The following is a 57,671-nucleotide window of genomic DNA, read 5'->3' on the forward strand; positions in this document are numbered from 1 at the left end:
GACGCGATGCTTACCCAACAACTCCAGTTGGCAATCAAGGGTTAGGGAATATTATGGGCAGTTCATCCAAGCCGCGACTGGTGCTTTACGGTATTGGCCAGTTCGGCAAACATGTCGTTCGCTTCGCCCATCAGAAGGGCTGGCCGATCGTGGCGGCCTTCAACCGGGCAGGGGCCAAGGTCGGCCAGGATGTGGGTGAACTCGCCGGGATCGGCAAGATCGGCGTAATCGTTCAGGACTGTGACACAGCCGATTACAGCAGGATCGATGCGGATATCGGCGTGGTGACATCCACAAACCTGCTGGAGACCAACCATGATGCCCATACGCGGTTGATCGGGGCGGGGCTGAACGTGATTTGCCATGGGACTGAATCCTATTTCCCCCAGGCCAACAACCCGGAACTGGCTGCCAGGCTTGATGCCATGGCAAAGGAAATGGGGGTCACATTCACCGGTTCGGGCATTTGGGACATGTCGCGAATATGGTCGGGCCTCTTGGTCTCAGGTCCGACAACCGAGCTGAAATCCCTGCTCCATCGGAGCTGTACCGATATCGTGCCCCAGTGCGAGAGCAAGGAGCAGACTTATCCTTTCGGCAACACCCTCAGTATCGAGGAGTGGAATGCGCGCGGCATTCGCGACAATCCGATTGCCGCTTCCTACAGCTCGATTGCCTTACATGTCGTCACGGCGCTCGGTTATACGGTCAGGAACTGCACCACCTATACCGAACCTTGCGTGTTCGAAGAGGATTACCCCAACGATTTCATGGAATGCACGATACCCGCTGGCAATTGCGTGGGTATTCGCATGGTTGCCGAGATCGAGACGGAGGAAGGCCTTACCGCCCGCTCCGAGATTGAGGTGCGGCACTTCCGTGAAGGTGATGTCGAACACATGTTCTGGGAAGTCGAAGGCATGCCGGGCGCGCGGATCAGGGTGGAACGCGATGATTCATCCCACATGTCGGCGGCCTGCCTGTTCAACCGGATACCCGACGTAATTGCCGCACCGCCAGGCGTGCAGCCCGTGTCGAAGATGGGGCCGTTAAAATCCACTGCTCTCAACTTCTGACCGGACCGATTGGGAACCATTCATGCTAGATCAGCAACGCTATCAGCTCCAGCGCCAGAATTTGAATGCGGACGAGCTTATCGGCGAAGCCCGACGCGTGTCGGGCCTGACCGATTTCGGCCCGTTCGATTTTGAAACTGCGTTGCGCAAGCTGTTGGATTGCGCAGCGCGGGACATGCCGCTGACCCATCAGGGCATGTCATTGATCAAGGCCGACATCGTTCGCCTGCTGGTGAACCGGTTGAGGATGCAGCGCGACATCGAGGCGCATCCTGAAATACTCGAAGAAGACGTATCCGATCCGTTCGTCATCATCGGTTTGCCGCGATCCGGAACCACCAAGCTGCACAAGATGCTTTCAGCGCCGGAAAGCGTACAGAAGACGCTGTTCTGGAAGATGCTCAATCCGGCACCGTTCCCGGATGCCAAGCCGGGCGAACTGGACCCTCGTATTACGGCAGTCATGAATTCAGGACTCTTGACCGACGACAAACCGGATATGAACGCGGCTCATCGGATTGCACTGGAGGAAGTCGAGGAAGAAGGGCTCGTCTATCAGATGAGCTTCCAGGAATTTGCATGGGATGTGTTGCTGAATAGCCGGGAATATTTCGATTGGGTGATGTCTCGATCGAGTGCCGAAAACTACCGGCTGGCGAAGACCGTGTTCCAGTATCTCCAATGGCAGGATGGCGGCAGGAGGGGGCGGCCATGGGTGTTCAAGTCGGTGCCTCACCTCGCTCATCTCGATGCGCTGATGGAGAGTTTTCCCAACGCTACCCTGATTCAGCCGCATCGCCATCCACGCAGCTGCATCCCCTCCTTCGCCAAGTTCACAACGGAATTGTCGGGCATCTATGTGGAGTCTGTCGACAAGACCCGGCGCGGTGAACACACGCTGAGAACGTGGGCCATTGCCATGGACAGGTTTATGGACATGCGACGGAACCTGGCGATCGAAGACCGCATCCTTGATGTGGATTACGACATGGTGCGCCGGAATCCGATGCAGGTGATCCGGGACGCTTATGCACGCTCTCCCCATGAACTGTCGGATGAAGCGGATCGCAGCATGTTGGCCTGGCACACGCAGAACGAGCAGGGCAAGCATGGCAGCCATACCTATTCGCTGCAGGAATTCGGATTGACCGAGGCCGATATCGAACGGGATTTTGGCCGCTACATCGACGGTTACATTGGCCGGAAATGAGCGAAGTCAGGAAACAGGCCATGCAACAGCGCGTCATGCAAAAAATGCAGGCGTTAGTTCGCGATGATGCCCAGCTGGCTTCTCTCATCCCGCTGCCATCGGTTCGCGAATCCATTTGTGCGCCCGGGCAGAGTCTCGCGGAAATCATGGATCGAGCGTTCGATGGCTATGCAGATCGTCCGGCAATGGGCACTCGCGAGCATGTTGTTGCCACAACTGAAGACGGGCGCACGGAACGGATATACCAGCCCTCATTCAAGACGATAACCTACAAGCAGCTCCAAAGCCGTATCCACGCTGTCGCCAATGCATGGAAAAACGATCCGGTCCATGGGATCAAAGCCGACGAGTATGTCTGCATCTTCGGATTTACCAGTGCGGAGTTCGCCATACTGGATTTCGCGACCGCCTATGTGCACGCGGTTACCGTGCCGTTGCAGCCTGGCGCGGCCAATATGGATTTTGAAGAGATACTGGATGCTATCAGGCCGGTCACGGTCTGTGCCGCGACCAGCGATCTCGAAACCGTAGCCGGGCTGGTCGCGGGCAAGAGCTATGTCAAAAGCCTGATAGTTTTCGAGTATGATGAGCGGATCGATACCGAACGGGAGCGTTTCGAGGCTGCCGCCGCATTTCTTGAACAGGGCGGGACCGACATTGCATTGATCTCGCTCGAACAACTCGAAGTGTTGGGGGGCACGTCGAGGTGGAGTTATCCGGCAATGCATGGAGAGGGCGGGGAGCGCGTTGCCTCTATTGTCCATTCATCCGGAAGCACGGGAACGCCCAAAGCTGCCATGATAACGGAGAAGGCTGTCCGGTTTTTCTGGACAAGTGTGCCTGAAGGCGCGCCGCCCGTTATCACTGTCTGTCTTGCGCCCTTCAGCCATTTGCTGGGCAAGGGTACTCTGGTGACTGCCTTGCGGGTGGGAGGCACTGCCTATTTCACGCTCGCTCCGGATATGTCGACGCTTTTCGATGATATCCGGGCGGCACGCCCCACATTGCTGGGCCTGTTTCCCCGCGTCATCGAGCTGGTGCACCAGCATTATCAGAACGAGGTCGCGCAGGAGATCAGGAAGACGGGTGACGACGAAGGTGTGGTGCGGGCACGCGTCAAGCGGGCCATGGCGGTTGACTATCTCGGTAGCCGGCTGTGTTTCACGCTTTCCGGCGGGTCACGCATATCGCCCGTGGTACGGGAATTTTTCGAGGATTGTTTTCAGGTGCAGCTGCTGGATTCCTACGGGAGTACGGAAGGAGGCAGCGCTGCGGTCAATGGGATCATCCAGCGCCCGCCGGTCCTCGCGTACAAGCTGAGGGATGTTCCCGAACTTGGTTATTTCACCTCGGACAGGCCGCATCCGCGTGGCGAGTTTTGCTACAAGAGCGAGCAGAGCATCAAGGGTTACCTGAATGCGCCCGAGTTGACGGAGGCGATGTTCGACGGCGAAGGATTTATCTGCACGGGTGACATAGTCGAAGAGTATGGCCCCGACCATATCGCCGTCATCGACCGGCGCAATGATGTGCTCAAGCTGTCGCAGGGCGAGTTCGTCCCGATCGGCGCTCTGGAAGCGCTGTTCGAAACGCGGAGCGATCTGTTCGATCAGGTCTATATTTATGGCAACTCGCAGCGATCCTATCTGCTGGCGGTGATAGTGCCCGACATGGCGCTGGCCTCAGCGCAGATTGGCGACGCCCCTGACGACCAGGCCCTGCATGATCTGATCCAGAAGGAAATGCAGCGCGTAGCCAGCCAGGAGGGTGTTCGAAGCTTCGAAGTGCCCAGACAGTTCCTGCTGGAACAGGAGCCGTTCAGCGACACGAACGGGCTCCTGTCCAGCCTGCGGAAAAAGATACGCCCTGCGCTTGCCAGAAAATATGGTGCGCGACTGGAAGGCATGTACGACGAGGCCGAACGGGTCAAAGACGAGCGTCGACGTGAACTGGCGGACACGCACTCGGCGCTGTCGGTAGCAGACAAATTGGGCATGCTGCTGGAACTCGACCTCGGTATCACGATCACGGCCACCAGTGATTCCGCGACATTTTACGAACTTGGGGGAGATTCGCTGGGGGCGGTCCTGTTCTCGCTCTCGGTCGAGGAGATATTCGGGGTAGATATACCTGCCGACAGGATTCTGAGCCCGACTGGTAATATACGGACGTGGTCTGCATATATCCAGCGCGCGTATGCAGCCGGATTTAAGCAGCCGACCGCCACCAGTGTCCATGGCAAAGGCTGCACGTCCATCACCAGCAGCGAGTTGACATTAGCGAAATTTATTGACGCTGACACGCTGAACGCAGGGCTGCGTCTTCCGGCCTCGACGCAGAAGACGCGCACGGTCTTGTTGACGGGGGCGAATGGCTTTCTTGGGCGGTTCGTGTGCCTGCAATGGCTCGAAAAGCTGGCGCCATCGGGTGGCAAATTGATTTGCCTGGTCCGCGCCACCGATGATGATGCGGCGGCAGCGCGGCTGGATGGGGTATTCCGCGGATTGGATCCCGAGATGGAGGCGCGGTTCGAGGAACTGGCGCAAGATCATCTGGAAGTGTTGGCCGGCGATGTTGGCGAACCGCGACTGGGGCTCAATGAAAAAGATTATGGCCGCCTGTCGATGGAGGTCGATCGTGTCGTGCATGTGGCGGCGCTGGTCAATCACCGTCTGTCTTATGCCAACTTGTTCGGGCCCAATGTGTGCGGAACGGCCGAGATCATTCGCTTCTCGATGGCCGGGCGAAAGAAGAACATCGACTTCGTGTCGACTGCTGCAGTCCGTCCATTGGTGGATCAAAGCGGTGGTGACTGCGAGGATGCTCCGCTGCTCGATGAGATCGAACTTTCAGATGAGTATGCGGCCGGTTACGCAGCCAGCAAATGGGCAGCCGAGCATCTCTTGCAGCAAGCGCACAGGGAGTTCGGCATACCGGTCAATGTTTTTCGCGGCGATATGATGTTGCCCCACCGGATCTACAGGGGGCAACTCAATACCGACGACATGTTTTCGCGTTTGCTGATGAGCATCGTGAACACGGGCCTTGCACCCTATTCCTTCTATCCCCTTACGGAAGAAGGCAGAAAAGCGGTCGCCCATTATGACGGGCTCCCGGTTGACATAGTGTCGGCAGCGATTGCGGGGGCCGAACATGACCGCAATGCCTGCCTGATCTGCAATATCGAGAACTACCATAAGGGGGACGGCTGCTCGCTGGACAGCTTTGTGGACTGGATCGAAGAGGCCGGCCACGCGATTGCACGGGTTGAAGACTATGACGCATGGGTTGAGTCCTTCAAAGGCGCGCTCGGGCAGTTGCCCGAAGATCGGCAACAGCACTCCGCGTTGGACATCATGGACGCGTTCGCTGCACCGCAATCGGCAGGATACGACGACGTAGCGGCATGCGATCGTTTCAAGGCTCTCGTGAGCAATTTGGCGGTCGGTCCAGAGATTCCGCATCTGTCGCGAGATTACATCGAAAAATGTCTCGAAGACTTGCAACTGTTGGGATTGATCGATCCCGCGGGCAAACGCGCGCTGGGGGTGAGGAAATGATCAAGGCATATGCCGCACTTGAACCGGCGGGTTCCTTGGTGCCGTTTGAATATGATCCTGGTGAGCTGGGATCTCGCGAGGTCGAGTTGGATGTGCTGTACGCGGGCATCTGCCATACCGATCTGAGCATGATTGATAATGCGTGGGGTTTTACGCAATATCCGCTGGTTGCCGGGCATGAAGTGGTTGGCAGGGTGGCCAGCCTGGGGAAGGACGTCAGCAGCCTGAAAATTGGCGACATCGTCGGCTTGGGGTTTCACGCAGGCTATTGCCTCGAATGTGAAGCATGCGATGTTGGCGATCACAATTTCTGTTCCAGCGCCAAACCAACGATGTTTGGGCGGCATGGAGGCTTTGCAGATAAAGTTCGCGCGGATGAAAAGAGCCTGATTCCCATTCCCGACGGGATCGATCTGGTAGCTGCCGGCCCGCTATTTTGCGCGGGGGTTACGGTATTCAACCCCTTCATCGAGTTCGATATCAAGCCGTCGGACAAAGTGGCCGTGATCGGCATCGGCGGGCTTGGTCATCTCGCTTTGCAGGTGGCCAATGCCTGGGGCTGTGAGGTGACCGCTTTCACCACCAGTGAAACGAAGGCAATGCAGGCGCGCTCCCTGGGGGCGCACCATACACTCAATACGTCTGACCCGGCGCAGATTGCCGGGGCAGCAGGAAAATTCGATCTTATCCTGTCGACTGTTGACGTGCCGCTGGATTGGCGCGCCTATCTGCGGACGCTGAAACCGCGTGGGCGGCTGAATTTCGTGGGTGCGAGTGTGATACCCATGCAGATTGCGCCCATGGATATGATGACTAACCAGCTTTCCGTCTCGAGTTCGAGCGTGGGTAGCCCTGCAACAATGCGCAAGATGCTCGAATTTTTTCAGCGCCATAAGATCAAGGCGATGATCGAAACCTTCTATTTCGATGAGATAAACGATGCCATTGATAGGTTGCGATCGGGAAAAGTATACTACCGCATAGTTTTGCAGAACAGAAATATTAAACTAAAATAGTAATATTATTTCTTTTTAAGAACCATTGGGCCTTGGTGCTCTGCCTATGGCAATAGGGAATTGCTTGGTGCCCTTGTGCAAAGAGATCTTTCTTGCGCCTTGGCAAAAGATAATCACCTCATACCATCGCGTTTGGATACCGTGCGTGCGGTAATTCGAGAGGATCGATGGAGCGCCAAAAATGAAAGGCAGCCCATGCTTTTCGCCCGCTGCCTTTGCCTGAGAATTAACGCCACCCGATAGGCGCCTGGCCAAAATGCCTGAGTTCCACATGGCTGGTTGCTGTGATGTGCAGCAGACCGAATTATGGTGCGTGCAACAATCAGTCGCAGACGAGAACGGGGCTGGATTCCATGAACCCAGCCCCGTGCTGCAACAATTCAGATCAATCCGATTATTCAGCTGCCATGGCAGCCGGTGCATCCGGATTCATTGCTTCCAGATACTCTCCGGGCTTCGCGCCGGTATAAGCGCCGTCGCGGAAGATCGGGACGCCATTCACCATGGTTAGTCGCATGGGGGCCGCCTGGCGCGTATAACGCCACATCATGCCACCCTTGCCATCTTCCACGTCGTAGCGCTTCTCCATGTCGCGCTGCTGGATCTCATTCAGGTCGAACACCACCAGATCGGCGCGTTTGCCGACCTTCACTTCGCCGATGTCGTGGAGGAAGAAGTGTTCCGCCACTTTCCCGGTCATGGTGTGGATCGCCTGCTCCAGCGTGATGAGCTTCTTGTCGCGAACGAACTTGGTCAGATAGATCACGTTTTCGCCACTGCCGCACAGCATCTGCAGGTGTGCGCCGCAATCGTTGACGTTGCCGAGCGATTTCGAATCGCGCACCTGAACCGCAACCGCCTCGTCATTCATCGGCATGGGTGACATGCGGATTGCGGAGTTGACGCCGTTGCGCAGAAGCCATTCGGCCGCAGCATCGGAGGTATGGACGCCCAGTTGCTCGGCGTAGTCCTTGAGCGTGATGTTGAATGGACCGCCGGTGCCGTTTTCGGAACCGAGCTGGGTGAGCAGCAACAAATGCGGATTGGCCATCGGCGATTGGGGATAGATCTTGTGATCCCAGCTATCGCGTGCACGGGCCCGCCAATCGGGATCGCGCAGGACGGCTTCCTTCGCCGCGTCACCTTCGGCCAGCACTGCTTCGTGCCAGACGTAATCGTTGGACTGTGCGAACAGCAGCGAGCGATAAATGCTGACCTGCGCGCTCAGCGGAGTGTGAGCGTAGCCCGGCCAGACATCCAGCCCTTCGTTACGCAGCCGCGCCACGAGTTCCCGCAGCTGATCGACGCGATAGTTCTGGTATTCAGACGTCGGCGCCGCACCGGTGAACTGTACGCGAATACCCCGGCCCTTGAGCAGGTTGGAGATGCGTTCAATCTGCTGGTCGCCGTTGTCGCGCATCAGGGCCACATCGACGATGCACTGGAAGGTTGCAGACGGATAACGCTGCAACACATCGAACAAGGCTTCGAATTCGGCATCGTCTGACACCAGCGTGGGGATCGGACGGTCCTGGCCATCGTGATCGAGCAGGTTGGTCGAAAGGCCGAGAGCGCCTGCCTGCAAAGCATCGTCAAGCAGTTCGGCCATCTTTGCCCGCTCTTCCGCATTGGACGGGCGATTCCATGCTTCTTCACCCATTACTGCGATACGGATCGCGATGTGGCCGACGTAAGTCGTGTAGTTGAGCGGCATCTTGACCTTCTCAACCATCGATTTCTTGTATTCGGACCACTTGCGCCAGTCGAACGGCAGGTGCTGCGTAAAGGGTTCCAGCGGAATATCCTCGAAGAAGGAGAAGATCTTGATCATCTCCATCTGCGCGGCCTTGTCATCCGACAGCGGTGCAGCAGAGAAGCCGCAATTGCCCATGACGATAGTGGTCGCGCCGTAGCCGGGCAGGGGATCGAGATCGGGCTGCCACCACATCGTCGAATCATAGTGGGTGTGAGCCTCAATGAAGCCGGGTGTGACATAGCAACCCGATGCATCGAACACTTCTTCTCCTGCACGCGGGGCGAGATCGGGACCGATTTCGACGATTCGTTCGCCTTCGACACGCACGTCGGCCGGGTAGGCATCAGCGAGTGTTCCATCCACCACTGTACCGCCTTTTATAAGGAATTCCGCCATTTTCCTCTCTCCTCGTATATTTTGCTTATCGCTTATCATTCCTCAGGGAATCGAATTAATTAAGCGGCATATTTATATTACCACAAGGTCACGGCTGTCGAGCAGTAAAGGTGGCCTGGATGGAAAGAGGACGGATTACCGAAGTGAACTGGAAATGTTCCTCCAGAAAATGGGGGCATCGGACTATGCTAATGCTGTCCGGTACGCGCATGCCGATGCAATACGTCTCGGCTACATCGGGATTGAAACTGCTCAAAACCAGAACCGCACGCCCACGACATAATTCGTGACACTTGGATCCTCTCCGGAGGCGCGCGCATATTCAGCGCTTCTGCCGACTTTCCATTCCTGTTCGATGCCAATGTATGGGGCGAATTCCCGCACCAATTCATAGCGTAGTCGAAGCCCTGCCTCCGCCCGGTCGAGGCCTGCGCCGATCCCCATTTCGGGAATGTCTTGCGCGGACAGGTTTAACTCGACACGCGGCTGTAGAATGAGACGTTGCGTGATACGCTGATCCAGTTCGGCTTCGATCCGTCCTGTCAGGTCGCCTTTGGACGAGAGGAATGCCGCTGCATCGACCTCGAACAGATATGGTGCGAGCCCCTGAATCCCCAAGACGATGTGGGTACGTTCGGGGCCGGTGAGATCCTGTCGAATACCTGCCTGCACATCCCACCACGGGTCAATCGCATGGCTCCACAGGCCCTGGACCTCTGCAGACTCCGGTGCTTCCCTGAAACTCCCTTCACCTTCACTCTTGAACCAGAGCTTGTCGATATCACCGCCGTAATAGCCCTGGATGTCCCAGAGATACCCGTCGCCGCCCCTGCGCGCGCGATATTCGGCCCGATCCGCCTGGAACCAGAATATGGGCATACCGCTCACTTCGCGGACAACGGCCGCGCGTGACGCTGCCATTTTGTCCGCCCCGACATAGGCATCGGCTGCAAATGCAGGGCCTTCGAATGCCTCGGGCGGGGGTGGTGCCGCGGGGATGGGCGGATCGTCTGCTCTGGAATCATGGTCCATGGCTGAACGGCCCATGGCACTGTGATCCATTTGCGAATGATCGGTTGCCGGCTGATGCGATGGTTCCGTGCTCGCCTCGGCAGGCGGTGCGGAATCGACCCCATGCTGATGGTCCTGCGCCCAGGCTGCTGTGGAATGCCACCCGAATGGCAGGAGGAAGAGGAGGCCAAGGCGCATTATTTTCGCCCCTCCTGCAGCGGGCGAACGGTCACGACCTGAAACATGCCATTGTGCATGTGGTAGATCAGGTGGCAGTGAAACGCCCAGTCACCGGGCTCGTTCGCAGTCAGATCGAATTGTGCGCTGCCTCCGGGCTGGACGACAACGGTATGCTTCAAAGGCTGATGGCCCGGGGGCGCATCGTTCACCAGTTCGAAGAAGTGGCCGTGCAGGTGGATCGGATGCGCCATCATCGTATCGTTCACCAGTTTCACCCGCACCCGTTCGTTGAACGCGAAGCGGATCGGATCATCGGTGACAGCAGAGAACTTCTTGCCATCGAACGACCACATGTAGCGTTCCATGTTTCCGGTGAGATGGATCTCCCTCAAGCGCGTCGGCCGGCGCATGTCGGGATTCATCTTTTCCGCCACAAGCTGCCTGTAATTGAGGACACGGTGGCTCGCGTCGGCAAGTCCGATGCCGGGGTCGCCCATCCGATCGACCGGATTCATGGCAACCATGTCGAGACCGGGCCCTGCCTTGACGCCGGACGGGAGCAGCGACGTGTCGCGCATCGACATGGATCCCATCTCCATGTCCATCGGCGCAGCCATTGCATCATGATGCATGCCGTCTCCGGACGATCCATGGTTCATGCCCATATCGGCCATCGTCAGCAGCGGTGGTTGGCGCAAGGGAGGGATGGCTGCTTGCGCACCAGGGCGGCTGGCCAGCATCGCGATCCCCATGCCCGAACGATCCATTGCCTCGGCAACGATAGCAAAGGCATCGTTGCCGGTCGGTTCGACGATTACATCATAGGTTTCCGCATTGCCGATCTGGAATTCATCGACTTCGACTGGCCGCACGTTCTGGCCGTCGGCAGCAATTACCGTCATCGGCAGGCCGGGAATGCGCACGTTGAAGAAAGTCATCGCCGATCCGTTGATGAAACGCAGGCGGACCCGCTCGCCGGGGGTAAAAGCGAACCCCAGCCTATCCTCCGGCCCATGGCCGTTGATGAGATAGCTGTAGAGTGGGGCGGAAACGTCCGAGATGTCCGTCGGCATCATTCGCATTCGCGCCCACATGCGTCTTTCGGCGCCTGACAGCGCGTAGTCGTCAGTGGCGGTGGTCTTCTGGAAGTTGAACGGCGCTTCGCCAACTTTCAGCTTTTTCATGATGGTATGAGGGTCCACCGGCGACCAGTCCGACAACATCACGATATAGTCGCGGTCGATCTGGTGTGGATCTCCATCGGCAGGGTCGATGATGATCGGGCCGTAATGTCCCATCGGTTCCTGCAAGGTGTGCGCGTGCCACCAATATGTTCCCGCCTGCCTGATCGGGAATTCATACCGAAAGCTTGCCCCCGGTTCGACAGCCGCCATCGTCACACCTGGCACGCCATCCATCAGGAACGGCACCAGTAGCCCGTGCCAGTGGATCGAGGTTCCCATCGCGCTGTTGTTGACCAGATCGACGATCAGGTTCTGCCCTTCCCGCAGGCGGAGCAAGGGACCGGGCAACGTGCCGTTCACAGTGACGGCCGGCCCGTGACGCGTGCCGGTGGCATAGTTCGCGTCGGCGACAGTCATTGTCAGATGGTTGCCCGACAACACATCGCTGCCCTTGCGGGCGATTGCTCCGCCATGGGCGCCTCGCGCCCAGCCGGGCAAGGGGTGCCCCAGGGCCAGCATGCCAGCCGCGCCGGCAGTGCGGCAGAGGAACTTGCGACGGTTGATCGAGAGCCTGTCGCGCAAGGGTATCGTGTTCATGCCCACGATTACGCACCGACCGCAATCATCCCTCAAACAAGGTCGGCTATTTTACGATAAATGCGAACGCGCAGGTTCCAGGCTGTTCAGCCACCGGTTCCGGCAATGTGTCCGGCGGCGATGTAGGCAAAGACTGTTGCCGGGCCGAGGGTGCCGCCTGCCCCGGGGTAGCAGTTTCCGAACGGTGAGCCGGAATTGTTGCCCACCGCGTAAAGACCGGTGATCGCATTGCCATCGCGCGCCATGACTCGCGCATGCCGGTCGATTTTCAATCCCCCCTTACTGCCGAGATCGCCCAGGTCGATCCGAACCGCATAGAACGGGGGCTTGTCAATCGGGCCAAAACACGGATTGGGGCCGACGTCCGCCTTGCCGAAGAAGCGGTCGAAACGATTTCGCCCCCGACCAAAATCCTCGTCCACGCCGGTTTTCGCAAAGCCGTTCATGCGTTCGACCGTTTCGGCCAGCGTGTCGCCGGGGACCCGCATCTGTTCGGCCAGTGAAGCTATCGTTCCGGCCTTGAAGATGTAGCTGCCCCACCATTCGGGAGGCAGGCTGCGATCGGGCATCACGAAAGCGGGCAGGACCGGCCCGCAGGGATAACGCTGACGGAACTTCGCGTCGAATACCAGCCAGCAGGGGATATTCGCGCCTGTCGCCTTGTGGTCGGCGATCATCGCCTGACCGAACTCGTCGTAGGAACAGCTTTCGTTGACGAACCGTTTGCCCAGTCCGTTGACGCACATGCTGAAAGGGTGACGGTGGTCGAAAGTCATTGATGCCGCAATGTCCAGATTCGGCTCCGTGCGCGACGGGATCTGCATGCTGGGCGCCCACCAGTTGGCATCGAGCGTTTCCGTATCGGCACCGATGTCCTCGCCGCAGGTCAGGCCATCGCCTACGTTCATCTCCGCAGGCGTCAGGCTCCAGCCACGCCGGGTGGTGACAGGCAGATGGTCATCGCGCAACTTCTGGCTCTGTTCGAACCCGCCCGTCGCCAGGATGACGCCTGCCGGAGCGTCAAAGTGGATTGCCTTGCCGAATATTTGGGCATCCACGCCGGAGACTCTGCCACTTGTGGTTGCAAGGCCGGTCAAAGCGCAATTGAGATAGAGCGGAATGTCCCGGTCCATCATCGCCTTGCGGAGCCCGCCGCATAACGCCCGGCCCATCGTCAGCCGACGGTCGGTAGCGGTCATGCGCCGCCAGCCGATGTCCAGCCAGTATTTCGCCATCAGTTTGAAGGCGGTCCATTGCCAGCCTTTGCCGCGCTCCGAAAGATTGAACGATTGTTCGAGGTTCAACACATAGCGGCCGAACAGCTTGTAGCCTTCGGGGGAATCGCGCAGCCGGAAGAACTCCTCCCCCAAGTGCTTGCCGTCGATTTCCGTGGGAAACAGGGAACGCCCGCTTGTCGCTCCCGGCGCGTCGGCGATGTAATCGGGGAAGCCGGGGACCGAGATCATCTGTACGCCGAGCGCGGCCAGATAGCGCACCATTTCCGCGCCGCTATCGAGGTACGCTTCGAGCTTGTCCTCGCGGTATGAGCCTTTGCTTACGGCCTTGAGATAAGTCAGCGCATCGTCGTGGCTGTCGCCCTCCTGCGCCAGCCCGTTGCACGGTATCCACAGGCCGCCGCCGGATATGGCCGAAGTGCCGCCAAAGCGCGACGATTTCTCGATTACTGCAGGGCGCAGACCAAGATCGTGCAGCCGCACGGCAGCGAGCATTCCGGCAGCGCCGGAGCCACAGACGATCACGTCGTATCCTCGGACTTCGCCGTTTGGTGGTAATGTATCCGTCATGTCGGTTCCTCCGCTGGCCGATGTTTCCTCAGCCGTCAGAGGCTGTAGCCGCCGTCCAGAGTCAGGGTCTGGCCGGTGACGAAGCGCGCACGATGAGAGGCGAAGAACAGGACTGCGTCGGCCACTTCCTCAGCCGTGCCCAGCCGTTTGAGCGCCGAATTGCGGATTGCCGCTTCGACATATTGGTCGTTGTAAGCTGTTCCCATCAGTTTGCGGAACAGGCCGGCATCGATCAGGCCAAGCGAGACGGTATTGGCCCTGATACCATTGCGTCCTTCCTCGCGCGCAAGGCCGGTCATGATCGCGTCGTTTGCGGCCTTGGGAATGACTGAAAGGGCATCTTTGGTCGGCCAGCGGAAATGCCCGGCAGAACCGATCGCAACGAAGCTGCCACCGTGCTCGCGCATGTGGGGCAGCACGGCATGGACCACATTGAAAAATCCGCTGGTGTCGGCATCCATGACTGCGCGAAACTCGTCGAGCGTGAGTTCGCCGATGAATTTCATCGCAATGTGGGAGCCGGAAGCGTTGACGACGGTGTGAATGCGCCTGAAGCGTTCGATCACTCCGGAGCAGGCTTTGGCAACAGCATCGGCATCCTCGATCGCGACGGACACGGCCATTGCCGCGCGGCCATGGCCTTCGATCACAGCCGCAACTTCACGGGCAGCGTCTTCGTTGGTGCGATACGTGAAGGCGACGTCGGTGCCAGCCTCGGCCAGCTTTTCACAGATCGCGCGACCGATCCCGCCACTGCCGCCGATGACGAGAGCGGCGCCATCGCCATCGGGAAAATCGGGAAAGACCGCCACAATCAAACACTCCTCGTTCCAATGCGCACGGTGTTCGCGCGTCGTGTGAACGGGAAGCTTAGGCGGCGAAAAGGCTCACCATTAACTCGTTTTCATTTTCGATCGGCAGCGGGGCATGCGTCGGGTTAAGTTCCCGTTTTCGTCACGAAGCACTATGAGTGAGACGGATGGCGCAATAGCCGGCACATGCGGCGAGGCTTGTCAGCACTGTTCCCCATGCCATGTCGATCACGGTCAGGCGCAGCGGCCATTCCCTGAGCGTCGCCTGGTTGGTAAGATCGTAAGTTCCATAAGCCAGCAACCCGACCACCGCGCCCAGCAGGGCTGCCCTGCCCGGTCCGCCCTCCTTCACCGCAGGCAACACTGCGAGGACCAGCAGGCCGGTGATGTATAGAATGTAGAAAGCGGCTGCCGCAAGGAAGCGTGGCTTGTCGGCAAGCATATCGCCCATGGCAGGACGATAGAACCGGGCGGTCATCTGGCTGAGCCAGACGGCATCCAGCGCGAGAAAGGCGAGGCCGCTGGCAAGCCAGCCATAGACATAGGGCATCATCGGTACATCTCGTTTCTGGAAGGAGCGGGCGGAAGAAGCGAAGGGAAGAACGCGTTCACGCTGTTCTGGTAATTGCGAAACACCGCGCCCTTGCGTTCAAGCATCGATTTTTCGAGCATCGGAACGCCGGTGCCGAACCGCAGGACGCAGTACATGACGATGGGGGCCAGCAGCGTCAGCCAGCTGGCCGGGGCGGAGAAGGAAAAGCCGATCACGGGGTAGGCCAGCCAGGCCAGCCACTCGAAGAAGTAGTTGGGATGGCGGGAACGGCCCCACAGGCCGCGATCCATCACTGGGGGGCGGTCAGGCCAGGCCTTGTAACGGCGCATCTGTTCATCTGCGATCGCTTCGCCGACTATGGCGACGCCCAGTATGAGAAGCCCGGCGAAATCGCGCAGGTTCAACGCTCCCGGCGCATGGGCGGCGGCAAGGGCCGAGGCCGCCAGCAAGGCGGACACCGGGGGCTGCCACATCACGAACCGGAACAGGCGCGGCTGGAAGGAATCGCCCCACTGCTCGCGCAATTCACCGTAACGCAAATCCTCCGGCGATCCGGTCACGCGATATGCGAGATAGGTTCCCAGCCTGACCGACCAGAGCGCGGCCAGGGCGGCTACCAGGATCAGACGGAATGGGTTGGCTGGTCCATGCAGCCAGACGATTGTCGCCGCGCATGTGAAGCCGGTTCCGAAGGTCCAGAAGACATCAACCCACCCGGCGTTGCCGCTGCGCCGCTGAAACCACCATGCGCAGCCCATCCATGCGGCCATTGCCCCCCACACCGCTGCCGTTGCCATTAGGGTCTGGGCGAACATCACGGTCACACATTGGCAACGGCAAAGGCGATCCGGCCGACAAGATCGGTCGGGACCAGCCGTCCCTCTGTCGCGAACAGGCACAGGCAAGGCCTGTCGCCATGAACGCTGGGGTGGTGGGTATGGCTGGCGTCCAGTTCCACGAAATCCCCGGCGCGGTAGATAATGTCGCCGTCCTTCAGGGCGCCTTCGAGAACCTGGGTCAGTTCGGTACCGGCATGACTATGCCGAGCAGTTTTTGCACCGGGTGCGGCCCGCAGCAGGAAGACACGATCCTCTTGGGCATGGGGCGTGTCCACCTTCGCGGTCCAGACACCCGGTGCGACCCAACGCTGCCTTGCGTTGGCAAGTATCTGGTCGAGCCCATGCCGTTGGGGAGGCATAGCAGGCAGGGGTTCTTCCAGGCGTGCGAGCGTTTGCGTCAGGGCATCTTCGGCCATGACAGCAGGGTCGAGTTGGGAAATGAGGTGCCCACCCAGCTTCTCCAGCCGGGATACTTCGCGACGGCACCTGGCGCATGTGTCCAGATGCGCGGCAACGACCAGATCGAAACCGGCGCGGATCGTTCCGGCGACATAACTGGCCAACATGTCGGGCGAAGGGTGGTGTGCGGGGGCAGTCGTTCCGCCCGCAAGGCGCGGGTGGGTCATTGCAGTTTCTCCATGCGTGAACGCAGTTTGGCAAAGGCGATCCTGAGGCGTGACTTGACCGTGCCCAAAGGCAGGCCAAGCGCGGCAGCAATCGCCGAATGGGGTTCTTCGTCGAAAAACGATCTGCGGATGACTTCCTGCTGGTCCGTGGGCAGGCTGGCAATGGCATCGCGCATCAGGGCATCGGCTTGCTCGCCTGCCATGAGATCATCCGCAGTGGCACTCTCGTCCGCCTCTTCAGCGGGAAAGTGCCCATAGGTGACTGTGCTTCGTTCCCGGCGCAGGCTGTCGATGCGGCGGTTGCGCGCGATTACGAAAGTCCAGGTCATCACAGAGGAACGGGTCGGGTTAAAACCACCAGCTTTGTGCCAGATCGTTACCATGACATCCTGAGTCAGATCGTCGGCCACCGCCGGATCGCTGCCCAGGCGAATAAGATAGGCTTTGATCCTCGGGGCTAACTGCTGGAATAGCCTGGCAAAAGCCTCCCGGTCTCCGTCGGCCACTTTCAGCATCAGGCCGGATAGCTGATCCCGGCTATCGTCCCCCTTGCTGCGCATCACCATCTGTCCCCCCGCCTTGCTGCCCGAAGGCCACAACGGGATGGAATTCTGTTCCATGGAATGGGCAAGCGCAAGTTGCATACCCCCTTTACGATCCAATGCACCGATTGGATCACAAAAAAGGTGATCCGTCGGGAGCGGTTTCACGTATACCTGATATGAACATGCACATTGGGGGCCCCGTCGGGCGCATCATTCCGGAAACAGACGGCCAGTCGATTGCCGTGATCGGCGCCGGCATATCCGGCCTGTCGGCAGCCTGGCTTCTCTCCCGCCGACACGATGTCACCTTGTATGAAAGCGCTGACCGGCTGGGTGGCCATGCCAACACGGTGCATGTCGAGGTGGATCATGCGCCGGTGGCGGTCGACACCGGTTTTATCGTCTATAACGAGCAGAACTATCCCAATCTGACCGCTCTGTTTGCCCATATCGGCGTTGAAACCGCGCCGTCCGACATGTCTTTTGCAGTGTCTTTGGGGGAAGGGCGGATGGAATATTCGTCCAACGACCTGCTGTCGTTCCTCGGCAACGGGCGTAACCTCTTCAGTGCCCGGTTCTGGAGGATGTCTGCCGACCTGGTGCGCTTCTATCGCCAGGCCAGCCGGGAAATGGAGTGGCTGAAGGATGCGGAGCATGTGACGCTGGGCGATTATCTCGACACCAATGGCTACAGCCATGCATTCCAGTTCGATCACCTGTTGCCGGAAGCGGCGGCGATCTGGTCGAGCTCGGTCAAGCACATGCGTGATTATCCGGCTTGTGCCTTTGTTCGCTTCTTCGACAATCACGGGTTGCTCAAACTGCGGGACAGGCCACGCTGGCGCACCGTGGCAGGCGGTAGTCACCGCTATGTTGCGGCATTGGCTGCGGCGATGAAGGCGCGGATTACATGTGGCGACCCGGTCCGGAGTGTCCAGCCTGTCTCCGATGGGGTCGAAGTCCGGACTGCGAACGGCGTGGCGCGTCGTTTCGACAAGGTTCTCATCGCGGCGCATTCCGACGAAGCTCTTGCCATGCTGGCCTGCCCCGACATGGGCCAGAAAGAGGCGCTTTCGGCCATCGGATACCGCCGGAATCGAGCGGTATTGCACACGGACCCCATGCTGATGCCGCGTCGCCGCCGGACCTGGGCCAGCTGGAACTATGTGGGACATGGTGCTGCAAGCGAAGGGTGTGCAGTCACCTACTGGATGAATCGGTTGCAGGGACTGGAGACGTCACGCCCCCTGTTCGTGACTCTTAATCCGGAGAGAGAGCCCGATCCGGCAAGTGTCCTGTGGGAAGGTGAATACGATCATCCCGCGTTCACACCTGCGGCGCTGGCGGCGCAACGCAGGATATGGGGGCTTCAGGGACGCGGTAACATCTGGTTTGCCGGTGCCTGGCTGGGGGCGGGATTCCATGAAGATGGCCTGCAGGCCGGGCTGGCTGCGGCGGAGGATATGGGAGGCGTGCGCCGCCCATGGAGTGTCCCCAATGCATCCGGCCGTTTGCATCGGCCCGCAGCAGTTCCACTGGAGCCGGCTGAACTGGTGCTCGCGACATGACGGGATCCTGTCTCTTCGCGGGCGAGGTCGTGCATGTTCGCCGCAGGCCGACGTTTCATCGGCTGAGCTACCGTATTTTCATGGGGCTGTTCGATCTCGACGAGCTGCCCGCGCTGTCACGGAATATCCGGTTGTTCGGATATAATCGCGCCGCTCTGTTCAGCTTCCATGATCGCGATCATGGCGATGGCAGCGGCCATCCACTGCGTCCGCAGGTGGAGCAGGCGTTGGCCGATGCGGGCATTGAGCCGCCGGGCGGGCCAATCCGCATTTTATGCATGCCCCGCCTGCTCGGATATGTCTTCAATCCGATCAGCGTCTACTTCTGTCATGACCGGGCAGGGCGATTGTGCGCGACAGTCCACGAAGTGAACAACACGTTCGGGGAACGGCATTTCTATGCGTTGCCGGCAGTGGCAGGCTATGATGGACGAGTGAGGCAGGACTGTATGAAGCAGTTCCGCGTTTCGCCTTTTCTGCCGATGGATCTCGATTATCGTTTCGTCATCGTCCCGCCGGATGAGACGACTTCGGTGAGCATTGCGGCGAGGCGCGATGATGAGGATATCCTGATCGCGTGGTTCAACGGGCGGCGGCATCCCTTGAATGATGCGGCGCTGGCCCGACAGTGGCTGACTCATCCGGCCATGACATGGAAAGTGATCGCAGGCATCCATTGGGAGGCCTTGTTTCTGTGGCGCAAGCTGCGTCGCGGGAAGTCAACAATTACTGCGCCGGCGCCCTCCATCAAGTGAACGCCTCAGGAGCTTCGGGCCGGAAAGCGTTTCCGTTCACGCCCTGATTATCTGGGCCAGCGCGTTCCTCAGATGCATCGTAAACTCTTCGCGAATATCCGGTGAGTCCGCCTTGTATTCGTGGGCGCGGCCGATCTGTCTTTCGTTGCACACGAAGAAGATGATCGGAGAGCCGACCAGAGACAACAGCACCGGTAGCGACACCTGTCGGAACTCCCCGGCGGCAACCCCGGCATTGACGACGTCTTCGAACGTTTCGATCACCGGCCTCGAAAATTCGAGAGGTTCATGCGCACGTGCAACCAGGTCCGATGTGTTGCGCATTATGATGCGAGCCGCCGTCGGGCGCGCGATCATGAAATCGAACCATGCGAGCAACAGCGCGAACAGGCGATCGAAATGATGGCCTTCCACGCTGATGCTTTCCATTTTCTCGATCAGCGCCGTGAACAGAAGCTTTTCCACTTCATCGTAGATTGCGCGCTTGGTGGGGAAATGATGGAGAACCGATGGGCGTCGAATGCCGACTTCCCTGGCGATATCGTCAAGGCTGGCCCCCTCGAAGCCTTTGGCTGCAAAGACATTTTCAGCAGTGGACAGGATTACCTCGCGCGTCGGGCGCGCGATGGCCGTCGTTTCACTCGGTCTGGATTTCCTGCCGCTCTTGCTCATTTGTTTCCCATCATGCCTTGCTGCATCCGCGCATACACCATTTCGACATTGCGGCAGACGGATTGACATGAAATCGCCAATGCAACAAATGTTGCCTACAGACTAGTAGGTAGCGAGTCGGTCGCCGTGGATCGTGACTTGCTTGTGGGAGAGTGAGCATTGGCGCAGGATGGCACATTGCGTGTTCCTGTCGTTTTTCGACCTGAGATCGACGGAGGCATGTCGAATTGACGCTAGGCTTGCGGATCAATGTGCTTCATCCTGCAGAGATGGGTCGTGTCCGCGAAGCAGTTGAGCAGTTCGAAGGTTTGTGGACGGCACGACCAGAGCTGTATCGCAGGTGGAATGGAAGTTGAGGGCGCGCAAGAGAGTACGGCCTGTTGTGAATGAGGGGTCATATCATGACGGCATGGCTTTACTGTCATTGGGGAAACTAACCCGATATACAAAGAAATAATATATTTTCTTATAATATTAAAAAAATAACAGAATAAATTTAATTGATTTGTGTGTTGTTGTTAATTTAATTGATCCGATATTCAAAAAGGGAGGATCCATGATGAAGGGTGCTGTCAGGCATTTGCTGTTTGCGAGTGTGGCGGGCGCGGCTGTGGCGGTGTCCACGCCTTCGCTTGCACAGACAACGGAAGGTGCGTCGGAAACCAGTGGGCTGGGCGAGATCATCGTTACCGCTCAGCGCCGTGAGGAACGCAATCAGGACGTGCCTATCGCGATTACCGCGTTCACGCCGGAAACCTTGCAGAAGAACAATATCACCGACGCCCAGGGGCTGAATGGCCTGGTGCCGTCGATGACGATCGGTTCCAAGGGCCAGGGCTCGCGCGACACGATGTCGCCGACGATCCGTGGTCAGGGTGCGACCTTCCAGGCTGCCCCCGGTGTGGTCGTCTATATGAGCGAAGTTCCTCTGGCACCTGCCTATACGCTGAGTATGCAGGGCGGGCACGGCAACTTCGTCGATCTGGAAAACGTGCAGGTCCTGTCCGGTCCCCAAGGCACGCTGTTCGGCCGCAACACCACCGGTGGTGCGGTCCTGTTGACTCCGAAGAAGCCGACGAACGATTTCGAAGGCTACATCGAAGGCAGCCTGGGCAACTACGATTTGCGTGGTCTTGAAGGCGCGATCAATGTGCCGGTCGTCGATGACAAGCTGATGATCCGCGTCACAGGCGCTTATCGCGATCGCGATGGCTTCACCAAGGATCTCGTCTGGAACAAGCGGCGTGACGACACGCACTGGTATATGGGCCGTATCGGCGTGCTGATGAAGCCGACCGAAGGCCTGACCAACTATTTCATGGCATTCGGATCACGCTCCAGCACCAACGGCACGGGCATTGTGAACGGGGGCTTCAATATCCCCTATCTGCAGGCTTACGGCCTGTGCAGCCAGACGCCCGGCATCGGTTCCTGCGGCCTTTATCAGGAGCAGACGGACACGCAGGAAGAAATCGGCATCCGCAAGGTCCGTCCCGGCCTGGACGGTTACCAGAAGATCCGCACCTGGGGTATCGTCAACACTACCGATCTGGAGCTGTCCAGCCAGCTGACGCTGCGTAACATCGTCAGCTATCAACGTCTCAAGAGCGATTACGCCTATGATGCGGACGGTACGCCGATTCAGCAGTACGATGTGCAGTCATGGAAGTATCCGGACTTCCCCGTGGATGGTCTGCAGGAATACGGTCTGCCGCTGTACGGTTGGACGAATGCTGCGCCAAACAGCAATCCGCGCGATAACCTCAAGCAGTTCACCGAAGAATTGCAGCTTCAGGGGAATTTGCTGGACGACAAGCTGCAGCTCACTGTTGGCGGGTTCTATTACAGCCTGAAACCGTCCAGCCTGTGGGAAGTCCATCAGGTCGTCTATTGCCCCGCCGCCTATACCGGCACTTGCGGTGCGAACACGCAGATAGCGGGAGTGAGCACGAAGTCGAAGGCGCTGTATGCGCAGGCGACGCTGGATCTCGGCGCGCTTTCCCCGTCACTTGAACGCCTGAAACTGACTGCTGGCTATCGCTATACCTGGGATACGATTAACGGCTTCACCTCCAGCTGGGGGCTCAATACCCAGCAACAGCCGGCCTGTGCGTTCGATGGTTATGTCTTCGGCGATGAAGACCCGTTCGTAGCCTGCCAGTTCACCGGCAATCTGAAGAGCAAGGCCCCGACCTGGACGATCGGGCTGGATTACAAGCCGACCAACGATCTGCTGCTCTATGCCAAGATCAGCCGTGGCTATAAGGCCGGTGGCTTCAACCCCTATGCGGTTCGGACAACGACCACTGTCTTCACGCCGGAAAAGCTGACCAACTACGAAGGCGGTTTCAAGTTCGACACGCGGCTCGGCTCAATGCCGGCTCGTTTGAATGCCACGTACTATTACGCTGATTATAAGGACATTCAGCAGGCTTCGGGCGACTACAATCCTGAAACGCAGGTCAGCGGTGCCGCTTTCTTCCAGCGCGCCGCAACGCTTCAGGGTGTCGAGGTCGAAGCAATGATCAAGCCCGCGCCGTGGCTGCAGATCGGCGCTACTGTCAGCCACACCGATGGCGATTACAAGGATAGCGACATTCCTTTCGTCTATATCCTGCCGTGGCAGTATAACGTGAATGCGACGATCGATCTGCCGATTCCGGAAGAGATGGGCAATCTCAGCTTTTACGCGAATTATGCGTATCAGGCGGACCAGCACACCAATCCGAAGCTGGACCGGGCGGAGCCTGGTGAAGTCCTCGAATCCTACGGTTTGCTCAACCTCTCGCTTAACTGGCAGAATGTTGCCCAAAGCAACTTCGACGTCAGTCTGTTCGTGAGCAATGCGACCGACAAGAAGTATCGCATCATGAACACCAACGTCTTCAATTCGCTGCTCGTGGCTGGCGAGTTGTATGGCGAACCGCGGATGTATGGCGTCAAGCTGCGCTATAACTTCGGCAAGTAACATGGGTACGGCGCTGGCTCAGCACTGCTGGGCCAGCGCCTTTTCTTGAATAGACAATACCTGCAAAGGCATGCGCGCACGCATGGTGCGCCAACCACTGCCGACACAGGCACGCAAACCCCAAAAGATGTTTGGTTACATGAGGATGGCAGGCAACCGCCTGCCCGTCAGCGGAAGCGCATGGCTGTTGGGCAACACATGCGAATCATTCTTCTCGCATCAGTGTGAACTGGCTTAACGGTTAACGTATCGGAGGGCTGCGCAGCCAGAGTGTTAAATCATGTAAACTCTGTCACTGGCGGGCGATCAGTGGCGGTAAGATTTTCTTAACGGGCCAAACCCCTTGCCATTCGCGGGATACCGCAGGTTTCCGATCGGTCTGTGACTTCTGAAAGTGGCGTGCAGAGATAACGCAAGTTTCAGAAACTGGTTTCCTTGTTCACGACAATAATCAGGTAGCATCCCTTATTTTGGTAAGGGGACAGTTTTTACGTTGCCCGGCGATGATGCGATAACCCCAAGTGCCACAGACAATATTCCGAATATTGTCTCCATCTGGAGCGGTTGTGAATGTATCGTCGTTTGCCTGGAGAGGAGCCCCGGCCAGCCCATTCTTCCGTCGTAGCGACAGCGGAAGAGATAAGAAATGACGGGCGGCGGGATCAACGCGTCACTTTGGTGCTGCGTACTGCCAAATTGATCGCCGATAGGGCCGAATTTCTTTGCCTGGTGCGCGACGTTTCCGCCACCGGTGTGAAATTGCAGCTGTTTCATGCGTTGCCGCCTGCCAAATCCCTGTTTCTGGAAATGGACGACGGGGAAAAGTATCAGATCGAACATATCTGGACGAACGGCGATTTTGCTGGCTTTCGGTTTCCGCTGAAGATCAACCTGCACCGGATGATTGCCAATCCGGAAAGGAAGTTCCCTCGGCGCCAGCTGAGATTGCGGGTTCCGTTGCAAGGATTCATGCGGTTCAATTCATCGGAAGCTCCGATAGAGTTTGAAAACATCTCCCAGCAGGGCGCGCGCATCAAATGCGACAGGCTGCTGGCGATAGAGCAGCGCGTGACGCTCGATGTGGAGAAATTCCCGCCGATTGTTGCGAAGATCCGCTGGCGCGAACGGCCCTTTTACGGCTTGGTTTTCGAACAGACTTTCCGGTACGAGGAACTGGCCAATCGCCTGTTCCCTGATGGTATCGAGCGGTCGGAAACACGGTCTGTGTGACGCGCAATCCGCGTGGTCTATTCGAGAGGTTCGTAACGCCGTCTGAGCAATGCTTCGGCCTTGCTGAAGGACTGGCTATCGGGCAACCGCTCGATCTCCTTGTCCATCGCCGCTGCCCGCTGCCGGGGCGACCGGTAAATTCTGCTGCGCAGTAGCCCGGGATCCAGCTTCTTCCCTGCACCGCGCCAGAAATCAGGTGCGGTGCGAGGATCGAAGCCGGCATTGTACAGCAGATGGATACTCAGAAGGTCCGCCTCATCCTCCGCTTGCCGGTTCAGGCGGCGATTGCGGCCGAATTCGGCAAGCAACCCGTTTGCCACGTCAGCGGCCTCCAGCCTGTCGCGATGCCGCAAAATGGTGTGTGCCAGTTCATGAGCCAGCAGAACCGCGAGCTGCCCATCGTCGAACCGGTCTAGCAGTGATGATGAGATCTGGATGATTTCCCCATCGGAGTGGGCAACAGTCTTGTCATTCCAGACCACTTCGAACCGGCTTCGACAAACTGGAACGGGCTGGACACTGGCGGTGATCTGTTCGCCGCCTCGTCTCAGGCCAAAATTGATCGGCTGATCGATTGGAAGCGCGGCCAGCGATTGTTCGACCCGATCACGGGGCTCACTCGACTGTCGTGCAGAGGCGTTCCCATCATCCACCGGTGCGCCATTGATAGAGACGAGGCCGTCATTCGCCTGGACGCCTGCTGCGTCCGCTGGGCTGCTTGGCAGGACGGCTTCCACCGATACCGGTTGGGCAAAAAGGAACAGCCGTTGTGCTGCCTCCCTGGCGGAAGGTGCGTATTGAGTCACTGCGTGGAGTACCAGGCCAGTGAACGGCATCGTCTCGTCACACAGGCGGGCATTGCCTTGCGCCAGCCTTTGACCCAACCGGGCGAGTCTGACGTCCTGTTCCCGCAGCCGCAGCAAAGCCTGGTCCAATGGGGAAGCAGCTGTGGCAGGGGCCGCTGCCGCCAATGCCCACAGACAGATCACGATCCCACGGGCAATCCGAAGAAGCGCCGCCCATGCGGGCAGAGTGGACGCGGAGCAGGGGGTGGGGCGAATCACTGTGCGTGCTAACAGGTTTTCAAGGATGATATCCGGTGCCGGGGCTGGTTTTTCAGGATACTAGTACGGCAAATGCCACTGTGAAATGCGGTCCGTCGCATATCTGGGTCATCTCCTAGTAACCTTGCGGTTGTAGGGTTCACCTGCTGTTGATCCGTCTGGCACCTTCATGCAAGGTGTTGGGGAATTTGAAAGTGAGGTGTGCTTATGCATTCTGGAAAAGCCCTTTTTGCGGGACTGGCCGCTCTCTCCTTGGCGATCGTACCTTCGATGGCCGCAGCGAAAGAATCCGCCGCCAACCGGTTGGCGCTCAGCAATGCAGTCATACCGACTGCAGAGCCCCTGCGGGTCGGATCACCAGTGCAAAAATCAGAAAAAAGTATCAGCACTACCGCGTTGGTGGTCATAACAGCGCTTACATTGGGTGGGATCGCTCTCGCCTTTGGCCTTGGCGATGACGACAACTCGCCAGCGAGCCCCTGAGCGTACTGTCAGCTACACGTAAAAGGGCGGCTTTTGCCGCCCTTTTTGTTGTCGTCCCATGATGTGACCGGCGGGAGGCTATCTTTCCGGAAGCCTCGCGATGAAGTCGAGCCGCTTTTGAACGACGCTTTCGACTGTGAGGTTGGAGAGCGCCAGCTTATGGGCCCTGTCTCTCAACACATTGTACAATTCCTCGTCTTCCCAAAGCCGGATCATCTGATCCAGCGCCTGCGCGGCATCGTGGAAGAAGATGCCGTAGTTCTGAACGACGTCGCGGCAGCCGGTCTGGAATGTCGTTACAGGAAAGACCCCCAGTGAAATCGCTTCTGCAAGGGACTTGGAAAACCCCTCCCGCTGACTGGGAAGCACGAAGAAGTCGCCATTCCCCAGATCGGAAACCTTCGATCGGGAGAAGCCGTGGAATTCCACATTATCCAGGGATTCGATCCTGCTCAGGATGAAATCCTGATAATCCGGGCCTTCGTACAGGGCATCGAAATTGCCATAGATCTTGAACTTCCAGCTGGGCATGATCGTCAGTGCCCGCTCTGCAATATCGAGGAATTCCTCAATCCCCTTGTCCCGCATGATCCTGGAGAAATAGATGACATTGGCGCTCTTGCGGGCGGTTACCTTCTTCTCGATGGTCTGGCGGAGAGGTTCGATGCCCGCCCCCGGAAGGACCAGGACCTGGTCTGGCGGGATTTCGACACCGGACAGAGCCGTGAGGTCAGCCGGATCATCGCGGTTTTCAAAGATCAGATAGTTCCATCGCGAAGTCAGGATGAACCGGTAGACGAGATATTTGAACACCCGGTTTGCGAGCGATTGCTTGATGAAGAACGAGCCCAGACCAGTGAAGTAGAAACTCAACTTCCCGCAGCTGGCGAACCTGCTGGCCAGCGCGGTGAGAAGAATGGGTTTGAGCGTGTACACGTCAATGAAGCTGGCCGGGGCCTGCCGCATGAGGCGCCAATAGGTGATGATGGTGGAAAGCGCCCGGTACAGTTGCACCAGCGCGCTGGACCTGTCTTTCGCTTTCAGTGGGACGGAAACTGTCGAATAGCCGGCGGCACGATAATCAAAATCGTCGTTCTCGAAATTGGAGACCAGGGTAACGCGTCCCCCGTCCGCGATTATTTTCGAATAGAACGACGCGAAATGCGACAGGAAGAATGTGCTCTTGTTTATGAAGACGATAAAATCGGATGAGGTAGAACCGGCAGGGTGTTTCCCGTCGGGCATCTGAGATTTTCCTGTTGCTTGTGTTGTCATCGATAATCGGCTGGCAGGGCGGCCGGGAAATTACGGACCTGCCGGGGCGCGAAGGTCAGCGCGCCCTCGCAACGGGTGCAGTGCGTGCGATTGGCCGGCGGGTGCCGGCTGGCGGCGCATTTGCAGGTGCCGGAATGCTGCGCATGTACGAAAATGCCAGCAACACCAGCATCGGGGTGAACATCGTCTTCTGCCTGACCGCCAGCCCCAGATTGGCTGTGGTGTTGGCCAGCAGGGTCCAGGCGATTGCGACGAACACGAACGCGAAGATCCGCTCGAAATCCTGCAACGAGGACTTCCTGCGCACCATGTTGGCGAGGATAGAGAGAAAGCCAACCAGAAGGATTGCGTTTTCAAAACTCACGACTGTCCCCAGCAGGCCGGGAACCTCGGTGAAGAGCGGACGGAAGAGAAAGGCGAACAATCGTTCCGGGATGGACATGTCGGCAATATCGACCGCGCTGCCCCCTCTGAAAGTCGAATATTGCCGCTGTTCCACATAATCCACGATGTCATTGATCGAGGATGCGTCATCGAGCCCGGTGTAATTCAACCCGAGACTGATGGCGAAAGCGGTCACCGGCACCATCAATGTGGCCAGCAGAACCTTGCGGGCCATCGGAATACTCCCGGCCAGGATCGCGGCAAACGCCAGTGCGATTGTCAGCAGCCCGGCCATGTGCGGGCGCACGCAACCCATGGCCACGACTGCGAAGATCAGGACAACTTGCCGGGATCGGATGCGTTGGACCGACCAGAGGATCAGTCCGACGGCCATAAAGGCGATGCTGTCCTTGCCGATCGCCGCGCTCCAGAAACTGAAACCGGGCAGCAGGAGAACGAGGGATGCCAATTGCCTGATCCAGCGGGTCTTGTCTGCAACTGCCGTGCGCAATGCGCTGGCCATTGCGATCAGGCCGATAAAGCCGATCAGATTGTAAACGAGGAATATCCCTTCGTAGGACATTCCCAGTCCACGAGAGAACAGTGCGGTAAACGCGACGACAGCGTCCCCGCCGAGCCCGAACGATGCGCCGGATTCGAGGGAATAGGCGTAATAGGCCCACGTATCGGCGATGTTGTCGCGCGTGTAATCGACGTAAATCAGGCAAAATGCCGTGTGCCAGACATAGAGGAAGAACGCCCAGGCTCTCGGCACCCGGAACAGCCTGTGCTGTGCGATGGCAAACACACCTCCAAGGACGACGAAGAATAGCGCCCAGAGCAGTTGTGAAAGGTCGTTGGCATCGGTGAACATGGATTGGTGTCTCGTTGATCCCGGTCGTCAGCGGTTTTGCGGGCGAGGGCCGCTCAGGTCGCGACGGGCCGTTCGATTCTGATCCAGTCCTGCAACTGGGCCAGATCGCCAGGCGTAAAGGCGCTTTTCCACTTTTCGTCGTTGTCCTTGCGGATCGTGAAATCTTTCAGTCTGGCGGTTGCGTCCTGCCCGGCGTCAAGCCCGGCGAACTTCCAGAGGCGCTGCACGGTCGGGACCGGAGCATTCACGAAATCACTGTACCCGATCTCGATGTAGGTTTCCGGCGTCAGAATGGCTTCGGCCTCTGTCCGAATACTGTTCACGACCGCGCTCCATTGCGCGGCGGCCAGGGCGGGCGGGGAGCCCGTCGCTTCCGCATCAGCGAGAAACCCGGCCCACTGGGCAGGAATGTCGCGATGCCACCACAGCCGCTCGCGCCCTTTGCCGGTGTTCCAGAAGCTGGTTTTCAGCAACGAGGCGACTTGTGCTTCTGCCGTGCGGGTGAGGTGGATGAACCGGGCGTCGGGAAAGAGCGCCTTGAGATACCGGATGCGTCCCGGACCGGTCAGCTTGAGGACGAGATGGCTCCGGCGTTGCAGTGATGCGATCCGCAGCAATCTGCCACGGATGCGCGTTGCCTCCGCTTCTTCAGGCACAGTGTCCCACAGGTAGCCGCGTACAAAGCGCTCCCCCGCTGTCCGGTTCCAGAACCGGAACAGTTCTGTCTTGCGCGGGGCAAGGTTGGTGAAACGGCCCGGCCCGGTTTCGGGCCCGTGCTTGCCAAGGCTGAAGCGGTTTTCCGGGCGCGTAAAGGCCGCGGCTATTAGCCCGAACAGGGGTGTCGCCGAAAGCAGATCGTCATGATTGGTCGCAATGGCTGCCTGAGGATGCGTCGAAAACATATCGAAGCACACAGTCGTTCCGCTGCGCGGTGCCCCAATCAGGAAAATGGGTTGTACGTTGCCGTTCATGCGGGACCTATCCTGTTGGCGAAGTGCTGGCCCAGAGCGCCGCGTAACCGGCGGCCATTCTGTCGAGTGAAAACATGCTTTCGATGCGGGCCCGGCATGCGGCGCTGGCTTCCGCGGTTCCGGCACGCTCGATGGCGGACAGGATCGCAGAGGCAAGGGCATCGGGATCGGACGGCGGGCAGATGTGCCCCGTGCTGTCGATAATCAGCCCGGTATCGCCCACATCGGTTGCGGCACAGATAGTTCCGCAGGCCATGGCTTCGCAGACCACGTTGGGAAAAGCTTCTCCGAACGCGCTGGCAAGAACATGGACGTCCAGCCCATTCATCACGGCGGGAATGTCGCTGCGCCGTCCGCAGAGAATGACCGATTGCCCGACGCCGTTGCGTTCGATCAGACCGGCAAGGGCGGAATTGTCATGCGTCATCCCGGTGCCGATCAGCGCAAGGCGCGCCGCAGGCTGCCGGTCGAGAACGCGGCGGAATGCGGCGAGGAGGTTCCCGTGGTCTTTCTGGGGATCGAAACGTGCGACACAGCCCAGCAGAATCTCGTCATCCGTGATGCCCCATTCGGCGCGAATATGCTGACGGGCATTGGCATCGGGCCGGAATGCGCCGATGTCGTAGCCATTGTGGACCACGGTCAGCTTGCCAGGGGCGTATCCGGCATCGCGATGGACCTGTATCCCTTTTTCGGAACAACTGGCGATGCGTGCGGGCAGACGGCGACTTAGCTGGGCATTGAGCCGGACAATCGCACGTGTCGCCCACTTGGTGCCCTGCCGGTCGAGCGTGGTATTGTGCAGCCCCCAGACGACGCGGCGCACGCCGGCCAGCCGCGCGGCCACGCCGCCCAGAAGATCGCCGTGATACATCCACGTCTGCACTACATCGGGCGCCTGGCGCCGGACGGATTGCACCATTCGCATGAGCCTGGCTGCGGAGGGCAGCGAGGGGGACAATCCCATGGCCTCGACCGCGATCCCGGCCTCGTGGAGCAGAGGGCCATATTTGCCCATGCCCGAGAGCGAGATCACCGAATGTGAGTGCAGATCATCGTACGTCGCCAACCTGTAAAGGACCGCTTCGGCCCCGCCATCGCCAAGGCCGGTGATGATATGGAGAATGTGTGGGCGCTGGTCAGAAGTCATAGTGGAACCGCTCGATATCCCTGGCGTAGGCCCGTGCGACAATATCCCGCATCTCCGGTGTGTAGGCGTCGCGGTAGTCGGGGGCGGCCGATGTTCGATTGAGATGCTCGATGAAGGGGCGGTGTCCCAGCGTGGTTTCGAGAAATCCGGCATAGGACGCCGGTTCTTCCAGGCGGCCCAGGTGGGTAACACCGATGTTTCCCCCGCTACGCAGGATAAAGGCACACTGCGGACGAAACACGGGATCTTCTCGCGAGAGGTCGCGACCGTCCAGCCATTCGACGACGAACCGTTCGAAGGATGCGAATGAGGCGGTGCGGTATCGCTCCGGGACGGCGATTGCCGCGCCGTCCGCCATATCGTTGCCGCTGCGCGCGAAACGATAGGCCGAGAAGGTTCTTGCCCAGGGGTTTCGGGTAAGGGCGAGCGAAGGCAACGAGGCATAGAGCCCCGGTCGGGCGCGCGCGACATCATCTACAGTGAAGTGGCCCATGAAACGACCGTAGATCGCCCGATTGATGCTGGTCCCGCCATTCTTGGGAACATGGATGAAGATCAGTCCGGCCCGCTTCCAGAGGTGCGCACGCCGCTGGGCCAGCAGCCACATGCGCCAGGAACGTGGCAAGGCCCGGCGTGCGAACCCGGTGGACGCGGCAATCGCTTTCGCGTTTATGTCGGACTGATTCATGGTTTGCGGTGCCGATGACATGTCTGCATTGGCGCTCAGGCGGCTACCCGTACATGGCGTCCGAACGCGGTGGCATCGAGCCCCATGCGAACCCGCACCTGCTGATAAAGCGCGGCATTCCAGGTCAGATATGCAATTGCTGTCGCTACTGCCGCACCCAGTGTCCCGAACCGTGGAATGAGCAGAGCGTTCAGCACAAGGTTGACGACGGCGGATAGGATCACCCCGCGCATCACCACCTTTTCGTGCCCTGCCATGTTGAGCAGGAGCATGACCGGCCCGAACCCGGCGTTGGCGAGTTGTCCGGCGGCGAGGATCGCCATGGGCATGTAGGCTTGCGCATATTCGGTTCCGAAAGCCACTTGCAGGATCGTCTGCCCGAACAGCAGCAGGCCAAGAAAGATGAGAAGGCTGGAGCCGAGCGTCAATCGTGCGACGAACGTGACGAGATGTTCCACTCCCTCCCGGTCGCCAGCTGCGAGATATTGGGCAATACGGGGTTGAAGCACGAGGTTGAGCGCTGTGAGCACGGTCGAGCCGAGGATCGCGAACGTGGATGCGACCTTGTAATATCCGACCTCGGCTGCGGGCCTGAGTATGCCCAGCATGATAATGTCGAGATTACGGCTCACGATTTCCGTTGAAGAACTGATGCCGAGGAACAACCCGGCGGAAAGCCATGCCCGGTGGTGATAGGCGGGCGTATCGTCACTGGTGATGCGGGGGGCTGCCCGCGCGAGAAGCAGCGCGCCCGCGAGGAAGGCCAGCAGGGCTGCTGCGGTGTGAAGGCACAATACGCCGATCGCGTTCAGCTTGGTGCCCGCCAGGACGGTGAGGCCTGCCGCGCCGATGAGCAGTGCCGGACGGAGCACGATGTCCGGCCACTGGCCCTGCACCGGGCGGCCGAGGCCGCGAAGTGCCGCACTGCGCAGGCTGCCAAGCGCGAGTAGCGGAACCAGTGCGAGTGCCGCAATCGTGAGCCCGGTCGACAATTCGGCCTGCACCCATGTGTGGGCGGCCCATGCGGTCACTGCCCCGACGCAGGCTGCTGCAAGAATGGCGACTGTGCCAGACCACTTCCAGAGCGCACGCATCTGGCGCAGGCGGCCTTCGTGAAGCAGGCGGGCGGTTTCCCGTACGATCAGGTTGGGCAGGCCGCACTGCACCGGAATCGCCAGGATCATGGCGATGGAGAGAATGTAGCTGTAGAGGCCGTATTCATGCGCGCCCAATACGCGGGCCAGAACCGTTACCAGCAGGAAGGACAGCGCAATTCCCGCCCCGTTCACAGCCAGAACAGCCATGCCGGAGGTGAGAAAGTCGCGGTGGGATCTTGGTGCTCCGCGATTGGTCATGTGATGTGCCGGATCGTCTGCGACCTTACAGACGTTTCAGCGAGAGAGCGGTCAGTTGCACTTCTGAGTCCGATTGCGCGAGCGTGGCGGTTGCCGATAACTGCCATGCCTGGGCCGGGCAGTCTGCCGGTATGGTGAGTGTGAATGTGTGCGTCCGGCTCCCTGAAGCGGCAGGGAGGGAGTGCCGGTCAAGCTGCCTGGAAGGCTTCCCTAAACAGCGCAGGCCCCAGGTCAGGCGTGCTTTCGGCCCAGTTGCCGGGTAGGTGATGTCTTGCATGACCCGATAACGCCCTGGGGGCAGCAGAGTGACCCGTTCTGTTACCACTCCGCTGCGGTTGCTGGCGACGCGGATGGCCAACTGTCCCGGCTTATTGAACGAGGCCGCAACGGGTCCTTCGCCCGTCATTCGCCAGCCCAACGGGCCCAGTCGGGGATCATTGGTCGCCGCTTTCGAAAATCCAAGCTGGTTGAGCGCCTGCGGGTTTTGACCGGGCAGGTTCCCTGCAAGGGTGCGGGCATCGTTCACCTGGCCAGAAGAGATCAACTTCGCGAGAATGATCGGCCATAGAGTGTCGGCCAGTTCCTGTCTCCCATCCGTCTGCCGGATGGCTTGCAGCAATCGAGCCAATGCCAGCGGGTCGGCGCCTTGCGAAATGGCCCGGCGCGCCAGGCGCGAGAACCACGGCCGATCGGCATAGGGTACCAGAGCCGCGCGAATATCCGCATCGTCGAGTGCGACGGCCAGCAATGGAAGAAGCTGGTCTTCGCTTGCCGGATGAACGGTGAGTGCCCGGTCATAGTGAAGCAGGGTTGCCGGCAGGTCACCCGCTTGTGCCTCTTGCTCGATCAGTGCCAGTTGCGTCGGAAGGTCCCGGCGGGACAGCCGTTCTGCAAGGCGCAACTGGGCGAGGCCGGAACCTTTGCCGGCCAATTCGTCCGCCAGACCCAATTGCCGTGGGGCGGCAGGATCGAGCGGAGCGGTGCGCAGGACGGCCCGAGCGGCTTCACGCATCCGTGCGGCCCTGCTGACCGGCGTTTCTCCGAGGGCAAGCGGAGTCATCGTGGCCCGAAGAGCGAACGTGGCATCCTGCGCCCAGACGGGGACCTCCGAGACTGTCTGCACGCGCCACCAGGACAGGGCGGCATTGTGGGCCGCCAGCAAGGCCAGCGCGAGCGTGGCGAATACCAGGAACCAGCGGCGCGGCGAGGATAGTATGGACATCGAATGAAAACGGCTGTCGGCCATGGCGGCAGTGAGCGTCAGGCCCGCTCCCCGCTGCTGCCGCCGTAGGAGTAGTAACCGGCATAGTTGAGGCCATAGTCATGGCCCGCCCGCGCGGTGTCGAGCTTGGTGACCAGTGCGCCATAGACCTGGTTGTTGCCGACCCGGAGGCGGCGCAATGCGTTGCGGATCGAACGGACGGAGGCTTGTTCGGCTTCGATGACGAGGACGCTGCCCTCCACCGTGCGGCCGATCAGCGGGGCGTCGGCCAGGCCAAGTATGGGCGGGGTATCGATGATGACATGATCGAAATACCCGAGCATTCGGGTCAGCAGCATTTCAAGACGATCGGTGCCGAACAGTTCGGCCGCACTGGGTGGTGTAGGCCCGGATGACAGGACCGAAACGCCCTTGATCGAAGTCTGGCGGATCATCTCGTCGATATGGTCGTTGCCGGCGAGCAGCTTGCTTAGCCCTTCCGCATTGTCCGTGCCGACGAGCTTGTGGATCGAGGGGGAGCGCATGTCGGCATCGATCAGCAGCACCTTCTTGCCCGTGCGGCCAATCGCACAGGCAAGCCCGAAGGCGCTGATGGATTTGCCTTCTCCCGGCTGCGTGCTGGTGATGGCCAATGTGCGTGGAAGGCCATGGGCTGTCGCGAGCGCGAGTGTGGTGCGAACACTGAAGTAGGCTTCGGCAAGTGCGGAATGGGGCATCTGGACTTCGTCCGCCGGTTCGTTTTCCGAAAGCGGGGTGGCGCCGAGCAATGGCAGGGCGAGCAGCGATTCCACATTGGCCGGATTGCGGATGCCTTCGTCGATCTGTTCGAGCGTGAAGACACTGCCTGCCGCGAGCACCACGCCGAGCAGGAGCGCGATGGCAAGGTTCTGCGGCAGGCTGGGCGCGGAAGGCTCGTCGGGGATCTTGGCCCGATCGACAATGGCGATGTTGGTCGCACCCACCGATCCGGCGACGCCGATTTCCTTGTAGCGCTGGAGCAGCGCATCATAGAGCTGGCGGTTGGTATCCGCATCGCGCTGGTAGATGTTGTACTGGATGGAGTCATGCTGCTGGCGGTCGAGGCGGCTCTTCAGCGTCTTGACCTGAGCCGCCAGTTCCTGTTCGCGAGCCAGCGCTTCCTGGTAGGTTCGCCGGTGGCTGCCGGAAATGCGCCCGGTTTCGCGTGCGATTGCCGCGTCCAGTGCATCCATCTGTTCCTTCAGCGCGCGGGCTGCGGGATAACCGGGTTCGAACTGCACCATCAGCTTTGCATAGTCCGCTCCCACTTCGGCGCGCTTCTTGCGCAATTCCTGAATCGTGTTGTTGGCCAGTGCGTCCGCGCTGTTTTCCGCCCCCTGCGTGCGGACCCGACTCTCGGCCGCAATCCGTTCCGTGCGGGCCTCTACCAATGCGGCGTTGAGCGCTTCCAGATCGCTCGCAACGAGTGTGCGCGGATCCATGGTCCGTCCGCTGGCATCGCGGCTCGTGCCGAGCGTGACGATATCGCGGCTGGACGCGTAAGTGACAGCGTCGCGTTCCGATTGTTCGAGCCGCGTACGAAGATCCGTCAGTCGTTCATCGAGGAACCGGCGGGCGTCGGCGCTGGAGGCGAACTGGCGGTCCATTGTCGCGCCGATGAACTGTTGTGGCCAGGCGTTTGCGATCCGCTCCGACCATCGCGGGGAACGGCTGGTGTATCGAATATCCACCAGGCGCGAATTGCGGATCGGTTCGATGGTAACATGGTCGAGCAGCAGACGGACTGCCACGCGTTCCCGTTCCCGGAGTTCGTCCGGTTTCAGGGCCGGTTTGCCATTGCTCGCCTGTGCGGTTTCGGGAGGGATGACGCCATGAGCTTCGAAGAAGCCGTCATTGCTCGCAAGCTTGAGATTGCGAACGATGCGTTCGGCCAGGGATTCGGCTTTCAGCAGGGCGTACTGGGTGTCGTAGAATTCAAGGTCGCGCGGAGCGCCCGCTGCTTCCAGACCGGGGACGTTGGTCAGGTTCTGCTGGTCGCGGCTGATCTCCACTTGCGCCCGCGCGGTAAACTGCGGAGCCGCGAGCAAGGTCACGGCCACCCCGATAATCAGGGCAGCACCAATGATTCCCGCGATCAGCCAGCGCCAGCGCAAGGCGGCATGCCAGTATTGCAGCAGCGCCGGAGGCAGCGACAGGCCGTCGTCAAACGTGGTGTCCGGGTAGTGCCCCGGCTCCTGCCCATGGGAAGGTGAAAGCGTTGTCGTGCGCGTCATGTCGGGATGTCCAGGCAAGGGAGGGTCATTTCGAGAGGCGATCGACGCCGATGATGATCGGAGTGGCCAGTGCAGGCACCACGGAAAGCACGTCCTTGAACAGGCGGCGGGCGCTTGAATCGCCAACCATGACCACGTCGTTGGCGAACACTTCCGGGTCGGGATAGACGCCGTGGCGGATGGCATTGAGGTCATAGAGCGCGGCCAGGCGCTGGCCTTTCACCGTGCGGAAAATGACGACATCGTCTAGCCGGGCATACTCGTCCGTCCCTTCGGCCAGAGCCATGGCCCGCATCAACGACATGTGCCCAACGACCGGATAGAGGCCGGGCTTCCGTACCTGCCCTTCGATGGTAACGACCTGACTGACGGTTTCCTTGAGGTTGACCGTCACTTGCGGGTCGCGGACATGGGCGACCCGCAGGCGGCCGGCCAGCAGGGATTCAACCTCGCCGGGGCTGTGCCCGGCGACGGCAAGGGCGCCGACCAGAGGGAACGAGATGCGGCCGCTTGCATCCACCTGCACTTCGCGGCCGGACAGTTCAGGGACGCCGAACACATCGATTGTCAGCCGGTCGAAAGGCCCGACGAAATAATCGCGTGCCCCGGTGGTGAGATCCATGCGGTCCGGCGCGGGCAGGGCGCTGGCCTCGATAACCTTTAGATTGGGGTCGCCACCGATCCTGGGGGTTGAGGCGCAGCCTGCCAGCAACAGGCTGGCAAACAGGGCCGCGCGGCGCGGGAGGGGACCTAACTGCATGAAGAAAACCTCGAGTTGGGGCTGGTCAGGATGTCTTGGGGGCGTGGGCGGCTGGCCGTGGCATGGTGCCAGGACAGGTCGCCCAGAGCAGGGAAACGACAAATATGCAGGACAGCAGCGGCGTGCGTAGCGGGTAATCCCCGCCGCTTGCGATTGCTGCGAGAAAGATCATCGCCAAACCGAGGCGATTGAATTGCGCGGTTCGGTCAGCGGCGTACATGCCGCCTCCGACCTGGCGAACGCGCCAGATGAACGCGGCGATGGCCAGCAGCAGTCCGAGGGCAGCGAGCAGACCGCCGTCCACCAGTATTTCCAGCCAGTCGCTATGGGCGTGGTTGAGGTAGAACGGGGCCAGAAGGGCATCGGGTTCATGCATCTGATAGACCTGAGGAAATGATCCCGCCCCGGTTCCGACGGGGAAATAGGCCAGGATCATGGCTTTCAGGATCGGCAGAGTGGCGAAGCGCAGTTCGTCTTCCGGGCCGGAGGCCAGCAGGCGATTCCACGCAAGCGCCCGGCCAAGCCAAATGGTCAGTGCAAACAGTGCCGCCGCAGCAACCATGAGCATGCCGGGGCTGATGGCCGGGAAGCGGCGGCGATTGTCGCCCGAAGTATCGGCAGGGTGGAGCAGCAGGAATGGCGTGCAAACAAGCGCAACGATGCCGCAGACAAGGCCCGATCTCGATCCGGTAATCAGGATCAGGGGCAACAGCAGCATGCCAAGCAGCAGTGCCATGAACTGGCGCGAACCGAAACGCGCGCGGCAACCGAAAACTGCCAGCAGTCCGACCATCATGGCCAGCAGCAGCGCCTGATGATTGCGGTTGGCGAACAGGCCTACGGCCACGCCATTGTTGGTGATGTCGTAAAGATACAGCGGACCGCGCGGGTTGCCGAGCAGTTGCATCAGTCCGAGCAGGGCGCTGATCCCGCCCAGAGTAAGAACCACGGGCAGGAGGTGCCGCCGCTCCCGCGCATCGAGCTGCACGCCGAGGACCAGGGCCGCCGTCGGGACGAGTGCCGCGAAGAAGGCATTGCGGGTTGCATCGGGCGTAAGGCTGGCCGGGCGCCAGATACCGATGCTGCCTGCCGCACTTTCGATTTCCGTGACAATTTCGCGGCCCGGCAGTTGAGACCAGACTGCTGGCGGAAGAGGGATGAGCTGGATTGCGAGCAACCCCAGGATAGCGGCAGCCATCGCAAACAGGAACGGGTGGGCGCGCAGGTGCGCCGGGGAGAGACGGGACAGGCCGAAGCCGAGCAGGAGAACCGCCAGCGGGCGCAGAAACATCAGGGACGCGACATCGCCCCGCGCGCTGCCGCCCATTGCAAAGACAGCGAGCAACAACAGGCTTAGCCCCCAGAATGCGCCGCTGTGCGCCTCTATTTTCGACCAGGCCTGAGCCGGGGTCATGGGTGGCGGTCGGTCTCTTCGCTGGTAATCGCGCGCTCAAGCGTTTCGATCTGCACTCTCAACCGCTCGTATTCCTCCGTCTTGCGCTGGAACAGGCCGGGCATCTGATCGCGCAGGTACAACAGCTCGAAGTCGAGGCTGTCGTGCCGACTGGATGCTTGCGTGGGTATGCTGCCGATAACGAGGTTCATAGCTACCGCAGTACGGGTGAAGCGATGCTTCCCGCACAGTTCGTTCCGTTGCCTGCCGCCGATAGTCCGGCAGCCTTGCGTTCAATTTTGAACGCTGTCTTGCCGTATCGGGGGATGTGACCCCTCAATGCGACCAAATGGTTACCATGAGGTTATCAGCGGGAGCCGAACCCCGTCACGATCGTGCGGCAAGTCATGAAGACGATCACGATATCGAGCCAGATCGTGAAATATTTGATGTAATAGAAATCGTATTCGAGCTTGCGGGTTGCCGCGTCAGTGAGCGCGACGTTGCCCTGATGAACCGCGGCCCATCCGGAAATGCCGGGGCGGACGCTGTGGCGGTACCGGTAATAGGGGATCGACTGTTCGTAGCTGCGGGAAAGGGACAGGGCTTCGGGCCGGGGCCCGATCCAACTCATTTCCCCTTTCAGAACGTTGAAGATCTGCGGCAGTTCGTCCACGCGCAGCTTGCGCAAGCGCTGTCCGAGCCGGGTGATGCGCGGGTCTGCCTCGCTGGTGTAATGCGGCCCGGCGACGCCAGTGCGCATCGTCCGTAGCTTGTAACAGGTGAATATCCGGCCCTGATATCCGATGCGCTTCTGCCGGAAAATTGCCGGGCCGGGGCTGTCCAGGCGTATCAGGATCGCCGCGACGCCAATGATCGCCAGGCTGGGCACCAGCAATACCAGCGCAGCGAGAAAATCGAGCACGCGCTTGATGCGCAAATAGGGCTGGGATGGAAGCAATTGCCCGAAAACCAGCTCTGGCTTGGAACGCAGCCTGACCCGGCCGATCAGCATTTCGCGAAAATGATCGAAATCGTAGACCGGTATGTTGCGTAGCACTGCGCGGGCGAAGAACCGTTCCCACGCGGGCGGATAGTCCCGGTTGCTGTCGTAAACGATTGCGTCTGCCCCGCGCGGAAGACGGGTGCCATGCCACAAGGTCCAGTCCACTCGCATCGCCAGCAGATCGTTGTCGATCTGCTCGATCCCGACCAGTGCGACGAGCGGCCTGCCAAGGCGTCCGCGCAAGACGACCAGCGTGGAGTACCACATCACGCCGGTCATATAGGCAGTCGTAAAGTGATAATAACTCAGCCGTCGGAAGACGAAGCCGGACATGATCATCACGATTGCGAAGGAAATCACGCAAACCGGCAGAACCATGACTTTCGCGTCGACGAACGGCAGCTTGCTGGTCTTGCGCAGCACCAGGTGCGCAAGCAACAGCGCTGTGGCCGAAGCGTAGAGCATCGGATCGAAGGGATGCAGGGCCTGAGCCCAGGAATGACCATGTGCCAGCAGCGGATGAAACAGTTCCGGAATGACGATTCCGAAAACGAGCGCGCCTGCGATCGCGAATCTGTTGCTGGGGACGAGTATTTCAGCGAGGCGCCGGATCCGAGTTGGCGGGGCCGCGACCTGCTTCTGAAAGTAGGAGAAGTCCGATCTCGCGCTCACCTTATGGCCTCCGGCAATGTGAGGAGAACAGGGAGGGTGGATGGAAGCCCATTGCTATCGCCCGCTACACCGGTCCAACATCGCTGAGCGCGACATTGATCGGGGAAACTGTACCGAGCATATCCAGAAGAACCCGTAATCTGCCTTTGCTGTCGAGAGCTTCGATCCGGGCGAGACGATCGGCGAAGGGACCAGCGATCAACCGGACCGACTGACCGGGGCGTACGCTGCCCAGAACCTGCTTTACCTCCTGCCTGTCACATCGCGCCATGAGCGCATCCATGACTTCCGAAGGCATCGGCTGCGGCGCACCCTTTGGGGACCCTACGAGCCGTTTGACACCCCTTGTTCCGTTGATCGCCCGCCAGGGGTCCTGCTCGCAATCGAACTTCACGAAAAGGTAGCCCGGGAACAGGGGGGCGAGCACATTTTCGACTCGTCTGGCGTGCCTCCGTGTCGTCCGGAATCGCGGACAGAAGCAGAGAAAATTCTGTCTTTCCAAATGGTTCTGGCTCCGCGCTTCGGCGCGGGGTTGTGTTTCGACAACATACCAGTTCAAGCCAGCCATGAAGTGCCTCTGTCAGCAAAGAACGAGCAGGCACGTGGAGGTAGGTCACGTTTCGGTCATCTGTCCACACCCAGAAAGGTCCATTTCATGTCGCTTGCCCGATAGCGGGCACGGCCTGCCTGAAACGGTATTCGCTCCCTGCCCGCGGTTCCGTGGAATTGGCCTGGGCGGAGCAGAACCGAAAAATCATCCGATCTGCAATTGCTGCACATGCGAACTGTAACCGTTTCGTAAGATAGCTGACGCTTGCTTGTCACAAGCACTGCCTAGCGGCCTCCCTCGCAACAGGGAGGCATCCGATGACCATTTATCGTTCCATACTCATGGCCGGCGCTGGCACGCTCGCCATCGCCGTTCCGTCGGCTGCGTTCGCCGGTGAAATTGCCGGTCACGTCAGCGACGCATCACATACCGTGGCGCTGCGTTCCGCCCAGGTGCGGGTCGTCGAGCTTGATCGCGTCGCTGTGGCCGATCGCGACGGCTCCTACCGGTTTGCCGACGTACCGGCCGGCACCTACACACTGGAAGTGCGCTATGTCGGCGCTGAGACCGTCCGCAAGACCGTGGATGTGCCCGCCACGGGGGAAATCGCTGTCGACTTTGCACTTGGCGGAGCCAATGCTCGCGAAATTCTGGTAATCGGCCAGCGTGCCAATCAGGCCAGCGCCCTGTCGCGCAAACGTGAGGCTGATGGTGTCAGCGATGTGTTGACGCGCGATGCGGTCGGCCAGTTTCCTGACCAGAACGTGGCTGAATCGCTGCGTCGCCTGCCGGGCGTGAATATTCTCGACGATCAGGGCGAAGGCCGCTTCGTATCGGTTCGCGGGCTGGACCCGGAACTCAATGCGACTTCGGTCAACGGGGTACGTTTGCCGGCCCCGGAATCCGACGTCCGTTCGGTCGCGCTGGACGTGATTTCCAGCGACATCATCGAATCGGTGGAAGTGAAGAAGTCGCTGACGCCGGACATGGATGCAGACACGATCGGCGCTTCGATCGAGATCAACACGACCAGTGCCTTCGACCGCAAGAAGGATCTGTTCACGGTCAAGGTCGAGGGCAGCTACAATGATTATTCGGGTGACCTGACGCCGAAAGGCAGCTTCGACTTTTCAACCCGCCTTGGCGACGATGTCGGGATTTCCGGCGGTCTGTCCTATTACAAGCGCAAGTTCGAAGCCGACAATATCGAGGCCGACGACTGGACCGACGAGGGCACCGGTATCTATGCCCAGACCGTCGAATATCGCGATTTCGATGTCGAACGCGAACGCATCAGCGCCAATCTCGGTCTCGATGTACGGGCGAGTGACACGACTTCGCTGTATGTGAAAGGCATATTCAGCCAGTTTGACGATCAGGAATACCGCCGCCGCCTGACTTTCGACCTTGGTGATTTCAAAGACGACAAGCTGCCGACGATTGACGGTGCCAAGGCTACGTTCTCTTCCGGAACGGAGCGAATTCAGGTCGAGCGGGACATCAAGGATCGCTTCGAGCGTCAGCGGATCCGGTCGCTGGTCTTCGGCGGCGAAACCGACACTGGCGAGTGGAAGGCGAGCTATGCCGCGAGCTGGTCGAAGTCCTCCGAAGTGGAGCATGGCTCCGTCGATCCGGCGGAGTTCCGCCGCCGTTTCGAAGATGACGAAGACCTCTCGGTCGCGTTCGATTATTCCAACTACAAGCTGCCGATGTACAGTGTGTCGGGGGCGGACGTAGGCAAGTTCTATGATCCCGCCGAATACGAATTGCATGACATCGAATATACCAAGCTGTCGAATTCGACTGACGAGGAATATGCGCTCAAGCTTGATCTCGGCCGGGAATTCGCATTCGATACCGGCACGTTTACCGTTCAGGCGGGCGGCAAGGCCCGCTGGCGCGAAAAGATGTACAACAAGGAAGTCGAATTCTGGGAAAACGACGGCCTGTCCCTGGCCGACGTCGTGGGAAGCCAGACCTACCGCATCACGGATATCGAACCGGTTGCGACCTATACCGGTGCGACCAAGGCCTTTCTCGGCAATATCGGCGATTATGAGCTGAACGACGAGGATACGTTCATCGATTCCCTGACGGATGATTACCGTGCGGATGAAGACGTCATGGCCGGTTATCTGATGGGCCGCTGGGAAAGCAGCAAGCTGCTTGTCGTCGGCGGTGTCCGGTACGAGCACACGGACGTGACGCTGCGGGGCAATATCGTCGACGAAGATGCGCTGATTGCCACACCGATCATGTACAAGCGCAGCTATGGCGACTGGTTGCCGAGCCTGAACGTGCGGTTCGAACCGACTGATAACCTGGTTCTGCGCGCAGCAGGATATCGCAGCCTGGTGCGCCCGAAACTGTCGAAGCTGGCCCCCCGCATCAGCGTCAACGAAGATGACGAATATACCTTCGGCAACCCGTTCCTGAAGCCGTTCGAAGCATGGAACTTCGATCTTTCGGCTGAATATTACTTCTCCTCCAACGGCGCGCTGTCCGGTGCGTTCTTCTACAAGGATGTGAAGAACTTCATTGTCGATACGAAGCTTCAGGGTCCGGGCACATTCGGGGGCATCGATTTCCTCGAGGATTCGGAAGTTCCGATCAACGGTGGTGACGGGAAGATCTTCGGCCTGGAACTGAGCTATTCCCAGGCATTGACAATGCTGCCGGCCCCGCTCGACGGTCTGCTCGTCCAGGCGAACTACACGTACACCGATGCCACCGGCCACATTCCGGTCGACAAGGATATTACGGATCTGCGCAAGATCGGCCTGCCGACGACGTCGAAACATACTTTCAACGCGGTACTCGGGTATGAAAAGGGGCCCATCAGCCTTCGTCTGGCAGGGACCTATCGCGACAAGATGCTGGAAGAGACTGGCGACGTGGCGGAAGAAGACCGTTATGCCGACGATCACTTCCAGCTCGACCTGAGCGCGAAGTACCGCATTACGAAGAATATCCAGCTGTTCTACGAATGGATCAACATCAACAACGCCAAATACACCGCCTATAACAACTATGGTGGGCGGCGTAACCAGCTCCAGTTCGACGAGTTCAACTGGACCATGAAGTTTGGTGCGAAGGTGAACTTCTGATGCGGGGATGGGTCGCAATTACTGCTGTGGCAGGACTGGCAGCCTGCGCACCGGGACAATCTGATGGGGAAGGCACCGTCGCGACTGTTGGGGTCGCGGCGCGTGCCGAAACCCAGCCGGTGGGCACTGCTAACGAGGATGCCGCAGACGATCCGGCGATCTGGCGTAACAGTGCCGATCCCGCAGCCAGCCTGCTGGTCGGCACTGACAAGAAGGCCGGCCTTTACGCCTATGGGCTGGACGGAACCGTCCGCAGTTTCGTGCCGGCCGGGCGGTTGAACAATGTCGCTCTGGTACAGGGGCGGCACGGAGTCCTTGTCGCTGCAAGTGACCGTACCGATCCGGATCATTCGCGCGTTGCGCTGTTCTCTCTCGATCCCGCTACGGGTGAGCTTGGATTGCTTGGCCGGGTGGAGAGCGGAGCAGGCGAAGCCTATGGCCTGTGCATGGCGGCAGGAGGCACCCGGACGGATGACGGGCCGGACAAGGCCCGCGTCTTCGCAGCCCTGAAGGATGGCACCGTGCGCGAGATTTCCGTCTCCTATGCACCGGGCGCATTATCGGGCGCGATCGTGCGGGAATGGAAGATCGCAACGCAAATCGAAGGGTGCGTGGTCGATGAACAGGCTGACCGTCTGTTCGTTGGTGAGGAAGATGTCGGCATCTGGATGATCGACCTTGCTGCCGCAGCAAAGCCGGTGTCTTTTGCCAAAGTCGATGGGAAAAGGCTGGTCGACGATGTCGAAGGCCTGGCAATTGCACGTATGCCGGACGGTCGCAGCATTTTGCTGGCTTCCAGCCAGGGCGACAATGCCTATGCGGCCTTCGATGCCGGCTCCGGGAAATTCCTTGGCCGCTTCCACATTGTCGACGGCACGGTTGATGGCACCAGCGATACGGATGGCATCGATGTCGTCACGGGCGATTTCGGACCTGCTTTTCCAGGCGGGCTGTTTGTCGCTCAGGACGGTGACAATGGCGATGGCACGCAGAACTTCAAGCTGCTGTCATGGGATGACATCGTGGCTGCGCTCGGCCTCTAGGGCAGGCGCAGGAATTCGATTTCCAGTCTGAAATCACCCTGAATGTCGAGGTGGTGGGGAACCTGCGGGGGCACGATTATCGCGTCCCCCGCCGCCAATGCGCATGTCCCGCCTTCCTGATCGTCCCAGACAAAGACGACCGAGCCGGACTGGACGCGCAGGATACCCCATGCCCCGGCTTTCAGCCTGTGCTCGCGGGTCAGGGCGGAAGGGAGCGTCTGGCTGTCGAACGGCCCGATACGCCGATAGACGCGGGCATCAGTGGGCAGGGCCGGGCTGCGCTGGGCGATCGGATTGGTCATCGGCAGACTGCCCTTTCCAGTATGATGAGGGGTGGAGATGCAGGATCAGACATGGGGCAGGTTTTCCCCTGCCCGCGCCCCGGTCAGACCATCGCGATGGGTCGCGATTCCGGTGAGAAGGCTGTCGGCAATCATCCGGGCACGGCCACCGATCAGGCGTGTGGCGACCTCATCGTGCTCGCCTTCGCGCAAGGTCGCATAAAACAATTCCAGCCAATGCGCGAAGTGGCGTTCTTCGAGGTTCGGCAAAGCGAGATGCTTGATCATCGGGTTGCCTGAAAATTCGCCGCTGTTGTGCAGGATCGAACGCCAGAAGCACTTCATGCGCTCCAGATGTGTGGGCCAGTCGTGGATTTTCGCAGCGAAGATCGGGCCGAGCAGGGCGTCGTCCCGTACCTTGGCGTAAAAGCGGTCCACCAAAGATGCGATGAAAGCCGCATCGATACCCAGCCTTTCGGCATGGCGCTGCTTTGCCTGTCGCGCCGCGAGTGCGGAGCTGGACGCCTGTGGTGCGCGGCTGGCATTTTTCGCGGCCCATTCGCTGCCGGATTTCGAAGACATCTGGCTGTGCCCCTTTAAACATGTATCATATATACATGTTAAGATGCGCGGCTGTTGAAATCAATATGCGATATGCATGTTTTGTGCGGCCCGGCCGGGATCTCGATGATCCGTTTCGCGCGAGCCGACTATCTCCGAACTGGATGCAGTTCCGCTCTCCACGCCTTGATCGGGTGCTGAGCCAGCCGCTAGCTCCACCGGTGTGAATGCGGGAAGCGGGTGTCGTCGGGATTGGCGGCGCGCCTTCCCGCTTGGGGGACTTTCGATGGGGCCGGATCGTGCGCTCAACTTGCTGGACGCGATGTTGTGGAATGCGGCCATAATTGCCGGACCGGTGATGCTGGCCACTCTGGCGGTGGGATTGATCGTCTCGATCTTCCAGGTCGCAACGCAGATTCAGGAAATCACGCTCAGCTACGTACCCAAGATTATTGCGGCAATGATCCTGCTGATTGCCATGGGCCCTTGGATGATCGCGCGGCTGACTTCCTTCGCACGGGCCCTTTACCTCACAATTCCCTCCCTGGCAGGATAGGGTGACAATCGGTGGATGATCTCCTCGCCCGCGCCGTGGCGGCACTGCTGGTCGCTTTGCGGATCGCGCCGACATTTGCCTATGGCGGCCCCTTCACGCTGCTGCGGGTCCCCGTGACCATCCGGGTATTGCTGGCGTTATCGCTCGCACTCTCGCTTGTCGCCGGCCGCCCGGCTGCGACAGTGGAGGTGCTCCAATCCGGGGCCAGCCTCCTCTCCCTTGCCGCGGGTGAATTGTTCGTCGGCATTGCCGTCGCACTGTGCCTGCAAATGGCATTTGCGGCGATCCTGTGGGCCGGACGGGCGGTTGATATCCAAGCCGGGTTCGGTCTCGCAATGGTGGCTGATCCGACGACACAGGCGCAGATGCCGCTGGCCGGAACGGTGTTCGTATATGCCGCCGCAGCGGTATTTTTCACGATGGGCGGTGCGCAGGATCTGATCGCGCTGTGGGCCGCGTCGCTCGATTTCCTGCCAATGGGGCACGGCATGCTGACGGGCGATATGCGTGCGCTTTCCACGCTGATGAGCGGTTTGTTCGCCATGGGTATCGGGCTCTTCGGCGTGGTGATGCTCGTGCTGTTTCTGCTCGACCTCACAATCGCGTTCATGTCGCGAACGCTGCCGCAAATGAACGTCCTCCTGCTCGGATTTCAGGTGAAATCCATGGCGGTGCTGCTGACGCTTCCCATCGCTCTCGGGTTGTCTGGTGGTATCTTCCTGAGATTGCTGCGCACCGCGATAGAGGGCGCGCCCGGTCTGCTCGGGCAAGGGGGCGGATAGCCGTGGCGGATCAGCAGGAACAGGACCGGAGCGAGGAGCCTACCCCGTTCAAGCTCAGACGTGCGCGGGAAAAGGGTCAGGTGGCGCGCGGCATGGATCTCGGCTTCGTGGGCAGCCTCCTGGCCTTCGCCGGTTTCATCCTTGTCGCAGGTCCGGCTTTTGTCGCTCGTCTCGCTGACTTGATGCGCCTTTCGCTTACTGTGGGGATCGACCGCACGGCGCAGGCAGGCTCAGTGCTAGGCACGGTAAAGGCGATATACTGGCTCGCCTTCCAGCCGCTGCTGGTCCTCGGCGGGATTATCGTCGTCGTTCTGGTGTTTCTGGAACTCGTGCAGTTGCGCGGATTCATCTTCACCACTGCGCCGCTCAAACCCGATTTCTCGCGGCTCAATCCCGCCAAGGGGCTGAAGCGGCTGTTTTCGCTGCGCATGGTCAAGGAAACGATCAAGAACGTCATCAAGATGGCGGTCTATTCATGCGTTGCATGGTTCATGATCGTGGGCGGGCTGGCGATGTTCGGACAATCCATTCACGATGCGCACTCGCTCGCGCAGGCGATGGATGGTGCGGGTCGGCGCCTGTTGTTTGCCTTCCTCGGGCTGGCGTTCGTTTTCATGGTTCTGGATCAGGTGATCGTGCGTGGCGAATTCCTGAAACAGATGCGGATGAGCCGCCGCGAACTGACTCGCGAAACGAAAGAGCGTGAGGGGGAACCGAGAATCAAGCAGAAGCGCCGCGAATTGCATGGCGCGATGCGGCAGCAGGCAGATGGGCTGCGCAAGCTGGATGGATCGGACTTCCTTGTCACCAATCCAGAGCATTTCGCAGTAGCCCTGTCCTATGACCCGGACGAGATGGATGCCCCGATAGTCCGGGCGAAGGGACGCAATCATTTCGCGCAATTGCTCAAACGCAAGGCGCGGCTGCTGCGCATCCCGGTCATTGCGGATCCTGCTTTGGCGCGAAGCCTCTATCGCGATTGTGCGGTGGATCGCGCCATCGCGCCGCAGCATTTTCACGGGGTTGCGCGCCACTACGCACATTTGCGCCGGGGCCAGGGCTCTTCAGCCGAACAGATCGAAGAAGGCGTCATTGGACATGGGTAAGTTGTTCGACCGCAACAAGGATCTCGTGCTGGTTGTCGGCACGGTCCTGATCCTGCTGATCTTGTTTTCGCCCATCCCCCCGGCGATGCTGGATCTGGCGATCATCGTGAATTTCGGCTTCGGGCTGACGATCATGCTGTTGACGTTCTACGTCGCAAAGCCAGTGGAGTTTTCGACTTTCCCCTCGCTGCTGCTGGTCGCCACGCTCTATCGCCTGTCGCTCAACGTTGCGGCCACGCGCCTGATTCTGACAGGGGCCGATGCGGGCGATGTGATCGAGTCCATCGGCAGTTATGCGGTGCAGGGCAATTTTGTCATTGGCTTGGTCGTGTTCACCATTCTGGTCGTCGTTCAATACGTGGTCGTGACATCCGGTGCCCAGCGCGTTTCCGAAGTTGCCGCACGCTTCACGCTCGATTCCATGCCTGGCCAGCAGATGAGCATCGATGCCGATCTCAATCTGGGGCTGATCACCCAGCAGGAAGCGATCGACCGCCGGGCGGGACTTGAGAAAGAGGCATCTTTCTATGGTGCGATGGATGGCGCCAGCAAATTTGTGAAAGGCGATGCCATTGCCGGCATCCTGATCCTTCTGATTGACATTATCGCCGGCCTTATCGTCGGCGTGCTGCAGATGGGCATGAGCTGGGGGGAGGCCTTGCAACGCTTCACCTTGCTGACCATCGGTGATGGTATCGCGACCCAGTTGCCGGCGCTGATTATCTCAATTGCCACCGGCATCATCGTGACCCGCTCCGCTTCTGACCGGGAACTCAGCACGGAAATCTTCCGCCAGTTGTCATCCGAACCGCGCATCCCGTTGATTGTCATGGCAGTGATCGGGGCGCTGATGCTGTTGCCGGGCATGCCGAAGTGGCCGATTGCGGTGCTGCTTGCAGTTGCCCTGTTCGCCTGGCTTCGCGTCCGCCGCATACGGCACGAAGAAGCACAGGCCGCCAACGCGATTGAGGAAGAAGATACCGGTTCCGCCACATCGGGCAAGCTTCCCCCGCAACTGGAAATCGCCTTTGGCAGCCAGTTGGCGGAAGCCTGGGGTGACAAGAAGGCGATCCTGCTCGATCGTATCGCCAATAGCCGAACAGCCCACGAACGGATGTTCGGGATTGCCTTTCCAGCGGTTCGTTTCGTGGATGCGCGTGAAATCGGCAGTCTCGATTATCGCGTCAACATTCACGGAATTACCTATGGCAGCGGACAACTTCACCCAAACCGGATGCTAGCCATCGCACAAAGCGACGATGCGCCGCGGTTGACGGGGATCGAGGGCCGCGATCCTGCCTTCGGTATTCCCGGAACCTGGATTGAGAATGACCTTGTCAGGCAAGCCTCCGAAGCGGGCTACAGCGTGATCGATCCTGAGACGGTTCTCATCACTCATTTCGGTGAGATCATGAAAATGGAGGTTGGGACTCTGCTGACCCGCGCCGTGACAGGGGAGCTGCTCGACCGTTTACGGGAACGGCAACCGGGTCTGGTTGAAGAATTGGTGCCTAACATCATGACGATTTCGGATGTGCAGCGGATTTTGCAGAATCTCCTGCAGGAACGTGTGACGATTGCCAATCTGGACCTGATCGTGGAAACGCTGGTCGATGTCGGGCGAACGGAGCGTGATCCGGCGGGCCTGACTGAACGGGTGCGCCAATCGCTCAGCACGGCCATTTGCAATGGATTGCGGGGGCACAACGCGCATCTTTCGGTCCTCAGCCTGGATCCGCGGCTGGAAAATCAGATCATTGCCGGCCTGGGATCGAGAGAAGCGAGCACGATGGGGCTGGAACCGCGCCTGGCTGAACAACTGTTGCGCAAGCTGGCCCCACTGGCGGAGGCTATGCTGCGCCAGGGAAAGGCCCCGGTCTTGTTGTGTGCGGGGCCAATCCGCAGAGTCCTGCTGAAGCTGACGCAGCGATCGATCCCGCAATTGTCGATTCTTTCGATAGACGAGATTCCCTTGCGCCTTTCCCTCCAGTCTTTCGATATGGTGAAAGTGGATGGATGAGCGGTGGCAAGATCGGGATGACAAGCAACGGGAGCGCCTGTGACGCAAGATACTGAACATGATCGGCTGCGGCGCCTGCGTGGCTTTCTCGAGCAGGATCCGGAAAACCCGGCGTTGCTTCGCGATGTGGCAGCGCTTGCCATGACATTGAATGATCCGCAGCAGGCGATGGATTGCCTTGCCGAGTTGGAACGGACAGGCGCGGCAGAGATCGGCGACCGCAACCTGATGGGTATTGCCGCAATGCACGCAGGTCAGCCGGAGCAGGCGGTGCGGATATTTTCCGATCTACGGGATACGGCCCCCCTGGATCTGGGCTTGCGGTTCAATCTTGCCTGGGCGTTGGCCCTGGCTCAGGATTTTGCCGCTGCCCGCGCCTTGCTCGATGATGATCTGACGGACAGCTTGCCCCAGGCTGCTCTGCTCGAAGTGCAACTGATGCATGATGCGGGGGAATTCGATGCCGCGATCCTGAAAGCGCGGGCGCATGTGGCGAGGCATCCCGATTATCCGCCGCTTCTGGCCGCAGTGTCCGTTCTCGCGCTCGATGTGGAAGATGAAGATCTCGCCAGACAATGCGCTGAAAAGGGCGGAGATCAGCCCGATGCCCTGACCACACTGGGTATGTTGACGCTGGGTGGCGCGGACACGGACCATGCGGCGGCGCAGGGCATGTTCGAACGCGCGCTTGCCTTCGATGCAGACTCCCCCCGTGCACGTATCGGGCTGGGGCTGTCGCTTCTCGCCGCTGGAAATGGTGCAATGGCTGCGACGGAACTCGACAAGGGTGCGGAACGGTTTGGCGATCACTTGGGGAGTTGGATCGCGGCTGGATGGGCCTATCTCGTTGCGGGCGATATGGCGCGGGCGCGCGAACGGTTTGACCATGCGCTGCAACTTGATCCCAATTTTGCTGAATCGCATGGGTCTCTGGCTGTGCTGGACATGCTGTCTGGCGACAGGGAACAGGGTGACCGCCGGTTGGAAATAGCCCAGCGGCTTGATCGCGCGAGTTTTTCGGCAGCTTTTGCAAAAATGCTGATGGCTTCGTCCGACGGAGATTCGGACGCGGCAGAACGGATACTCGACATCGCGTTGAAGCAACCGCTGGATGGAAGTGGCCGCACAATTGGCGCCGCATTGGCACGAGCCATGCGGTCAGGCGGATAGTCGACGCGGACAGCGGCCGGTTAAGCGCGCTCCGTTTGGCCAACGCCAGTTTTCAGTTTTGGTCAGGCGATTTTAAGTGTCGCTTGCAGCAGCGTTCCTATTCAAAGCCGGTCACTGCGTGCGGGACGTACGCTGCCTCCAACCTGGCGCATTCTTCGTCGCTGAGCGTCACCGATAGCGCCGCTACGGCATCGTCGAGATGCGCGAGCTTGCTGGCACCGACGATCGGGGCGGAGACGCTCTTCTTCGCCAGCACCCACGCCAGAGCGATCTGGGCCATCGCCACACCACGCTCATTGGCTATTTGTTCGACGGTGGCGATGATCTTGTTGTCGGCCTCTTCGGTTGGCTTGAACAGGACCTTCGCGAACTCGTCGCTCTCGCTGCGCGTGGTCTGCTTCCCGATGGGCCGCGTCAGGCGGCCACGGGCCATCGGACTCCATGGAATCAAGCCAACCCCCTGATCTTGGCACAGGGGGATCATCTCCCGTTCTTCTTCGCGATAGAGCAGGTTCAGATAGTTCTGCATGGTGACGAACCGTGTCCAGCCGTGGATCGTTGCAACCGACTGAGCTTTGGCAAATTGCCAGGCCGCCATGGAAGAAGCGCCGATGTAGCGGGCCTTTCCTGCTTTTACGACATCGTGCAGGGCTTCCATGGTTTCTTCGATGGGCGTGCCATAGTCCCAGCGGTGAATCTGATAGAGATCGACATAGTCGGTGTTGAGACGGGAAAGGCTCGCGTCGATTTCCGTGAAAATTGCCTTGCGTGACAAGCCCTTGCGATTGGGCGGGGCATCGCCCGAGAGCATATTTTCCGGAAGGAAGACCTTTGTCGCGATGACGACCTCTTCGCGACGAGTAAATTCTTTGAGGAGTTTCCCCAAGATCAGTTCCGATGTTCCTGCCGAATAGCTGTTTGCGGTGTCGAAGAAATTGATACCAAGTTCGACCGCATGCCGGATGATGGGGCGACTTTCCGCTTCGCCCAGAGTCCAGGGGTGTGCCCCTGCCTCCGGCTGCCCGAACGTCATGCACCCCAGACACAGCCGTGAGATGTCAAGGCCGGTCGAGCCCAGTTTCGTATAGTGCATGGTCTTTATCTTCCCATATTTCAGTGGACGGCTGGCGCTATCGTGAGCCCACGTCTCTCATCCAAGTATGATGAACGGCGGAGGAATCTGTGGTTCAGCCGCCAACCTGCGGCAGTTATGGAGTGGATACAAACCATATCTTCGACCGCAAATCGTACTCTGGCTTTGTCGTGGAATTCTTGAAGCCGGGTAGGCAACTTGTGACAGATGCCTGCGGCACAGGATTTCTGCACGCTTCGTTCCGATTGTCGCTAGTCTGCCGGGCGGCGGCTCACTTCTCGAAGCGAACGCTTCAGCAGATCCCGGCTTCCGTCATCGGAGGCAATGATCCGGTGGACTTCGCCTACAATCCGCTCAAACTTTGCCTCGTTGGCCAGTTCTTCCCCAAATTCCTCTGTCAATAAAGCCCGGATCAGCGCCTTGCCGCGTTCCTCGTCGGACAGACCATCGAGAGTGGCCAAGGCAGAAACCCGGTGCAGGGGGTTTTGTCCTCCGGTTAGCTGAGAAGCCCCGGCTCGGCTGCCACGGGCCTGACCAGCGCCTTTCGTCATGCGTTGCAACTGCTGGCGCAGCAGCAGCATGACCTGATCGGCAGGCGTGATACGCGTCATTGCCGGATGGCCTCAGTGTCGTGTGCCGCCGGGGGTGAACTGACCGAGGATCAATGACGTCAACGACTGATCGGTGTCCGTATCTGCGTTTTCGCCACGGCCGTCGCTGGCCAACTTCTCACACTCCTTAATCAGCAGCCGAATGTCATTGTTGAGCGGCGGGTTTTCCTCGTTGAGCGCCATACCCGAACGCATCAATGTGATCGCCTCTGCAAACTCGTCGCGGATCAAATGCGTCATGCCTTCCACGAAGTGACGCAGATAGTGGTCCTGCGGCAGGCGGAGGAGCGGCCCCCAGGTCGAAAGCGCATTGTCCGCCTCGCCAGAAGTCAGTTCGAAGAAACCGAGCTGGTAGCGGGCGAGATGGAATTCCGGAGCGATTGTAACGGCCTTGGCCAAAGCCGCATGCGCTTCGATCGGGCGTTGTCGGCCAGCCAGGATCGACCCGCGCATGAAATGCAGGCGCGGGTCCTGAGGGTAATCCGCCAGCAAGGCATCGACCTGGGCCAGATCATCGTGGTCATTGCCCTGGATCGCAGCCACCAATGCGTTGATTTCGGCGTCGCTACACAAATTCATTTCTCGTTCCTCTCGTATAGGAAGCGTCAGCGGAACTGGGCCATTTGCTCGCGCAGACGTAGCAGAGCCGAACGGTGGATTTGTGAAACCCGCCCTTTGCTGACACCCAGTATAGCGGCAATTTGCTGGAAGCTCACACCGTTCCGGTAATGCTGACTAACGATATAGCGCTCCCTTTCGGGCAACATGTCGATCTGTTCGCGGACCTTCTTTTGCATTTCATGCCAGGCGAGGCTTTCATAAGCGGAAGGCTGCCCATCCGGAATCGTATCCGGGTCGACCGCTTCGCCGTCTCCGACCAGCAGGCCCAGAGCAAGCGTGCTGGCAAGCTCCGCCAGGGCGCCCAGCGGGTCTGCTTCTGCGACAGGCCCCGATTGGCGCAACGAACGGAGCCGGTCCCTTTCCACGCGCTGGTGATAGCGATATTGCGCGGTCGCTTCGCTCATTGTCGCCAGACCATTGCTGATATGGCCTGCGATGCGGCTTCTCGCGTAAGCCTGAAAGGGCACATTGCGTGCGGGATCGAACCGCTGAATGGCTTGCAGCAAGGCTTCATAGGCGAGTTGTTCGACATCCCCCCGCTCGACACTGCCAATCCGCCGTCTTGTGAATTGCACTCCGGCCAACGTGCGAGCGAATGGCTGATAGTATTCGAAGAGCTTCAGCCGGGCGTCGTCCCCCCGCATATCGAGGTAGGCGCGCCACAGGGAAGCTTCGACCCTGTCCGGCTGCACCAGCAGCGCAACGCCGCGACGCGAGGCAATGGTCATCCGAAGCTTCCGAGCAATCCCTCCATCACCAGGCTCCAGCCGTCGATCAGGACGAACATCAGGACCTTGATCGGCAGGGATATGGTGGCCGGCGGCACCATCATCATACCAAGCGAAAGCAGGATGCTCGCCACGACGAGATCGATCAGCAGGAAGGGCAGCAGGATCACGAAGCCGATAGTGAACGCGGCACGCAGTTCATTGAGCATGAATGCCGGGGTCAGTTTGAACAACTCCACATCTTCGGCCCGATCGGGAGGAACTGTTCGTGAAACGCGATAGATCATGGCGAGGTCATTGTCGCGGGTATGCCGCAACATGAAGGATTTGAGCGGACCAGCGCCCTTGTCCATTGCCTCGGCAATATCTGCCTTGCCTGTCAGTAGAGGCTGCAAGGCTCCTTCGTTCACTGCCGAGAGTGTCGGGCTCATGACAAAGGCTGTCATGAACAGCGCCAGGCTGGTCAGCACGGCATTGGGCGGGGTCTGGGGCATGCCGAAAGCATGGCGCACCATCGCGAGGACCACGACAATCCGAATGAAACTGGTCGTGCTGATGAGGATCGCCGGAATGATGGCGAGAATGGTCAGCACTACCGCAAGCCGGACAGCCTCGCTTGTCTCGGGTGCAGCAGGCACAGCAGCCAAGGCTGGCTGTGCCTGACAGGCAGACACCGCGATGACAACTGTGAGCAGGCTCGGTCGGAGCCGGAGCTTCATGGCGCTTTCTCCATCGGAGAAACGGGCTGCTTGTCCAGCACCAGAGCGTGCCCTTGGCCGACGGCGATCAGGTAGGCATGCCCCTCGCAATGCATCAGGCAGACATCCCCATGCGGACTGATCCGGCGCGTTTCGATCACCTCGATCCGCCGCCTTGGTGCATGGCTCAGGCGGCTGAAATCGAGGCGGCCCTGATGACGGCGTAGGGCGAGAATAGCCCCTGCTGCCAACGCCACGCAGAATGCCAGGGACAGGCCGATGCGCAGCCATGGAATTGCAGGCTCACCGGCTGTGCCAAGGCCGGATGCAGCGGCGGCGGGATGGCCCATCGACGCCAAAGCCAATGCGAAAGAGAGCAGGCAGCGAGGCTTCATGTGCTCAATCGCCGATCTCGGTCACACGGACTGCAAATTTGTCATCGACGGTGACGATTTCTCCTCGCGCAATTATCCGTCCGTTCACGCGGATGTCGGCAGCTTCGGCTATGGTGCGGTCAATGGGTAGGACATCGCCTGTTGCGAGCCGGTTCAGGGCTGCAACTGTCAATCTCGCTTCGCCGAGCATCACCTCGACTTCAACTTCGACATGATCGATCAGCTTGGCGGGCGCCTTGCCCCCAATCCTGTCGCTGCTGGGGTTCTCTACCATTGGTCAATTGGCCTTTCGATCCGCATTTGGAAGTGTTCGCCCGCAAGTACGATCGAGGCAGCCTTGTGAGCGATGATGGTGTTGCCGGCCTGCATGTCGAGCAGGTCCGCTGCATCCGTCTGAAGCGTGATGACATCGCCTGGCCCGAGCTTTTCAAGATCGTTCAGTGCGATGCTGGTGCGACCGATAAGGGCCCCGATGGCGATGGGCTGGTTCTCTATCGCTCGGTTTCGGAGATCTGGTTGAGCACGTTTACGCGGTGTGCCCGCCCGGTGTCGCGCCATTGCGATCAAGAGCGGCGCCGCGATTTCGAGCGTGAAGATTTCCGACCCTTCATTCAACATGAACGGCAAGCGATATCGCGGATGGGCACCGCCATCCGCCGGTCCCTTGAAATCGGCAAACAGTGCCTCGATACGCCGAGCAAGGTCGTCCCGTACGGTTTGCGCGAGTTCCCGGACAAGCATCATGTCGCCGGTCGTTTTCAGATCATGTGCGCCCATTTCCCGCCCGAGTAATCCTTGGGCGAGGAGCGGCTCCGAACCCGTCGTCAAAGTAAGTTGGCATGGCCTGTCGGCAGCATTGCCCGAACCATGCGGGGCGGGCGCCTTTTGCCAGGCGAAAGGGGCAGTCAGCCTGCCTTTGACCAACCATTCGTCTGACCACCGGCCCAGGAGTTCCGCGACTGGTGCGACTGACGATGGCCCGGTAAATGCCGTTTCCGGCAACCAGAGCGATGCGGTGGGCATCACCCTTGGCCCCGGATGCCGAACAACTGCTGGATCATGTCGTTGGTGACGCTGATGATTTGCGATGAGGCCTGAAAACCGCGTTGGATCAGGATAAGGTCACCGAATTGCGATCCGAGATCGACATTGGACGCTTCCAGCCGTTGGGACAGGATCGAACCTACGCGTGTGTCATCTGCGGAAAGGTACTGCACCTGACCAAAGCCACGTTGGGCGAACAGCCCGTTGCTTCGCTGTTCCAGCGTCTGCGGGTCGCGGAAATCGGCCAGCGCAATCGCGCCCAGTTCCAATGTTTCCTCATTGGAATAGGCAATTTCGAACTGCCCCTTTTCATTCACGGTCAAAGTCGCAACCGACCCGGTCGGATGGCCATCGACATCTGAGGCCCGCATGGTGGAAACCGTGCCCGATGAATATGAGGTGATGCCTGAAAAATCGAATGCGACCGACAGGCTGCTGGCCGTATCTTCGAACGTCAGCGTGGTATTGGCCGGGTCGGCTATACCGCCGGTAATGGTCAGAGTCTGGGTTCCGACTTCCGTTCCGTCTGCATCGGTAACAGTGACCGTCCATTCGTCGAACACCGTTTCTTCGCGTGAAAATGCGATTGTCCAGACATGCTCGCCGCCGCGCTCGTCATAGACCTTCACATCGGGAACGGTGTATTCGGTCGCGGTCGAGGATAGGTTGTCTGAAAAGCCGATCCGGGTCGTTTCTGCTGGTGCGCTTGTGCGCGCGTTGTCGATATTGACGCTCTGCGGACGACCAGTGGAATCCAGGACCGCCAGTTTGTAGTCGGTGCCAGCCAGAACGACGTAGCCATCGTCATTGACCACGAAGCTGCCGGTGCGTGCGTAAAGGGTCGTGTCGCCATCCAGAAGGACGAAGAAACCGTTGCCGTCGATGGCAAGGTCCAGATCGCGGCCTGTGTTCCGCAGTTCACCTTGTGTGAAATTGATGGACACCTCGTCGAAATTTACGCCGTGCCCCTGCCCGGTGTAGCCGGAGCCATACGCCAGCCCGCCCGCGCTGCTGCCGCCGTAAACGTCAGAGAATGAGATGTCGGTCGCCTTGAAGCCTGAGGTGTTCAGGTTGCTGACGTTGTTGCTGACGGTTTTCAGGCCCTGGGAATAGGCGTTGAGCCCGCTCAGGCCGATGTAGATGGAACCGAACATATCAATTGCCCTCCCTAATTTGCGAGACTGCGTTCAATGCGATGTTGCTGATGGTCTGGTTATCTGTCGTGCGAATGGTGAGGCTGGGCGAACCGTCGATGAAGGACACTGCCGTCACTTCTCCGCTCAATGTGATGCCACTGGCCGGAACATCTACTGTCTTGCCCAGCAGGCTGGCCGCCTGCGAAGACGATTGCGCCGCGACCAGGGTCTGCAGCGCCTGCGACATGTCCTGCGTTTGCT

General features: G+C 59.7%; 51 protein-coding genes (1 of these 51 cut by a window edge). 15 read left to right on the forward strand and 36 right to left on the reverse strand.

Annotated features, from left to right (window positions below; all coding sequences use genetic code 11):
* Window positions 1-53 precede the first annotated feature (53 nt).
* From MB02_RS14035 to MB02_RS14050, 4 genes are read left to right on the forward strand one after another with little or no spacing between them, the layout of a single operon-like run.
* Window positions 54-1,076 carry a hypothetical protein gene (locus MB02_RS14035; protein ID WP_067538896.1) on the forward strand — a complete coding sequence of 341 codons (1,023 nt, stop codon included), beginning with the start codon at window positions 54-56 and terminating at the stop codon, window positions 1,074-1,076.
* 22 nt (window positions 1,077-1,098) lie between these two features.
* Window positions 1,099-2,286, forward strand: a complete 1,188-nt coding sequence (locus MB02_RS14040) for a sulfotransferase family protein (protein ID WP_067538899.1) — start codon at window positions 1,099-1,101, stop codon at window positions 2,284-2,286.
* Between the two features lie 20 nt (window positions 2,287-2,306).
* Window positions 2,307-5,846 carry a thioester reductase domain-containing protein gene (locus tag MB02_RS14045; RefSeq protein WP_170304747.1) on the forward strand — a complete coding sequence of 1,180 codons (3,540 nt, stop codon included), beginning with the start codon at window positions 2,307-2,309 and terminating at the stop codon, window positions 5,844-5,846.
* Window positions 5,843-6,862 carry an NAD(P)-dependent alcohol dehydrogenase gene (locus MB02_RS14050; RefSeq protein WP_067538905.1) on the forward strand — a complete coding sequence of 340 codons (1,020 nt, stop codon included), beginning with the start codon at window positions 5,843-5,845 and terminating at the stop codon, window positions 6,860-6,862. Before MB02_RS14045 ends, MB02_RS14050 begins: the two co-directional genes overlap by 4 nt.
* A gap of 394 nt (window positions 6,863-7,256) precedes the next feature.
* On the opposite strand, the gene MB02_RS14055 is transcribed toward MB02_RS14050, so the two are convergent.
* The 9 genes from MB02_RS14055 to MB02_RS14095 form a co-directional block, all read right to left on the reverse strand.
* Window positions 7,257-9,014, reverse strand: coding sequence for an N-acyl-D-amino-acid deacylase family protein (locus MB02_RS14055; RefSeq protein WP_067538908.1), 1,758 nt, complete (start codon window positions 9,012-9,014; stop codon window positions 7,257-7,259).
* Window positions 9,015-9,266: 252 nt separating this feature from the next.
* Window positions 9,267-10,223, reverse strand: a complete 957-nt coding sequence (locus tag MB02_RS14060) for a copper resistance protein B (RefSeq protein WP_082826207.1) — start codon at window positions 10,221-10,223, stop codon at window positions 9,267-9,269.
* Entirely contained in the window at window positions 10,223-11,986 is a 1,764-nt protein-coding gene (locus MB02_RS14065) for a copper resistance system multicopper oxidase (protein WP_082826208.1), read from the reverse strand. Before MB02_RS14065 ends, MB02_RS14060 begins: the two co-directional genes overlap by 1 nt.
* A gap of 86 nt (window positions 11,987-12,072) precedes the next feature.
* Entirely contained in the window at window positions 12,073-13,791 is a 1,719-nt protein-coding gene (locus MB02_RS14070; protein ID WP_067538911.1) for an FAD-binding protein, read from the reverse strand.
* 35 nt (window positions 13,792-13,826) lie between these two features.
* On the reverse strand, window positions 13,827-14,603 hold the full coding sequence (locus tag MB02_RS14075; RefSeq protein WP_235829530.1) for an SDR family NAD(P)-dependent oxidoreductase: 777 nt from the start codon (window positions 14,601-14,603) through the stop codon (window positions 13,827-13,829).
* 142 nt (window positions 14,604-14,745) lie between these two features.
* Window positions 14,746-15,156: a DUF2177 family protein gene (locus tag MB02_RS14080; RefSeq protein WP_067538915.1), complete on the reverse strand. Its 411-nt coding sequence runs from the start codon at window positions 15,154-15,156 to the stop codon at window positions 14,746-14,748.
* Window positions 15,153-15,971, reverse strand: a complete 819-nt coding sequence (locus tag MB02_RS14085; protein WP_206598600.1) for a DUF1295 domain-containing protein — start codon at window positions 15,969-15,971, stop codon at window positions 15,153-15,155. Before MB02_RS14085 ends, MB02_RS14080 begins: the two co-directional genes overlap by 4 nt.
* Window positions 15,972-15,976: 5 nt before the next feature.
* Complete coding sequence (locus tag MB02_RS14090) at window positions 15,977-16,621, reverse strand: ChrR family anti-sigma-E factor (protein WP_067538923.1); 645 nt, start codon at window positions 16,619-16,621, stop codon at window positions 15,977-15,979.
* Window positions 16,618-17,265, reverse strand: a complete 648-nt coding sequence (locus MB02_RS14095; protein WP_156495527.1) for a sigma-70 family RNA polymerase sigma factor — start codon at window positions 17,263-17,265, stop codon at window positions 16,618-16,620. Before MB02_RS14095 ends, MB02_RS14090 begins: the two co-directional genes overlap by 4 nt.
* Before the next feature lie 83 nt (window positions 17,266-17,348).
* On the opposite strand from MB02_RS14095, the gene MB02_RS14100 reads away from it, so the two are divergent.
* Entirely contained in the window at window positions 17,349-18,734 is a 1,386-nt protein-coding gene (locus tag MB02_RS14100; RefSeq protein ID WP_156495537.1) for an NAD(P)/FAD-dependent oxidoreductase, read from the forward strand.
* Window positions 18,731-19,489, forward strand: a complete 759-nt coding sequence (locus tag MB02_RS14105; RefSeq protein WP_067538934.1) for a DUF1365 domain-containing protein — start codon at window positions 18,731-18,733, stop codon at window positions 19,487-19,489. Before MB02_RS14100 ends, MB02_RS14105 begins: the two co-directional genes overlap by 4 nt.
* Before the next feature lie 36 nt (window positions 19,490-19,525).
* Here MB02_RS14105 and MB02_RS14110 read toward each other — a convergent pair whose 3' ends face one another.
* Complete coding sequence (locus tag MB02_RS14110) at window positions 19,526-20,161, reverse strand: TetR/AcrR family transcriptional regulator (RefSeq protein ID WP_067538936.1); 636 nt, start codon at window positions 20,159-20,161, stop codon at window positions 19,526-19,528.
* Window positions 20,162-20,717: 556 nt separating this feature from the next.
* Between MB02_RS14110 and MB02_RS14115 the strand changes: the two genes are divergently transcribed.
* Window positions 20,718-23,129 (forward strand): TonB-dependent receptor, encoded by a 2,412-nt coding sequence (locus tag MB02_RS14115; RefSeq protein ID WP_067538939.1) that lies wholly within the window; start codon window positions 20,718-20,720, stop codon window positions 23,127-23,129.
* Window positions 23,130-23,699: 570 nt separating this feature from the next.
* A complete protein-coding gene (locus tag MB02_RS14120) occupies window positions 23,700-24,359 on the forward strand; it encodes a PilZ domain-containing protein (protein WP_067538941.1) in 660 nt (219 codons plus the stop codon).
* Window positions 24,360-24,376: 17 nt separating this feature from the next.
* On the opposite strand, the gene MB02_RS14125 is transcribed toward MB02_RS14120, so the two are convergent.
* The 14 genes from MB02_RS14125 to nusG form a co-directional block, all read right to left on the reverse strand.
* Window positions 24,377-25,423, reverse strand: a complete 1,047-nt coding sequence (locus MB02_RS14125) for a M48 family metallopeptidase (RefSeq protein ID WP_082826210.1) — start codon at window positions 25,421-25,423, stop codon at window positions 24,377-24,379.
* Between the two features lie 561 nt (window positions 25,424-25,984).
* Entirely contained in the window at window positions 25,985-27,151 is a 1,167-nt protein-coding gene (locus MB02_RS14135; RefSeq protein WP_170304748.1) for a glycosyltransferase, read from the reverse strand.
* A gap of 85 nt (window positions 27,152-27,236) precedes the next feature.
* Window positions 27,237-28,439, reverse strand: a complete 1,203-nt coding sequence (locus tag MB02_RS14140; protein WP_067538949.1) for a hypothetical protein — start codon at window positions 28,437-28,439, stop codon at window positions 27,237-27,239.
* Window positions 28,440-28,492: 53 nt separating this feature from the next.
* Window positions 28,493-29,410, reverse strand: a complete 918-nt coding sequence (locus MB02_RS14145) for a sulfotransferase family protein (RefSeq protein WP_067538951.1) — start codon at window positions 29,408-29,410, stop codon at window positions 28,493-28,495.
* 7 nt (window positions 29,411-29,417) lie between these two features.
* Entirely contained in the window at window positions 29,418-30,560 is a 1,143-nt protein-coding gene (locus tag MB02_RS14150) for a glycosyltransferase (protein ID WP_067538953.1), read from the reverse strand.
* The gene (locus MB02_RS17725; RefSeq protein WP_067538954.1) at window positions 30,550-31,248 is read right to left on the reverse strand and encodes a sulfotransferase family protein; all 699 of its coding nucleotides are present in this window, start codon (window positions 31,246-31,248) and stop codon (window positions 30,550-30,552) included. The genes MB02_RS14150 and MB02_RS17725 overlap by 11 nt, the downstream gene beginning before the upstream one ends.
* 35 nt (window positions 31,249-31,283) lie before the next feature.
* Window positions 31,284-32,603, reverse strand: coding sequence for an oligosaccharide flippase family protein (locus tag MB02_RS14160; RefSeq protein WP_082826213.1), 1,320 nt, complete (start codon window positions 32,601-32,603; stop codon window positions 31,284-31,286).
* A gap of 25 nt (window positions 32,604-32,628) precedes the next feature.
* Window positions 32,629-33,825: a hypothetical protein gene (locus tag MB02_RS14165; protein WP_156495529.1), complete on the reverse strand. Its 1,197-nt coding sequence runs from the start codon at window positions 33,823-33,825 to the stop codon at window positions 32,629-32,631.
* Between the two features lie 38 nt (window positions 33,826-33,863).
* On the reverse strand, window positions 33,864-36,077 hold the full coding sequence (locus tag MB02_RS14170; RefSeq protein WP_082826214.1) for a GumC family protein: 2,214 nt from the start codon (window positions 36,075-36,077) through the stop codon (window positions 33,864-33,866).
* A gap of 25 nt (window positions 36,078-36,102) precedes the next feature.
* Window positions 36,103-36,837, reverse strand: coding sequence for a polysaccharide biosynthesis/export family protein (locus MB02_RS14175; protein WP_067538960.1), 735 nt, complete (start codon window positions 36,835-36,837; stop codon window positions 36,103-36,105).
* Between the two features lie 25 nt (window positions 36,838-36,862).
* Window positions 36,863-38,251: an O-antigen ligase family protein gene (locus MB02_RS14180; protein WP_067538964.1), complete on the reverse strand. Its 1,389-nt coding sequence runs from the start codon at window positions 38,249-38,251 to the stop codon at window positions 36,863-36,865.
* Complete coding sequence (locus tag MB02_RS17730; RefSeq protein WP_156495530.1) at window positions 38,248-38,442, reverse strand: hypothetical protein; 195 nt, start codon at window positions 38,440-38,442, stop codon at window positions 38,248-38,250. The genes MB02_RS14180 and MB02_RS17730 overlap by 4 nt, the downstream gene beginning before the upstream one ends.
* Before the next feature lie 155 nt (window positions 38,443-38,597).
* Window positions 38,598-39,908 (reverse strand): sugar transferase, encoded by a 1,311-nt coding sequence (locus tag MB02_RS14190; protein WP_067538971.1) that lies wholly within the window; start codon window positions 39,906-39,908, stop codon window positions 38,598-38,600.
* Between the two features lie 64 nt (window positions 39,909-39,972).
* A complete protein-coding gene (gene nusG, locus MB02_RS14195) occupies window positions 39,973-40,476 on the reverse strand; it encodes a transcription termination/antitermination protein NusG (RefSeq protein ID WP_067538974.1) in 504 nt (167 codons plus the stop codon).
* A 299-nt stretch (window positions 40,477-40,775) separates the two neighbouring features.
* On the opposite strand from nusG, the gene MB02_RS14200 reads away from it, so the two are divergent.
* Window positions 40,776-43,565 (forward strand): TonB-dependent receptor, encoded by a 2,790-nt coding sequence (locus MB02_RS14200; RefSeq protein WP_067538977.1) that lies wholly within the window; start codon window positions 40,776-40,778, stop codon window positions 43,563-43,565.
* Window positions 43,565-44,608, forward strand: coding sequence for a phytase (locus MB02_RS14205; RefSeq protein WP_067538980.1), 1,044 nt, complete (start codon window positions 43,565-43,567; stop codon window positions 44,606-44,608). The genes MB02_RS14200 and MB02_RS14205 overlap by 1 nt, the downstream gene beginning before the upstream one ends.
* Here MB02_RS14205 and MB02_RS14210 read toward each other — a convergent pair.
* Entirely contained in the window at window positions 44,605-44,910 is a 306-nt protein-coding gene (locus MB02_RS14210) for a DUF1971 domain-containing protein (RefSeq protein WP_082826215.1), read from the reverse strand. The two genes, MB02_RS14205 and MB02_RS14210, sit on opposite strands and share 4 nt — an antisense overlap.
* Before the next feature lie 45 nt (window positions 44,911-44,955).
* On the reverse strand, window positions 44,956-45,471 hold the full coding sequence (locus MB02_RS14215; protein ID WP_235829531.1) for a group III truncated hemoglobin: 516 nt from the start codon (window positions 45,469-45,471) through the stop codon (window positions 44,956-44,958).
* Window positions 45,472-45,736: 265 nt separating this feature from the next.
* On the opposite strand from MB02_RS14215, the gene fliQ reads away from it, so the two are divergent.
* From fliQ to MB02_RS14240, 5 genes are read left to right on the forward strand one after another with little or no spacing between them, the layout of a single operon-like run.
* Entirely contained in the window at window positions 45,737-46,006 is a 270-nt protein-coding gene (fliQ, locus tag MB02_RS14220) for a flagellar biosynthesis protein FliQ (protein WP_067538983.1), read from the forward strand.
* 11 nt (window positions 46,007-46,017) lie between these two features.
* Complete coding sequence (locus tag MB02_RS14225; protein WP_067538987.1) at window positions 46,018-46,788, forward strand: flagellar biosynthetic protein FliR; 771 nt, start codon at window positions 46,018-46,020, stop codon at window positions 46,786-46,788.
* Window positions 46,789-46,790: 2 nt separating this feature from the next.
* A complete protein-coding gene (locus tag MB02_RS14230; RefSeq protein WP_067538998.1) occupies window positions 46,791-47,894 on the forward strand; it encodes an EscU/YscU/HrcU family type III secretion system export apparatus switch protein in 1,104 nt (367 codons plus the stop codon).
* Entirely contained in the window at window positions 47,887-49,914 is a 2,028-nt protein-coding gene (locus MB02_RS14235; protein WP_067539000.1) for a flagellar biosynthesis protein FlhA, read from the forward strand. The genes MB02_RS14230 and MB02_RS14235 overlap by 8 nt, the downstream gene beginning before the upstream one ends.
* A 39-nt stretch (window positions 49,915-49,953) precedes the next feature.
* The gene (locus tag MB02_RS14240; protein ID WP_067539008.1) at window positions 49,954-51,084 is read left to right on the forward strand and encodes a tetratricopeptide repeat protein; all 1,131 of its coding nucleotides are present in this window, start codon (window positions 49,954-49,956) and stop codon (window positions 51,082-51,084) included.
* Between the two features lie 97 nt (window positions 51,085-51,181).
* Here MB02_RS14240 and MB02_RS14245 read toward each other — a convergent pair whose 3' ends face one another.
* The 10 genes from MB02_RS14245 to MB02_RS14290 all read right to left on the reverse strand — a co-directional run.
* Window positions 51,182-52,177: an aldo/keto reductase gene (locus MB02_RS14245; RefSeq protein WP_067539010.1), complete on the reverse strand. Its 996-nt coding sequence runs from the start codon at window positions 52,175-52,177 to the stop codon at window positions 51,182-51,184.
* Between the two features lie 251 nt (window positions 52,178-52,428).
* Window positions 52,429-52,788, reverse strand: coding sequence for a hypothetical protein (locus MB02_RS14250; RefSeq protein ID WP_067539012.1), 360 nt, complete (start codon window positions 52,786-52,788; stop codon window positions 52,429-52,431).
* Between the two features lie 12 nt (window positions 52,789-52,800).
* Window positions 52,801-53,367, reverse strand: a complete 567-nt coding sequence (locus MB02_RS14255; RefSeq protein ID WP_067539015.1) for a tetratricopeptide repeat protein — start codon at window positions 53,365-53,367, stop codon at window positions 52,801-52,803.
* 26 nt (window positions 53,368-53,393) lie between these two features.
* The gene (locus MB02_RS14260) at window positions 53,394-54,137 is read right to left on the reverse strand and encodes a sigma-70 family RNA polymerase sigma factor (RefSeq protein ID WP_067539018.1); all 744 of its coding nucleotides are present in this window, start codon (window positions 54,135-54,137) and stop codon (window positions 53,394-53,396) included.
* Window positions 54,134-54,856, reverse strand: coding sequence for a flagellar type III secretion system pore protein FliP (gene fliP, locus MB02_RS14265; RefSeq protein ID WP_067539021.1), 723 nt, complete (start codon window positions 54,854-54,856; stop codon window positions 54,134-54,136). The genes MB02_RS14260 and fliP overlap by 4 nt, the downstream gene beginning before the upstream one ends.
* The gene (locus MB02_RS14270) at window positions 54,853-55,230 is read right to left on the reverse strand and encodes a flagellar biosynthetic protein FliO (protein ID WP_067539024.1); all 378 of its coding nucleotides are present in this window, start codon (window positions 55,228-55,230) and stop codon (window positions 54,853-54,855) included. Before MB02_RS14270 ends, fliP begins: the two co-directional genes overlap by 4 nt.
* Before the next feature lie 4 nt (window positions 55,231-55,234).
* A complete protein-coding gene (locus MB02_RS14275) occupies window positions 55,235-55,504 on the reverse strand; it encodes a FliM/FliN family flagellar motor switch protein (RefSeq protein WP_067539027.1) in 270 nt (89 codons plus the stop codon).
* The gene (locus MB02_RS14280; RefSeq protein WP_067539033.1) at window positions 55,498-56,253 is read right to left on the reverse strand and encodes a FliM/FliN family flagellar motor C-terminal domain-containing protein; all 756 of its coding nucleotides are present in this window, start codon (window positions 56,251-56,253) and stop codon (window positions 55,498-55,500) included. The genes MB02_RS14275 and MB02_RS14280 overlap by 7 nt, the downstream gene beginning before the upstream one ends.
* Entirely contained in the window at window positions 56,253-57,428 is a 1,176-nt protein-coding gene (locus tag MB02_RS14285; protein WP_067539039.1) for a flagellar hook protein FlgE, read from the reverse strand. The genes MB02_RS14280 and MB02_RS14285 overlap by 1 nt, the downstream gene beginning before the upstream one ends.
* A 1-nt stretch (window position 57,429) precedes the next feature.
* Window positions 57,430-57,671 carry the 3' portion of a flagellar hook assembly protein FlgD gene (locus MB02_RS14290; RefSeq protein ID WP_067539040.1) on the reverse strand. 205 nt of this gene lie beyond the right edge of the window, so the window shows 242 of its 447 coding nt (coding positions 206-447); its start codon lies off the right edge, out of view; it ends in the stop codon at window positions 57,430-57,432.

The organism is Croceicoccus estronivorus, assembly GCF_001625325.1.
Lineage (GTDB): Bacteria > Pseudomonadota > Alphaproteobacteria > Sphingomonadales > Sphingomonadaceae > Caenibius > Caenibius estronivorus.

Excerpts from the sequence above, each read along its gene's own strand:
- MB02_RS14035 (WP_067538896.1), top strand. The coding sequence starts at position 54 with ATGGGCAGTTCATCCAAGCCGCGACTGGTGCTTTACGGTATTGGCCAG.
- MB02_RS14040 (WP_067538899.1), top strand. The coding sequence starts at position 1,099 with ATGCTAGATCAGCAACGCTATCAGCTCCAGCGCCAGAATTTGAATGCG.
- MB02_RS14045 (WP_170304747.1), top strand. The coding sequence starts at position 2,307 with ATGCAACAGCGCGTCATGCAAAAAATGCAGGCGTTAGTTCGCGATGAT.
- MB02_RS14050 (WP_067538905.1), top strand. The coding sequence starts at position 5,843 with ATGATCAAGGCATATGCCGCACTTGAACCGGCGGGTTCCTTGGTGCCG.
- MB02_RS14055 (WP_067538908.1), bottom strand. The coding sequence starts at position 9,014 with ATGGCGGAATTCCTTATAAAAGGCGGTACAGTGGTGGATGGAACACTC.
- MB02_RS14060 (WP_082826207.1), bottom strand. The coding sequence starts at position 10,223 with ATGCGCCTTGGCCTCCTCTTCCTCCTGCCATTCGGGTGGCATTCCACA.
- MB02_RS14065 (WP_082826208.1), bottom strand. The coding sequence starts at position 11,986 with ATGAACACGATACCCTTGCGCGACAGGCTCTCGATCAACCGTCGCAAG.
- MB02_RS14070 (WP_067538911.1), bottom strand. The coding sequence starts at position 13,791 with ATGACGGATACATTACCACCAAACGGCGAAGTCCGAGGATACGACGTG.
- MB02_RS14080 (WP_067538915.1), bottom strand. The coding sequence starts at position 15,156 with ATGATGCCCTATGTCTATGGCTGGCTTGCCAGCGGCCTCGCCTTTCTC.
- MB02_RS14085 (WP_206598600.1), bottom strand. The coding sequence starts at position 15,971 with ATGTTCGCCCAGACCCTAATGGCAACGGCAGCGGTGTGGGGGGCAATG.
- MB02_RS14090 (WP_067538923.1), bottom strand. The coding sequence starts at position 16,621 with ATGACCCACCCGCGCCTTGCGGGCGGAACGACTGCCCCCGCACACCAC.
- MB02_RS14095 (WP_156495527.1), bottom strand. The coding sequence starts at position 17,265 with ATGCAACTTGCGCTTGCCCATTCCATGGAACAGAATTCCATCCCGTTG.
- MB02_RS14100 (WP_156495537.1), top strand. The coding sequence starts at position 17,349 with ATGCACATTGGGGGCCCCGTCGGGCGCATCATTCCGGAAACAGACGGC.
- MB02_RS14105 (WP_067538934.1), top strand. The coding sequence starts at position 18,731 with ATGACGGGATCCTGTCTCTTCGCGGGCGAGGTCGTGCATGTTCGCCGC.
- MB02_RS14110 (WP_067538936.1), bottom strand. The coding sequence starts at position 20,161 with ATGAGCAAGAGCGGCAGGAAATCCAGACCGAGTGAAACGACGGCCATC.
- MB02_RS14115 (WP_067538939.1), top strand. The coding sequence starts at position 20,718 with ATGATGAAGGGTGCTGTCAGGCATTTGCTGTTTGCGAGTGTGGCGGGC.
- MB02_RS14120 (WP_067538941.1), top strand. The coding sequence starts at position 23,700 with ATGTATCGTCGTTTGCCTGGAGAGGAGCCCCGGCCAGCCCATTCTTCC.
- MB02_RS14135 (WP_170304748.1), bottom strand. The coding sequence starts at position 27,151 with ATGCCCGACGGGAAACACCCTGCCGGTTCTACCTCATCCGATTTTATC.
- MB02_RS14140 (WP_067538949.1), bottom strand. The coding sequence starts at position 28,439 with ATGTTCACCGATGCCAACGACCTTTCACAACTGCTCTGGGCGCTATTC.
- MB02_RS14145 (WP_067538951.1), bottom strand. The coding sequence starts at position 29,410 with ATGAACGGCAACGTACAACCCATTTTCCTGATTGGGGCACCGCGCAGC.
- MB02_RS14150 (WP_067538953.1), bottom strand. The coding sequence starts at position 30,560 with ATGACTTCTGACCAGCGCCCACACATTCTCCATATCATCACCGGCCTT.
- MB02_RS17725 (WP_067538954.1), bottom strand. The coding sequence starts at position 31,248 with ATGAATCAGTCCGACATAAACGCGAAAGCGATTGCCGCGTCCACCGGG.
- MB02_RS14160 (WP_082826213.1), bottom strand. The coding sequence starts at position 32,603 with ATGACCAATCGCGGAGCACCAAGATCCCACCGCGACTTTCTCACCTCC.
- MB02_RS14165 (WP_156495529.1), bottom strand. The coding sequence starts at position 33,825 with ATGTCCATACTATCCTCGCCGCGCCGCTGGTTCCTGGTATTCGCCACG.
- MB02_RS14170 (WP_082826214.1), bottom strand. The coding sequence starts at position 36,077 with ATGACGCGCACGACAACGCTTTCACCTTCCCATGGGCAGGAGCCGGGG.
- MB02_RS14175 (WP_067538960.1), bottom strand. The coding sequence starts at position 36,837 with ATGCAGTTAGGTCCCCTCCCGCGCCGCGCGGCCCTGTTTGCCAGCCTG.
- MB02_RS14180 (WP_067538964.1), bottom strand. The coding sequence starts at position 38,251 with ATGACCCCGGCTCAGGCCTGGTCGAAAATAGAGGCGCACAGCGGCGCA.
- MB02_RS17730 (WP_156495530.1), bottom strand. The coding sequence starts at position 38,442 with ATGAACCTCGTTATCGGCAGCATACCCACGCAAGCATCCAGTCGGCAC.
- nusG (WP_067538974.1), bottom strand. The coding sequence starts at position 40,476 with ATGGCTGGCTTGAACTGGTATGTTGTCGAAACACAACCCCGCGCCGAA.
- MB02_RS14200 (WP_067538977.1), top strand. The coding sequence starts at position 40,776 with ATGACCATTTATCGTTCCATACTCATGGCCGGCGCTGGCACGCTCGCC.
- MB02_RS14205 (WP_067538980.1), top strand. The coding sequence starts at position 43,565 with ATGCGGGGATGGGTCGCAATTACTGCTGTGGCAGGACTGGCAGCCTGC.
- MB02_RS14210 (WP_082826215.1), bottom strand. The coding sequence starts at position 44,910 with ATGACCAATCCGATCGCCCAGCGCAGCCCGGCCCTGCCCACTGATGCC.
- MB02_RS14215 (WP_235829531.1), bottom strand. The coding sequence starts at position 45,471 with ATGTCTTCGAAATCCGGCAGCGAATGGGCCGCGAAAAATGCCAGCCGC.
- fliQ (WP_067538983.1), top strand. The coding sequence starts at position 45,737 with ATGGGGCCGGATCGTGCGCTCAACTTGCTGGACGCGATGTTGTGGAAT.
- MB02_RS14235 (WP_067539000.1), top strand. The coding sequence starts at position 47,887 with ATGGGTAAGTTGTTCGACCGCAACAAGGATCTCGTGCTGGTTGTCGGC.
- MB02_RS14245 (WP_067539010.1), bottom strand. The coding sequence starts at position 52,177 with ATGCACTATACGAAACTGGGCTCGACCGGCCTTGACATCTCACGGCTG.
- MB02_RS14250 (WP_067539012.1), bottom strand. The coding sequence starts at position 52,788 with ATGACGCGTATCACGCCTGCCGATCAGGTCATGCTGCTGCTGCGCCAG.
- MB02_RS14255 (WP_067539015.1), bottom strand. The coding sequence starts at position 53,367 with ATGAATTTGTGTAGCGACGCCGAAATCAACGCATTGGTGGCTGCGATC.
- MB02_RS14260 (WP_067539018.1), bottom strand. The coding sequence starts at position 54,137 with ATGACCATTGCCTCGCGTCGCGGCGTTGCGCTGCTGGTGCAGCCGGAC.
- fliP (WP_067539021.1), bottom strand. The coding sequence starts at position 54,856 with ATGAAGCTCCGGCTCCGACCGAGCCTGCTCACAGTTGTCATCGCGGTG.
- MB02_RS14270 (WP_067539024.1), bottom strand. The coding sequence starts at position 55,230 with ATGAAGCCTCGCTGCCTGCTCTCTTTCGCATTGGCTTTGGCGTCGATG.
- MB02_RS14275 (WP_067539027.1), bottom strand. The coding sequence starts at position 55,504 with ATGGTAGAGAACCCCAGCAGCGACAGGATTGGGGGCAAGGCGCCCGCC.
- MB02_RS14280 (WP_067539033.1), bottom strand. The coding sequence starts at position 56,253 with ATGCCCACCGCATCGCTCTGGTTGCCGGAAACGGCATTTACCGGGCCA.
- MB02_RS14285 (WP_067539039.1), bottom strand. The coding sequence starts at position 57,428 with ATGTTCGGTTCCATCTACATCGGCCTGAGCGGGCTCAACGCCTATTCC.